The organism is Oryzisolibacter sp. LB2S, from assembly GCF_040732315.1.
Lineage (GTDB): Bacteria > Pseudomonadota > Gammaproteobacteria > Burkholderiales > Burkholderiaceae_C > Alicycliphilus > Alicycliphilus soli.
The window spans coordinates 3,508,763-3,557,500 of sequence record NZ_CP160388.1 but is presented as its reverse complement, the minus strand read 5'-3'; the positions used below and the strand labels follow the sequence as shown (position 1 = coordinate 3,557,500).

Below are 48,738 nucleotides of genomic sequence, written 5' to 3'. Positions count from 1 at the left end.
TTGTCGGGTAAGTTCCGACCTGCACGAATGGCGTAACGATGGCCACACTGTCTCCTCCTGAGACTCAGCGAAGTTGAAATGTTTGTGATGATGCAATCTCCCCGCGGAAAGACGGAAAGACCCCATGAACCTTTACTGTAGCTTTGTATTGGACTTTGAACGGATCTGTGTAGGATAGGTGGGAGGCTTTGAAGTGAGGTCGCTAGATCTCATGGAGCCGACGTTGAAATACCACCCTGGTGCGTTTGAGGTTCTAACCCAGGTCCCTTATCGGGATCGGGGACAGTGCATGGTAGGCAGTTTGACTGGGGCGGTCTCCTCCCAAAGCGTAACGGAGGAGTTCGAAGGTACGCTAGTTACGGTCGGACATCGTGACGATAGTGCAATGGCATAAGCGTGCTTAACTGCGAGACTGACAAGTCGAGCAGATGCGAAAGCAGGACATAGTGATCCGGTGGTTCTGTATGGAAGGGCCATCGCTCAACGGATAAAAGGTACTCTGGGGATAACAGGCTGATACCGCCCAAGAGTTCATATCGACGGCGGTGTTTGGCACCTCGATGTCGGCTCATCTCATCCTGGGGCTGTAGTCGGTCCCAAGGGTATGGCTGTTCGCCATTTAAAGAGGTACGTGAGCTGGGTTTAAAACGTCGTGAGACAGTTTTGTCCCTATCTTCCGTGGGCGCTGCAGATTTGAGGAAGCCTGCTCCTAGTACGAGAGGACCGGAGTGGACACACCTCTGGTGTACCTGTTGTCACGCCAGTGGCATCGCAGGGTAGCTAAGTGTGGAAGAGATAACCGCTGAAAGCATCTAAGCGGGAAACTCGTTTCAAGATGAGATCTGCCGGGGCCTCGAGCCCCCTGAAGGGTCGTTGTAGACCACGACGTTGATAGGCTGGGTGTGGAAGTGCAGCAATGCATTAAGCTAACCAGTACTAATTGCCCGTGCGGCTTGACCCTATAACTTTGATCGTTCCAACGAACAAGGACTGTTGTGCCAAGCACGCAATCAAATTACCCCTGATTCCTGACTCTATGAATTCGCCAGGCAGTCCCATCGACTGCCCAGCACCAAGTTATGCCTGATGACCATAGCAAGTCGGTCCCACTCCTTCCCATCCCGAACAGGACAGTGAAACGACTTCGCGCCGATGATAGTGCGGGTCCCCGTGTGAAAGTAGGTCATCGTCAGGCTCTTACAGCCCAAACCGCCCTCCCGCTCCTACGAGTGGGAGGGCGTTTTGCTTTGTGACCAAAGAATAGAGGCGATCGGAGATCGCCGCGAGATTCAGACCCAAAGATTCAGGTGGCGAGGCAGGTACCGTCGACAAACACGCGCATTTCGCCGGACTCAAACGGTGTCCATGTCTCGTTGCTGGTCAGGGGCGAGGTGACTACCACGGCCACCTTGTCGTTGGGCGTGGTCTCGATGGAGAAGTCCACCTGCATATCCTCATCCGACAACTGGGCCTGCGAAAAGGGGTGGCGTCGCTCGATGTAATACAGGTGGGTGGATGCATGGGCCCACAGCGCCTGGCCATTGGACAACAGGAAATTGAAGGTTCCATGCGGTGCAATGCGGGCCGCAAGTTCACGCAGCGTCAGGGTGAGTTCTTCGATGCTGGGCATGCCGGCGTGCGACTTGGACAACTCCTGCATGAGCCAGCAGAACACATGTTCGCTGTCGGTGCTGCCCACCGGGTGGAAGTGGGCGTGCAGCCGTGGCCTGAAGTCCTTCAGATCGCCATTGTGCGCAAACACCCAGTAATGCCCCCAGAGCTCGCGCACAAAGGGGTGGCAGTTTTCCAGGCTGACGACGCCCTGCGTTGCCTTGCGGATATGGGCGATGACGTTGCGGCTCTTGATGGGGTAGCGGCGGATGAGCTCGGCCACGGGCGAGTCGAGTGCACGCTCATGGTCGACGAAATGGCGCAGGCCGCGCCCTTCAAAAAAGGCGATTCCCCAGCCATCCGTGTGGTCGGCGGTGTTGCCCGCGCGCTGCGCAAACCCCGTGAAGCTGAAGGTCACGTCGGTCGGCGTGTTGGCATTCATGCCCAGCAGCTGGCACATCTCGAGCCCCGAAAGTAACTACTTGCGATCGAGCCAGAGCTTGCCGCCCGTGGCCCAGTTCTCGCGCTTGACGTCGGTGATGAGGATGTCCACCGATTCGGGCGAGCCGCCGAGGATCTCCACCGTGATGCGAGTGATCTCTTCGGCCAACTTGCGTTTCTGCTCGATGGTGCGGCCTTCCATCATTTCGATGTGGTACGTGGGCATGGGTCTATCTCCAGGAGTTCAGGTGGGGTTCATCATATCGACTGGTGCGCCTGCTCTGGCACCGGCAAGGGGCGGGCACACTGCGGGCAGATGCATGCTTGGCCACGCTGCGCCTGCGGCAGCCGCTGCAACGCAGCCTGGGATACCGGCGTGCTCATGCACCAGCATTGGGCGGGATTCTTGCCATCCGCCATCGCGCAGCGGTTGGGCTGCTGGCAGAGTGGGCAGATGCTTGTGTCTGTCGCGGGCATGGTGTCGCATAAAAAGCAAAGGCACCCGAGGGTGCCTTTGCAGGGTCAATTCGGGCTTCAAGTCTTATACATCAAGCGCGAACAGCTATCAATAATGAAGTAATCAGGCTTGCTGTGCCTTCACCTTCAGGCGCCAGGCGTGCAGCAGGGGCTCGGTGTAGCCGCTGGGCTGCTCGACGCCCTTGAAGACCAGGTCGCATGCGGCCTGGTAGGCCATGGATTCGGCAAAGCGGCCGTGCATGCGCTGGTACAGCGGATCGCCACCGTTTTGCTGATCGACCTTGGCGGCCATGCGCTCGAAGGTGGCGCGCACCTGGCCCTCGCTGACGATGCCGTGCAGCAGCCAGTTGGCCACGTGCTGGCTGGAGATGCGCAGCGTGGCGCGGTCTTCCATCAGGCCGATGTCGTTGATGTCCGGCACCTTGGAGCAGCCGACGCCCTGATCCACCCAGCGCACCACATAGCCCAGAATGCCCTGAATGTTGTTGTCCAGCTCCTGCTGCTTCTCGATGTCCGTCCAGTTCGGCTTGCCGCTGACGGGCACCGTCAGCAGGCCGGTGAGCAGGTTGTCACGTTCGGCGTCGGCGTCGATCTTTTCCAGCTCGGCCTGGATGTCGGCCACCTTGACCTGGTGGTAGTGCAGCGCGTGCAGCGTTGCGCCCGTGGGGCTGGGCACCCATGCGGTGTTGGCACCGGCCTTGGGGTGGGCGATCTTCTGCTCCAGCATGGCCTTCATGAGGTCGGGCATGGCCCACATGCCCTTGCCGATCTGGGCCTTGCCACGCAGGCCCATGGACAGGCCAACGAGGACGTTGTTCCTCTCGTATGCCTGGATCCAGGCGCTGGTCTTCATGTCGCCCTTGCGGATCATGGGGCCGGCCTGCATGGCGGTGTGCATTTCATCGCCCGTGCGATCGAGGAAGCCGGTGTTGATGAAGGCCACGCGCGCCGGTGCGGCGGCGATGCAGGCCTTGAGGTTGACGGAGGTGCGGCGCTCCTCGTCCATGATGCCGAGCTTGACCGTGTTCTCGGCCAGGCCCAGCAGCTTTTCGACGCGGCCGAACAGCTCATTGGCAAAGGCCACCTCGACCGGGCCGTGCATCTTGGGCTTGACGATGTAGACGCTGCCGGTGCGGCTGTTCTTGATGCCCTTGGTTCCCAGACCCTTGAGGTCATGCACGGCGATGGCCGTGGTGAGCACCGCGTCCAGAATGCCCTCTGGAATCTCGCGCCCCTCGGAACCCCACAGAATGGCCGGATTTGTCATCAGATGACCGACGTTGCGCACAAAGAGCAGCGAACGCCCGTGTAGCGTCACCGGCTCGCCGTTGGCGCCGGTATAGACGCGGTCGGCGTTGAGGCCGCGCGTCATCTGCTTGCCGCCCTTCTCGAAGGTCTCGGTCAGCGTGCCGCGCAGAATGCCCAGCCAGTTGCTGTAGCCGGCGACCTTGTCCTCGGCGTCCACCGCGGCCACGGAGTCTTCCAGATCCAGAATGGTGGACAGCGCCGCCTCCAGAACCACATCGGCCACGCCGGCGGCGTCGCTCTTGCCGATGGCGGTGTTGCGATCGATGCGGATGTCGATATGCAGGCCGTTGTTGACGAGCAGCACGGAAGAGGGGGCACTCGCGTCGCCCTGATGGCCCACGAAGGCCGCGGCGTTCTTCAGGCCGGTGGTGGCGCCGCCCTTGAGCGTGACCACCAGCTTGCCGCCCTCGACGCGGTAACCGGTGGCGTCCTGGTGCGAACCGGAGGCCAGGGGAACGGACTGATCGAGGAAGTTGCGCGCAAATGCGATCACTTTGGCGCCGCGCACGGGGTTGTAGCCCTTGCCCTTCTCGGCACCGTCCTCCTCGCCGATGACATCCGTGCCATACAGCGCGTCGTACAGGGAGCCCCAGCGGGCGTTGGCGGCGTTCAGTGCGTAGCGGGCGTTGAGGATGGGCACCACGAGCTGCGGGCCGGCCTGAATGGCCAGTTCCGCATCGACATTCGCCGTGGTCGCCTTCACCCCCTGGGGCGGCTCGACCAGATAGCCGATGCGCGTGAGAAAGGCGCGGTAGCCGGCCATGTCGGTGATCGGGCCGGGGTTGGCCCTGTGCCAGGCGTCCAGCTCCTTCTGCAGACGGTCGCGTTCCGCGAGCAGTGCTGCGTTCTTCGGTGCCAGATCGGCGACGATGGCGTCAAAACCCTGCCAGAAGGCGGCCTGATCGATGCCGGTACCGGGCAACACCTGCTCGTTGACGAAGGCGTGCAGTTCGTTGGCCACCTGCAGGCCGTGGACGGGGGTGCGTGCGCTCATGTGAAATCCTCGGACAAAGAGTGAAGAAACGGCTGACTCGTAGCGTCGAGCCTTGCATGCCACTGTATTGCAAATGAATCCGGCAATAAACTAGGCGGATATCCATTTACCAATGACTTTTTTGCAAAAATAAGCACTATCCCCGACACGCTGTATCGTGTGGTCCGCGGATTTATCAAAAACAATAGCTGTCAGCGCTTTCTACAAAGGGGCTGCAACCATATTTGGCGAGGATTCATGGACAAGCTCAAGGCATTCGAATCCTTTGTCTCGGTGGCAACGCGGGGCAGCCTGACGGCGGCCGCGCGTGCCGAGGGGGTTGCGCCGGCCATCATGGGGCGGCGTCTGGATGCGCTCGAGGAGCATCTGGGCGTCAAGCTCCTGGTGCGCACCACGCGGCGCATCACGCTCACGCACGAGGGCAGCGCCTTTCTCGAGGATTGCCAGCGCCTGCTGGCCGATGTGGCCAATGCCGAGGCCAGTGTGTCAGCGGGCGGCGTCAAGGCCACCGGGCATTTGCGCGTCACGGCGCCCGCGGGTTTTGGCCGGCGCCATGTGGCGCCCCTGGTGCCGCGCTTTCGCGATCTGCACCCGGACGTCACGGTATCGCTCAATCTCAGCGATCGTGTCGTCGATCTGGCCGGCGAGGGCTTCGACTGCGCGGTGCGCGTGGGCGACCTCCCCGATTCGTCCCTGGTCAGCGTGCGCATGGCCGACAACCGCCGACTGTGCGTGGCCACGCCGCAATACCTGCAGCGCCGTGGGACGCCCATGCAGCCGGCGGACCTGGCGCAGCATGATTGTCTGACGCTGTCGAGCGATGCCTCGCAGACCCGTGGCTGGGCCTTTCGCGTGCCCGTCGAGGGGGGCGGCGAGGGTGCCACCGAGATCATCCACTTCAAGCCCAGCGGCCCGCTGGACTGCTCCGACGGCCAGGTGCTGCATGATTGGTGCCTGGGCGGGTGGGGCATTGCCTGGCGCAGCACCTGGGAGGTGGAGGCCGAGATCGCCGCTGGCCGGCTCGTTGCCGTGCTGGAGGACTATGCCGCACCGCCCAATGGCATCTACGTGGTCTTTCCGCAGCGCAAACACCTGCCGCTGCGCGTGCGGCTGTGGATCGAGTACCTGAGGCAACACTACGCCCAGGCGGCGTTCTGGGCCCGGTCTGTCGCCGCATTGGATGCCAATTAACCGTCAATTGACTTCAGATGGCGACGGTTGCCATCGAAAGGAATCTGCATGACCACCGAAGCCCTGCTGGCCTTTGCCCACATCATGGCCTTTCTGATGCTGGCCACCTTCATGACCAGCGAGACGGCGCTGTGCCGCAAGGAGTGGATTCACCCGGCCATCATTCACCGGCTGGTGCGCCTGAATGTGCTGACGCTGGTGTCGGGCGCCGTGGTGCTGGCGACGGGCCTGGCGCGTACCTGGTGGGGCGTCAAGGGGGCGCAGTGGTACTGGAGCCAGCCGCTGCTGCACGCCAAGGTGACGCTGCTGGTGCTGATGCTTGTGCTGGCCTTCATGGCCGGGCAGCGCTATCGGCGCTGGCGCCGCGATCTCGTCGCCGGTGGCAGCCTACCGCAGGCGCCGGCGCTGCAGGCCACGCGCCGGCTGGAGATGTGGGCGTCGCACCTGATGATCGTCGTCGTGCTGCTCGCGGTGTTTCTGGCGCGCGGCGTCGGCGTGCGCTGAAACAACAAGCCCCGCAGGCCGGGTGGCGCTGCGGGGCGTTGTCGGTGCGCCTGTGGATCAGGCGGCGGGCTTGGCCGACAGGCATTCCTTCATGAAGGCCTTGCGCTCATCGCCCTGCAGGTTCTTGGCCTTGGCGTCGGCGTTGCAGGTCTTCATCTTGTCCTGCTGCTTGGCCTGCTTGTTGCCGCTCAGGCATTCCTTCATGAAGGCCTTGCGCTCGTCGCCCTTGAGGTCCTTGGCCTTGGCGTCGGCATTGCAAGTCTTCATGCGCGTCTGCTGGGCAGTGGGCGTCTTGGTCTTGGCGGGCGCGGCGTCGGCCGGTGTGTCGGCCGCCTGGACGGAGAACGAGAGGGCCAGGCCTGTGGCGGCCAGCAGTGAAACAAGTCTCTTCATCTGATGCTCCTGCAAATGTCGATTGTGTGAATGCCCCGCTGCGCTCTGCCCTGCGGGACATACAGCATAACGTCCGGTCCCTGCCTGTCGATGACGGGGTGACCCGTAGAATCCGCCCCCATGCTCTCCGTCAAACAGCAATTGCTCGCGGCCCTGGCCGGCGAGCTGGAAAAACTCTCTCCCGGCGCCGGTGCGCGCGCTGCCTTTGAAAACCCCAAGGTCGCAGCCCATGGCGACCTGGCGTGCACCGCCGCCATGCAACTGGCCAAGCCGCTCAAGAGCAACCCGCGCGCGCTGGGCCAGCAGCTGCAGGCCGCGCTCGGCGGGACGCCGGCCTTCCAGCAATGGGTGGATGCCATCGAGATCGCCGGCCCCGGCTTTCTGAACATTCGCCTCAAGCCAGCCGCCAAGCAGCAGGTGGTGCGCGAGGTGCTATCCCAGCGCGAGCGCTTTGGCTCTCAGCCCGATCGAGGCGAAAAAATCCTCGTGGAGTTCGTCTCTGCCAATCCCACGGGGCCGCTGCATGTGGGCCATGGGCGCCAGGCGGCGCTCGGCGATGCGATCTGCAACCTGTATGCCAGCCAGGGCTGGAGCGTTCATCGCGAGTTCTATTACAACGACGCGGGCGTGCAGATTGAGACGCTGACCAAGAGCACCCAGCTGCGCGCCAAGGGTGTCAAGCCCGGTGATGCGGCCTGGCCCGAGGCCGCCTACAACGGCGACTACATCCAGGACATTGCCGACGCGTTTCTCGCCCGCGCCACGGTCAGCGCCGACGACCGCAGCTTCACGGCCAGCGGCGACGTGCAGGACGCGGACAACATCCGGCAATTTGCCGTGGCCTATTTGCGCAACGAGCAGGACAAGGACCTGCAGGCCTTTGCGCTGCGGTTCGACGAGTACTACCTCGAATCGAGCCTCTACACCAACGGCCATGTCGAAGAGACGGTGCAGCGCCTGATCGCCAGCGGTCATACCTATGAGCAGGACGGTGCGCTGTGGCTGCGCACCACCGACTTCGGCGACGACAAGGACCGCGTCATGCGCAAGAAGGAGGGCGGTTACACCTACTTCGTGCCCGACGTGGCCTACCACATCCAGAAGTGGAAGCGCGGCTTTGCCAAGGTCGTCAACATCCAGGGCACGGACCACCACGGCACCATCGCACGCGTGCGTGCCGGCCTGCAGGCGGCCGATGTGGGCATCCCCAAGGGCTATCCCGACTACGTGCTCCACACCATGGTGCGCGTGGTGCGTGGCGGCGAGGAGGTCAAGATCAGCAAGCGTGCGGGCAGCTACGTGACGCTGCGCGACCTGATCGAGTGGACCAGCAAGGACGCGGTGCGCTTCTTCCTGCTCTCGCGCAAGCCCGACACCGAATACACCTTCGACGTCGATCTGGCCGTGGCGCAGAACAACGACAACCCCGTGTACTACGTGCAGTACGCGCACGCGCGCATCTGCTCGGTGCTGCGCGGCTGGCGCGAGGACTACGACGTGGCCGAGCTCGCCGGCGTGGACCTGTCTGCGCTGCAGGGTGAACAGGCCCAGGCGCTGATGCTGCTGCTGGCCAAGTATCCCGACATGCTCACGGCCGCGGCCCAGGGCAACGCGCCGCACGATGTGAGCTTCTACCTGCGCGAGCTGGCCGCGGCCTACCACAGCTACTACGACGCGGAGCGCATCCTCGTCGATGACGAGGCCGTCAGGCTCGCCCGCCTGGCGCTGGTCGCCGCCACGGCGCAGGTATTGCAAAATGGCCTGGCGGTGCTGGGCGTGTCCGCGCCGGCCAGAATGTAAGAGTGCATATGAAAAAACAGCAACGCGGCGGCACGGCCGTGGGCTTCATCCTCGGGGTGATCGTCGGGCTTGGGGCCGCCCTGGCCGTGGCCGTCTACGTGACCAAGGTGCCCGTCCCCTTCCTGAACAAGAATGGCGTGCGCGTGCCGGGGCAGGATGCCGCCGAAGCCAAGCGCAACCAGAACTGGGACCCGAACGCGCCGTTGTACGGCAAGAACCCGGCCAGGCCCGTCACGCCGGAGCCTCCGGCGCCGGAGGCTCCTGCCACGAGTCCCTCGGCCGCTTCGGCCACACCCGAGACGCCGACGGCAGCGGCTCCGGCCGCATCGGTGCCGAACGCCCGCAAGGAGACCGCAGCCCCGTCTGCCGACCCGCTCGGCGATCTGGCGCGCGCCAAGTCCCGGGAGGCGCCCGCCGTGACCGCCGATCCGTTCGAGTACTTCGTCCAGGCCGGCGCGTTCCGCACCCAGCAGGATGCCGATGCCCAGCGTGCCAAGCTCGCCATGCTGGGCTGGGAGGCGCGCGTGAGCGAGCGCGAGGCCAATGGCCGCACGGTGTTCAGGGTGCGCATAGGCCCGTTCGGCAAGCGCGACGATGCCGAATCGCTCAAGCAGAAGCTTGACGGCGCAGGCGTCGATTCGGCCTTGGTGCGCGTGCAGCGCTGAACTTTTGTCCCCGCCCTGGCTCACATGCAGCCATACCGTCCCAGGAGTGTTGACCATCCATGAAACGCCGTGAGTTTTCCCTCTCCGCCGCCGCGCTGGCCGCCGGTGGCCTGTCTCTGCCCGCCCTGGCCCAGCCCCGTGAGGGCAAGGACTTCCGCAGGCTGGCCAAGCCCGCCCCCAGCGAGGCGCCCACGGGCAAGATCGAGGTGGTGGAGTTCTTTGGCTATTTCTGCCCGCATTGCAACTCGTTCGAGCCCATGCTCAATGCCTGGGCCAAGAAGCTGCCCGCAGATGTGGTCTTTCACCATGTGCCGGTGAACTTCAACGCCAAGACCGTGCCCATGCAAAAGCTCTACTACACGCTGGAGGGCCTGGGCAAGCTCGACACCCTGCACAGCCAGGCATTCCGTTACATCCATGTGGAGCGCAAGCCGCTGCAGGAGGACGCGCAGATCTTCGCCTGGGCCAACGCCCAGGGGCTGGACATGACCAAGTTCAAGGAGATGTACAACTCGTTTGGAGTGGCCAACCAGGTGCGCAAGGCCACGCAGCTGCAGCAGGCCTATGACGTCGAGGGCGTGCCCGCCATGGGGGTGGCCGGGCGCTACTACGTCGACGGCACCATGGCCGGCAGCATGGACAACGTGCTGCGCATCGTCGATCAGCTGGTTGCGCAGGTGCGCAAGGGTTGAAGTCGCTGCCGCCAGGTACCGCGGAGCGCGCCCCTCGGGCGCGCTTTTTTTTGGTCCTGCCGTCGCGACGGCGCGGGAACGCGGGGTCGTCAGTACAATGATCGCAAGAATCGTGCCCTATGAAAATCCGACCGTCCTCCCTCCTTTTGTATGGCGCCCTGGCGCTGGCCTGTCTGCCTGCGGCGCATGCCGAGAAGGCTGACCGGGGAAAGCCCATGAACATCGAGGCCGATGCGCTGCGCCACGATGAGCTCAAGCAGACCAGCGTGTTCACCGGCCATGTGGTCATGACCAAGGGCACCATCGTGCTGCGCGGCGCGCAGCTGGAGGTGCGTCAGGATCCCGAGGGCTATCAGCATGGCGTGGTGACGGCCGAGCCGGGCAAGCGCGCCTTCTTCCGCCAGAAGCGCGACACGCCGCCGGGCGCGCCCGATGAATATGTCGAGGGCGAGGGCGAGGTCATCGAGTACGACGGCCGTACCGACATCGTCAAGCTCATCCGCCGTGCCGAGCTGCGCCGCTACCGCGAGGCCACGCTGGCCGACGAGCTGACGGGGGCGCTCATCGTCTACAACAACATCACCGACGTCTTCACCGTGGATGGCCAGAAGGCCACGCCGGGCGGCGACAGGAACGGCGCCTCCGGTGGCCGCGTGCGTGCGGTGCTGGCACCCAAGGAGCAGCCGCCGGCCGCGCCGGCGCCCGCCGAGCCACCCGCGCTGCGCGCCACCCCCAGCCTGGGTGACGGCAAGTGAGCGCGGCCATGGACGAGACGCGTGTTCGCGCCGCCGCCACTGCCAACGGCGGCAGCCGGCTGGAGGCACTGCACCTGCAGAAGTCCTACGGCAGCCGCAAGGTGGTCAAGGATGTGTCGCTGGTCGTGCAAAAGGGCGAGGTCGTGGGGCTGCTCGGCCCCAATGGCGCGGGCAAGACCACCTCGTTCTACATGATCGTGGGCCTAGTGCGCAGTGACGGCGGCGACATCCGCATCGACGGCCAGTCGGTGGCCAACATGCCCATACACCGGCGCTCGCGCCTGGGTCTGTCCTATCTGCCGCAGGAGGCCTCGATCTTTCGCAAGCTCAACGTCGAGGACAACGTGCGTGCCGTGCTCGAGCTGCAGACCGATGCCTCCGGCAAGCCCCTGGCGCGCGACGAGATCGAGCGCCAGCTCACCGGCCTGCTGCAGGAGCTGCGCGTGGAGCATCTGCGCCAGTCGCCGGCCCTGGCGCTCTCGGGTGGTGAGCGCCGGCGCGTGGAGATCGCGCGCGCCCTGGCCACACAGCCGCGCTTCATCCTGCTCGACGAGCCCTTTGCCGGCATCGACCCCATTGCCGTGATCGAGATCCAGCGCATCATCGGCTTTCTCAAGGAGCGCGGCATCGGCGTCCTGATCACCGACCACAACGTGCGCGAGACCCTGGGCATTTGCGATCACGCCTTCATCATCAGCGAGGGACGGGTGCTCGCGCAGGGCACGCCGTCGGACATCGTGGACAACGCGGAAGTGCGCCGGGTCTACCTCGGCGAGCATTTCCGCATGTGAGCGGGATGCAGGCATGTGACACGGGGCATGGAGTGAAAGAGAGGGCATGAAACCGAATCTGTCGCTGCGTGTCTCGCAGCATCTGGCGCTCACGCCGCAGCTGCAGCAGTCCATTCGCCTGCTGCAGCTGTCCACGCTGGAGCTGGCCCAGGAGGTCGAGCAGATGCTGGACGAGAACCCGTTTCTCGAGCTCTCGTCCGACGACGGGGCGCCCGAGCCCGACCCTCAGGCCCCTGCTGATGCTACATATTCAGAAGCTACCAACGCTGACCAGATAAGCGCTGGAGACGAAAATGACGTGGAAACTCCGGCCGTCGATACGCCCGACGACTGGGAGGGCGACGGCAGCATGGACGCGGCCGTCGAAGACGGCGAATGGGGCGGCGATGGCACGGTGCGCAGCGGCTCCGGCGCCGATGAGGACGAGGCCGACGCCGCCGACCTGGCGCGCAGCCACGAGTCGCTGACCGACTACCTGCACCGCCAGGCCCTGTCGCTGCGCCTGTCCGAGCTCGACCGCGCTGCGCTGCGCTTTCTCATCGAATCGCTGAACGACGACGGCTACCTGGAAGACACGCTGGAGTCGCTGGCCGTGGGCCTGGCCGGAGCCGACGATGCCGAGCAGCTCGACGAGCTGGTGCACCGCTTCACCGTCGCCCTGGGTCTGCTGCAAAGCCTGGAGCCCACCGGCGTGGGCGCGCGCGATCTCGCCGAATGCCTGACGCTGCAGCTGCACGCCATGAACCTCCACGAGGAGGGCGACCCGGCCGTGGTGGAGGCGGCGCTGCGCATCTGCCGCCAGCCGCTGGACCTGCTGGCCAAGCGCGACCTGCGCCGCCTCAGTCAGCTGTGCGCGACCGGCGAGGAGGACACGCGCCAGGCCATGGCGCTGATCGCGCGGCTGGAGCCGCGCCCGGGCCGGCGCTTTGCCGACGTGGAGCGCAATGCCATCGTGCCCGACGTGATCGTCCGAAAGACCGGACGCGGCGCGCAGCAGAGCTTCAGCGTGCAGCTCAATCCCGACGTCATGCCGCGGCTGCGCGTGCACGACATCTATGCCAGTGCCCTGCGCGGTGGTCGGGGCGGTGAGGGCCATCAGGCGCTGCAGGCGCGACTGCAGGAGGCGCGCTGGTTCATCAAGAACATTCAGCAGCGCTTTGACACCATATTGCGCGTCTCGCGCGCCATCGTGGAGCGGCAGAAGAACTTCTTCGTGCATGGCGAGCTGGCCATGCGCCCGATGGTGCTGCGCGAGATCGCAGACGAGCTCGGCCTGCACGAATCGACCATCTCGCGCGTGACCACGGCCAAGTACATGGCCACGCCCCAGGGCACGTTCGAGCTCAAGTATTTCTTCGGCTCGGGTCTGGGAACGGAGACCGGCGGCAACGCATCGAGCACGGCGGTGCGTGCACTCATCAAGCAGTTCGTCGCGGCGGAGGACGCGCGCAAGCCGCTGTCGGACAACCAGATCGCCGAGATGCTCAAGGAGCAGGGCATCGAGTGCGCACGCCGCACCGTGGCCAAGTACCGCGAGGCGCTCAAGATCGCGCCGGCCAATCTGCGCAAGGCGCTCTGACAACGAAAGGCCACATGGCACGCATCATTTTCGAACTTCCGGCTTCGTTCGGCTTCTGCACCGAACTGCAGGTCTACATCAGCCATGTCAACCAGGGCGGACATCTGGACAACGCACAGCTGCTCAGCCTCGTGTCGGAGGCGCGCGTGCGCTTCTTTCGCTCGCTGGGCTACACCGAGGGCAATGTGCAGGGCCTGGCCACCGTCGTCGGCGACATGCTGGCGCAGTACAAGTCCGAGGCCTTCCATGGAGAGACCCTGCGTGTGGAGATGACGCCCCAGGACTTCAACCGCTATGGCTTCGACCTGGTGTTCCGCATGACCGAGGTGTCCGCGGGCCGCGAGGTGGCGCGCGGCAAGACCGGCATCGTCTTCATCGACCGCGTGGGGCGCAAGCCCGCACCGATTCCCGACTCGGTGCGCGAACTGCTCCTGGCCGTGGCGGCCCGCTGACCCAGGGCAGGAGCGCCAGACGCATGGCGAGCTGCGGGGGATGGGCCCCGCTTCTGCATGGTGACGCTGCGGGGGCGCTCAGACTCTCCGCCTCTTGGCCGCACCGCTGCGCTTCGCAAGTACGAGGCCGAAAAGCGCTGTGCCGAGCAACGCCAGTGACGCCGGCTCGGGGACTGGTCGTGCCATGTCGACGACGATGTCATCGATAAGGAATTCAGGGATGTCACCGTCCCCTTGGGCCGTGAAAACCACGGACACGAGATCGGTGAACGACGCGGGAAGAACGAACAGACTCCAGTCGTACGGCGCCTCTGAATCCAGCACAACCGAGGTGAACACCGTCCCGCCACCGACGAGATGGCCGACTATGTCGATGCCGAACGCAACGCTGTAGTCGATCACCGGTAGCGACGGTTCATAGTTTTCCGTTCTGCCGCCGGCATAGAAGGAGGACAGCGAAAAGCTGCTGCCGTCGCTTTTCGTCATGGTCAGGATGGATCGCTCGTCGGTATTGATCAGAGCCGCCGATGTATTGCTCTGCAGTATCCCTGGGTTGCATACATAGAGAAAGGGAGTGGCAACGGGATCGGCCGGATTGCCGGTGAAGGTGAATCCACGGCTGTCTAGCGACAGACCGACATAGTTGCAATCGCCGCCACCCAAGGGCACGTCCTCAAAATCTATGACCGCCGCTTGAGCCATGCCTGCAACACTGAGCAGCAACCAAGTGACGGCGCTTGCAAGGATTGAGCAGCACTTCATGATAGGCCTCCATGTCCAGGTGAATGGATCACAAGCAGTTTGCATGCCGCACATGTAAGTCTTTGATTTGCTTGACTTCTGCTCCGCCCGGGTGTGACGGATGTAAAAAAAACCGACGGATGACGGCCGCGGACGTTCCATGGCAGCGCAAGCCGAGCGAAGAATGGCGCGTGCGCCTGGACGGAAGGCCATCCCTTATGCTTGGCGGGCTCTATGAACACCCTGCAACTATTCCTGCCCTGCGCCGCCGGCGTCGAGGGCTTTCTGGCCGACGAGGTGCATGCGCTCACGGGTCTGACCGGTCAGGATCTGCTCGTCGGCCGTGCCGGTGTGCTGCTGCGCAGCAGCTGGCGTGATGCGCTGCGGCTGAACCTCCACAGCCGCCTGGCCCAGCGCGTGCTGGTGCAACTGGCCGAGAGGCCATACCGCAGCGAGGACGACATCTACGCCCTCGCGGCCAGCGTGGCCTGGGAGATCTGGTTCACCCCGCGCCAGAGCTTCAAGGTGGAGGTCACGGCCCAGCACAGCCCGCTCAAGAGCCTGAACTTCGCCGCGCTGCGCGTGAAGGACGCAGTGGCCGACCGCTTTCGCGCCAAGGCGGGAAGCCGCCCCGACGTCGAGACGCGCTGGCCCGATGTGCGCGTCCATCTGCACCTCACGCGCGAACAGGCCACGGTCTACATCGACACCTCGGGCGAGCCGCTGTTCAAGCGTGGCTGGCGCGAGGACAAGGGCGACGCGCCGCTCAAGGAGACCCTGGCCGCGGCCATGATCGCCGCCACGGGCTGGAACCCGCATGGCGACACGCCCCTGCCGCTGTACGACCCCTGTTGCGGCAGCGGCACCGTGGTCATCGAGGCCGCGCAGATCGCCTGCCGCATGGCGCCGGGCCTGCGGCGCCGCTTTGCGTTCGAGAGGCTGCTGCCCTACCAGTCCCATGTCTGGTCTGCTATCAAAGAAGAAGCTGCCAACGCCGTCGTTGCGCCGCCTGTGCCCATTTTTGGCAGTGACGTATCGCACCGCATGGTGGACTTTGCTCAGCGCAACGCCGAGCGCGCCGGCGTGGCCGCGGCCGTGCAGCTGCGCGGCGGCGACGCGCTGCAGCGCATGCCGCCCTGCGAGCTCCCCGGCGTGATGCTGCTCAACCCGCCCTATGGCGAGCGCATTGCCGCGGCCGGCAGCCATGGGCGCAAGGCCGGCGAGCGCATGGCCCAGGTGCAGCGCGCCGGGCGCGAGAGCGCGCAGACCGAGGACGGTGTGGACTTCTTCGCCCAACTGGCCGCGCACTGGAAGAAGAACTACGCCGGCTGGCAGGCCTGGCTGCTCACCCCCGACCTCAAGCTGCCCTCCAAGATGCGCCTGAAGGAATCGCGCCGCGTACCGCTGTGGAACGGCCCCATCGAATGCCGCATGTTCCGCTTCGACCTGGTGGCGGGCTCGGTGCGGACGCGTCCTGCCGCAGACACCGCCGGGCCGAGCCATGCGGCCTGAGCTGCGCCTGCCGCCGCAGGCGGCCGAGGGCGAGGCGGCGCGCCCCGTGGTGCTCGACACCAACATCGTGCTCGACCTGCTGCTGTTTGCCGACCCGGCCGTCGCGGCCGTGCGCGAGCTGCTGGAGAAGCGGCGGCTGGGCTGGGTGGCCACTCAGCCCATGCGCGACGAACTGGAACATGTGCTTCGCTACCCCCACCTGCAGCCGCGCATGCAGTACTACGGCGTGACGGCGCCGCAGATCCTGGCCGCGTTTGATGCCGCAAGCCGCCTGGTGGATGTGGCCACGCGCGCGCCCTATGCCTGCAAGGATGGGGATGACCAGAAATTCATCGACCTGGCTGCGGCGCACCGCGCCATCCTGGTGTCCAAGGACAAGGCCGTGCTTTGCATGCGAAAACGGCTTTTGAGGCTGGATGTACAAGCGGTGAGCACTATTGTTTTTGATGAGTCCGCCGCGTGCGCGGGGTGAGAGCCATATGTCAAGACCGTACTTGCCTGTTGCGATGCAGCATGATTTTTGATTGTGGTTTATACTTAGAACTAAGGGTTAACACCTAGTGGTTAACCCCTGTGTAGGAGGGCGCTTGAGATGCGCGCCGCCATGCGCCGGATGAGCATCTCACACAGGAAGCACCATGCGCAAAGCCATTCACTTCGTCCTCGAGTTCATCAGGGAAGCCCGCGAGGCCCATCTGGCCATCGCCAGCCAGTAATGCGGGCGGCCCTCTGCGGCCCGCATTGCAAAAGCTCACGCCCCATTGCCGTCGGCATGGGGCGTTGCCTTTTCTGGGTCGGCCAAAAACCGCGGCAAACCATTGAGGATAAAGGGCAGACAGCTACTTAAACCATAGTGATTTGGGGGCTGGCGCTACACTGGCGCTTCATCACCTGTTCGTCGCAACGCGAAAGCCGCACCACCATGACCACCGCCGACTCCACCACCCACGACGCGAACCGCCCGGCCCTGGGCCCCGATGAACTCGACGAGCTTGACGCGTTGCTCGACGAGCTGCGCACGCGCGAGGAGGACGTGCCGCAGTGGGAGTTCTGCGACGGCTTCCTCACCGCCCTGGTCTGCACGCGCCGCAACGTGACGGCGGCCGAATGGCTACCCATGCTGCTGGGCGACGGCCTGGCGCTCGAGGTGGCCGCGGGCGCGCCGCTGCCGCTCGTGCCCACGTTCAGGGATCTGGCGCAGCAGGAGCGCTTTCTGGCGCTGTGGGAGCTGCGCCGCGCCGAGGTGGCGGCCCAGCTCGACGCAAAGGTCGAATCGCTGGACGAGGATGAGGCCTTTCAGCCCGAGGTCATCGACATGCGTGGTGCCATCGCCAGCCTGACCGAGGAAGAGCGCGCCGAGATGGCGGGGCAGGAGATCCCCTCGTTCGGCCAGGTCTGGGCGTTGGGCTTCATGTTCGCTGTGGAGAACTGGCCCGAGGACTGGGCCGCGCCGCGCGACAAGGAGGCCGCACGGTGGCTGGACGACGCGCTCGAGTCCATCGTCGCGCTGACCGAGGACGACACCGGCAAGCCCACGGTCTGCATGTACGCCGAGGACGGCCCGCCCAGCACCAGCCAGGAGCGCCTGGAGGTCTTTGGCGAGGCCATCTGGGCCGTCTACGACCTGCGCCAGCTCTGGCGCAGCCTGGGCCCGCGCGTGGAAACCGTCGTCCGCGGCGACCAGCCCGGCCGCAACGACCCCTGCCCCTGCGGCAGCGGCAAGAAGTACAAGAAATGCTGCGGCGCGTGAGCGGCGCCGCCCCACGCCCCGACTCCTGTGGGGCGAGGCCGGCGCGGCTGGCTTGGGTCAGGCCTTGCGCCGACGGCTGACGGCCAGCCCGCCGAGCGCCAGACCGACGAGGGCCAGCGACGCGGGCTCGGGAATCGGCGTGCCGGAGGTGTTCTCGTAGTAGCCGACCGTGTGGTTGTCCGACTCGTAGCCGCCGACGGCCGGACTCTCCAGGAAACGCACGCGGTCAAAGCCCAGGCCGCTTTGGTCGTAGAAATTCAGGAATACATAGGGCTGCGATGCATTCGCACCCGTCGCCGGGTTGCCGCAGTATGGGCTGCTCGGGCAGTTGCCCGTCAGTGCCAGGACCTGTGCAGGATCGAAGCTGAACAGCAGCGAGCTGCCGCGGTAGAACTCGACCTGATTGCCGTTGTCGAGTGCCGACAGCCAGTAGCCGAAGTAGGTCACAGGAACCGGATTGCTCGAGGAGTCCTGGGCTGCCAGTGTCAGCTCATAGGGTGAGGCACCAAAGGCCACCGCGTAGTTGCCCGTGTTGCCGGCGCCGCCCCATTGATCAGCCGGCAGGATTTGCACGGATTGGTAGGTGCCGGTGATCGTCGTCGTGCCGCCAGAGGTGCCGAAGTCTGTCGTGAAGGTCTGGTTGGTGCCTACGGTGCGCGTGTCGAAGGTCTCCACACCGTGGTAGGTGAAGCCACTGGTGGAGTTGGCGACGCCCGGTGCCTCATAGGTCACCAGAAAGCTGGCATGTGCCGAAGCAGCGGCCAGGCCCAGGGCGGCTGCGGAAAAAAGAGTCTTGTGCAGTGTGATCATTGTTTCCCTCGTAGTGGTTTCATGGGCAACACGGTGCCTGAAACCGGAGAAGCAATATGCGTGCCGCCAATGATCTTCAGAGGGAGCCGCGCGCCTCGTACTCGATACTGCGGGCCGGACTGTCAAGATTCCCGACAGTGGCGGAGGCTCACCTTGCTGTCACCTGCGCGGCAGAGGGGCGTCGTGTTGCCTCCGTCGCGGACAAGCGCGGCGAGGCTCCATTCAGGCGAGCCACTGTGCCAGCCGCCCCAGCGCATGGCGCACGGTCTGCGCGCGCACGGCGGCGCGGTCGCCGGCAAACTGGCGCAGCTCGCTGTGCGTGACACCATCGATGCACCAGCCGAACCACACCGTGCCCACGGGCTTGTCGGGCGAGCCGCCCGTGGGGCCGGCCACGCCCGTGACGGCCACGGCCACCCGGGCCGCGCTGTGCGCCACCGCGCCCTCGGCCATGGCGCGGGCCACGGGCTCGCTCACGGCGCCATGCTGGGCGATGAGCGCCGCGGGCACGCCCAGCAGTTCGGTCTTGGCGGCGTTGGAGTAGCTCACAAAACCGCGCTCGAACCACTGGCTCGAGCCCGCCAGGTCGGTGCAGGCCGCGGCGATCAGCCCGCCCGTGCAGCTCTCGGCCGTGGCCAGCATCCGGTCATGGGCCAGCAGCCAGCCGGAAATATGGGTCAAATTGGCCTCCAGCCCTTTGCTGGCAAGCGCTGGTAGCTCTTGTTTTTGCATTATCTTCAGCCCCAGAAATGGCGCCACAGCGCGATCACCAGCAGCGTGCAGAAGGCCGCCACCAGGTCGTCGAACAGGATGCCGAAGCCGCCGCGCGCGCCAAAGCCCTTGAACAGCCGGTCGGCCCAGGCCACGGGGCCGGGCTTGGCGGCGTCAAAGAAGCGAAACAGCGCAAACGCCGCGAGCTGGCCCCAGAAGCCCATGGGCATGGCCAGCCAGAGCACGATCCAGATGGCGACGACCTCGTCCCAGACGATGGCGCCCGGGTCGGCCACGCCCATGTGGCGCGCCGTGACCGTGCAGGCCCACCACCCCACGGGCAGCGACAGGGCGATCAGGAGCCCCATGCCCAGCGGCGTGAGCCACAGCTGCAGCACCAGAAACGCGAGCCACGCCCAGGCCGTGCCCACCGTGCCCGGCGCCTTGGGAGCGAGCCCGCTGCCAAAGCCCAGGGCCAGGAAATGTGCCGGGTGGGCCAGCAGAAAGCGCACGCTGGGGCGGCGCGGGGGGGCGATGTCGGGGCTGTGGGGCATCGCGGGATTTTAGGAGGCGGGCCGGCATGGGGACCCGTTGGTCGGGGCATCCGTCGATCCCCGCATGCGCGGGGATGACGGGGGCGGCAGTGAGGGAGCTACTGCAGGCCGAGCACGCGCGTGGCGTGCCAGGCGGCCACCCATTCCTCGTTGGTGCGCTCCACGGCCACGGGGATGCGGCTGGTCGGGCCGGAGATGAGGTCGGCGCTGTCCGCATTGGCCTGCGCATCGACGGCCACGCCCAGCCAGGCAAGATCCGCGCAGACGCGCTCGCGGATGACGGCGTTGTGCTCGCCTATGCCGGCCGTGAAGACCAGCATGTCCAGGCCGCCGAGCACGGCCACCAGGGCGCCGATCTCGCGCACGATGCGGCGCACGTACAGTTGCAGCGCCGCCTGAACGCGCGCGTTGCCGGCCTCCGCGGTCAGCAGCGCACGCGGGTCGGAGGAGACGCCCGACAGGCCCAGCAGGCCGCTGCCGTGGTAGAGCAGCTGGCCCACGTCGTGCAGCGAGAGCTTTTCGATCTCCATCAGGTAGAGCACGGCGCCGGGGTCGAGCGCGCCGCAGCGCGTGCCCATCATCAGGCCGTCGAGCGCCGAAAAGCCCATGCTCGTGGCCACGCTCTGCAGGCCCTGCATGGCGCACAGGCTGGCGCCGCTGCCCAGGTGGGCGACGATGGTGCGCCCGCGCGCGGCATCGCCATGGCGCTCGGGCAGGGCCAGCGACATGTACTCGTACGACAGGCCATGAAAGCCGTAGCGGCGCAGGCCGCGCTCCCAGGCGTCCCAGGACAGGGGCAGCATCTTCTCGACCTGGGGCAGCGTGTGGTGAAAGGCCGTGTCGAAGCACGCCACCTGCGGCAGATCGGGCAAGCCCTGCAGCAGCGCGGCGATGGCCTCGAGCGCGAACGGCTGGTGCAGCGGCGCCAGCGGTATGTAGCTGCGCAGGTCGGCCAACACTTCGGCGTCCACGCGCACCGGGTCGAAGTACTTGGCGCCGCCATGCACCACGCGGTGGGCCACGGCCGCGATGCGGTGGCCGCCGCGTGCCATGCGCTCGAGCACCCGCGAGCGGATGTGCTGCAGCGCGGCGTTGTAGGGCTGGGCCGCGTCCAGCGCCACGGGGCCGGGCGTCACGCCGGTCTCGCCAAAGGTGGGCGCGGGGCCGGTGATGCCGTCCACCTTGCCGTTCCACAGGGGCTTGCGCGGCAGGGGCCGGGCGCTCGCGTCGAACAGCGCGAACTTGATGCTCGACGAGCCGCAGTTCAGGACCAGGATCAGATCGCTCATATCGGTGCCTCCTTGTAGTGGTGCGCCAGCAGCACGGCGATGGCGCAGGACGCCAGGCGCGTCTCGCGCGAATCGGCACGGCTCGTGAGCACGATGGGCACGCGCGCGCCGAGCACGATGCCCGCCGTGGCGGCGTCGCCCAGGTATTCGAGCTGCTTGGCCAGCATGTTGCCGCTCTCGAGGTCCGGCACGACCAGGATGTCGGCGCGGCCGGCCACGTCGGAGACGATGCCCTTGGTGCGTGCGGCGGCCATGGACACCGCGTTGTCGAACGCCAGCGGCCCATCGAGCAGGCCACCCGTGATCTGCCCGCGATCGGCCATCTTGCACAGCGCGGCCGCGTCCAGCGTGGCGGGCATGCCGGCGTTGACGGTCTCCACCGCGGCCAGGATGGCCACGCGCGGCTCGGCCACGCCGATGGCATGGGCCAGGTCGATGGCGTTGCGCACGATGTCGGCCTTGTGCTCCAGCGTGGGCGCGATGTTGATGGCCGCGTCGGTGATGATGAAGGGGCGCGGATAGGCCGGGGTCTGCATCACGAAGCAGTGGCTCACGCGCCGCTTGGTGCGCAGGCCGCCCTGCGACGCCACCACGGCGGCCATGAGCTCGTCGGTGTGCAGGCTGCCCTTCATGAGCGCCTGCACCCGGCCCTCGAGCACCATGGCCACGGCGCGCGCGGCGGCCGCGTGGCTGTGCGGCACGTCCTCGATGGTGACGCCCGACAGATCCAGGCCCGCCTGCTCGGCCACGGCCATGAGGCGCGCGCGCGGCGCCACCAGCACCGGGTCGATGAGGCCGGCGGCATGCGCGTCCAGCGCGCCGCCCAGGCTCAGCGCGTCGCAGGGGTGGACCACGGCCGTGCGCAGTATGCCCATGGGGCGCACATGGTCGAGCAGGCGCCGCACGCCGTCCTGGCCCACCTGCAGGCGCACCTCGGGCAGCGTGGTGCGCGCGCGCTCCACGTGCTCGGTCGGCGCCACCACCTTGGCGTCGCCGCTGATGACGGTCGTGCCGTCCTGGTTGACGCAGCTGCAGGCCAGCGTCAGGCGCTTCCTGGCCTCATCGCGCTCGCTCACGGTGACGGTGATGCGCAGCCGGTCACCCACGCGCACGGGCGCGAGGAACTTGAGCGTCTGCCCCAGGTAGATCGTGCCCGGGCCGGGCAGGCGCGTGCCCAGCACGGCCGAGATCAGCGCGCCGCCCAGCATGCCGTGGGCGATGACACCCTGAAAGCGCGTGGAGGCCGCGTATTCCGCGTCCAGGTGCTGCGGGTTCACGTCGCCCGAGAGCACGGCAAACAGCTGGATGTCCTCGCGGGTGAGCGTGCGCTCGATGCTGGCGCTGTCGCCGACGGCGATCTCGTCGAAGGTGCGGTTGCGCACGATGGAGAGAGTGTCCTGCGATGGGGGCGGGGTATGGGTGGTATCGGACATGGAACTCCTTGCAGATATCAGGCCATCTGGCCAATGGTCTTGCGAAAGCGCGAGAGCGACAGCGCGAACAGGATGCAGCCGATCAGCGCCAGGATCAGATAGGGCTTCCACACCACCGCCATGCCAGCGCCCCGGGACAGAATGGCCTGCGCCAGTTCGACGAAATGCGTGGTCGGCGCCACCTGCATGACGCGCTGCACGAACAGCGGCATGGATTCGAACGGCGTGCTGCCGCCCGAGAGCATCTGCATGGGCAGGATGGTCAGGATCACCAGCAGGCCGAACTGCGGCATGGTGCGTGCCACGGTGGCGAGAAAAATGCCCATCGAGGTGGTGGCAAACAGATGCAGCGCCACGCCGGTGAGGAACAGCGGCACCGATCCTTCGATGGGCACGCCCAGCACGCCGCGCAGCATGAAGAGCAGCGACAGTGCGGCGGCGACGAGCACCACCAGGCCCATGGACCAGACCTTGCCGAGCATGATCTCGGTGGGCGTGACGGGCATGACCAGCAGGTGCTCGACCGTGCCATGCTCGCGCTCGCGGATCAGCGCCGCGCCGGTCAGCAGGATGGACACCAGCGTGATGTAGTTGATGTACTGCATCACCCCGGCGAACCAGGCCTGGGTCAGCGTGGGGTTGAAGCGCATGCGGGTGGCGATGTCCACGGGCAGCGTGGTGTTGGCGCGGTAGCGGCGCGCAAACTCCTGTACCTCCGCGAGCACGATCTGCTGGATGTAGCCGCTGCCGCTGAAGGCCTGGCTCATGCGTGTGGCGTCCACGTTCAGCTGCACGGTGGGCGTGCGCCCGGCCAGCATGTCGCGCTGAAAATCTGGCGGAATGTTGAGCACGAAGGTGTAGTCGCCGGTGTCCATGCCGGCATCCATCTCGTCGCGCGTGATCACGGCCGGCGGCGTGAACAGCGGCGGGTAGAAGGCGCCGACGATGCGCTGCGACAGCGGCGAACGGTCTTCGTCCACGACGGCGATGGCGGCCAGGTGCAGCGTCTCGGGGATGGCGCGCGCAGACGAGTACACGGCCACGGTGAACAGGTAGAGGATGAGCACCAGCATCATCGGGTCGCGCCACAGGCTCCACAGCTCCTTGACGCCCAGGCGCGCGATATTGCTCAGGTGACGGGTGATGGCGTTCATGCGCTCACGACTCCTGTTTCTTCAACAGCGCCACGGCAGCGCCCATGACCACGGGCACGGCGATCAGGAGCGGCCACAGCGAGGTGCCGAGCTCTCCCAGGCCCATGGCCTTGCTGAACACGCCACGGCTGATGATGAGCATGTAGGTGGCAGGGAAGACATCGCCAATCAGGCGGCCCGCCCCCTCCAGCGAGGTCACGGGGTGCAGCAGGCCGCTGAACTGCACCGCGGGCACCATGGTCACCACCAGGGCGATGAACATGGCGGCGCTCTGGCTGTTGGTGATGGACGAGGCCACCAGGCCGATGCCCGTGGCGACGATGGCGTAGACGAAGGCCGCCAGCGCCAGCGCCCAGAAGCTGCCGGTGATGGGCACGCCGAACACGGTGACGGCGGCGGCGCACATCAGCAGGAAGTTCACCATCGCCAGCGCCACATAGGGCAGCTGCTTGCCCACGAGGAACTCCAGCCGCGTGACTGGCGTGACGTAGAGGTTGATGATGGAGCCCAGCTCCTTCTCGCGCACCACGGCCAGCGCCGTCAGCATGGCCGGCAGCATGAGCAGCAGCAGCGCGATCACGGCCGGCACCATGGCGGGCAGGCTTTTCACGTCGGGGTTGTAGCGGTAGCGCGTCTCCACGCTGGCGGCCTGCGGCAGGGCGATGCCATGCGCGTGCAGCTGCTGCATCAGCCATTGCTGGTGCATCCCGGAGACATAGCCGCGTATGGTCTCGGCACGCTGCGGCATGGCTCCGTCGATCCACGCGCCGATCTGCACCGGGCTGCCGCGCAGCAGGTCGCGGCCGAAGCCCGGCGGGATCTCGATGGCCAGCGACAGCTCGCCGCTGCGCATGCGCCGGTCGAGGTCGGCCTCGTCGACGATGGGCGGTCGCTCGACGAAGTAGCGCGAGCCGGCGAGGTTGAGCGCGTAGTTCTCGCTGGCCTGCGTGCGGTCGCGGTCGAGCACGGCGTACGACAGGTTCTCCACGTCCAGCGTGATGCCGTAGCCGATCACAAACATCAGCACCAGCGAGCCCACCAGCGCCATGGCGGCGCGCACCGGGTCGCGCTGCAGCTCCAGCGCCTCGCGCCAGAGGTAGCTGAACATGCGCTGCAGGCTGAAGAGCGGGCCGCCTGCGGCGGCGCCATGCGTTGGCGCGGGCGCGCCCTGGGATTGGCCTTGAGGTGTGGCCTGCGCCGCGGCAGGGGTGTCGTCCTTGGCCGGCGCATCACCACCGGCCTCGACCAGATAGCCGATGAAGGCCTCCTCCAGCGTGGCCGCGCCGCGCTTGGCGATAAGCGCTTCCGGCCGGTCGCTGTCGAGCACGCGCCCGGCGTGCATCATGGACATGCGGTCGCAGCGCGCGGCCTCGTTCATGAAGTGGGTGGAGATGAAGATGGTCACCCGGTCACGGCGTGAGAGGTCTGCCAGCAGCTGCCAGAAACGGTCGCGTGCAATGGGGTCCACGCCCGAGGTCGGCTCGTCCAGGATCAAGAGCTCGGGCTGGTGCACCATGGCCACCGCCAGCGACAGGCGCTGGCGCACGCCCAGCGGCAGGCTCTCGGGCAGCGCGTCCAGCACCTCCTGCAGCTCGAAGCGTTCGACCATGGCCTGCACGCGTGCGGCCTGCTGATCGGCCGGCACATGGAACAGCTGCGCGTGCAGCACCAGGTTCTGGCGCACCGTCAGCTCGCCATACAGCGAGAACGCCTGCGACATATAGCCCACGCGCCGGCGCGTGTCGATGTCGTGCGGATCGATGGGCTTGCCGAACAGCTGGGCGCGCCCTTCGCTGGCGGGCAGCAGGCCGGTGAGCATCTTCATGGTCGTGGACTTGCCGCAGCCGTTGGAGCCCAGAAAGCCGAAGATCTCGCCGCGTCGGATGCGGAAGTTCACGTGATCGACGGCCGTGAAGTCGCCAAAGCGCATCGTCAGGCCCTGGGCCTCGATGGCCACATCCGCGTCGTCCACCTGCAGCGGCGCAATCACCACGCTCTGGTGGCCGCGCTTCTTCTCCTCGGGCATGAGGGCGATGAAGGCCTCCTCGAGCGAGTCGCAGCCGGTGCGCGCGAGCAACTCCTGCGGCGCGCCCGTGGCCAGCACCCGGCCCTCGTCCATGGCCACCAGCCAGTGAAAGCGCTGCGCCTCGTCCATGTAGGCCGTGGCCACCATCACGCTCATGCCGGGGCGCTGGCGGCGGATGCGCTCGATCAGGTCCCAGAACTGGGCGCGCGCCAGCGGATCGACGCCGGTGGTCGGCTCGTCGAGGATGAGCAGATCCGGGTCATGGATGAGCGCACAGCACAGGCCGAGCTTTTGCTTCATGCCGCCCGAGAGCTTGCCCGCGGGGCGCTGCAGAAAGGCATGCAGTCCCGTGGAGCGGGTCAGCTCGTCGATGCGCCGGCGCCGCTCGGCGGCCGAATGGCCGAACAGGCGCGCGAAGAACTGCAGGTTTTCCTCGACCGACAGCGTGGGATAGAGGTTCTTGCCCAGGCCCTGCGGCATGTAGGCGATGCGCGGGCAGACCGCGTCGCGGTGCGCCTTGTCGGTCATGTCGCCGCCGAGCACCTGCACGCGGCCCGCCTGCACGGCACGCGCACCGGCGATCAGCGACAGCAGGCTGGACTTGCCCACGCCGTCGGGGCCAATCAGGCCGACCATGCAGCCGGCCGGCACGTCCAGCGTGATGCCGGCCAGCGCCTGCGCCGCGCCGTAGTGCTGGCGCACATCCTGAAGGCGGACGACGGGCTCGCTCTGCGTCATGGCTGCACGACGTTGGCGAGGTTGGCGGGCCAGGGCTGCTCGGCGTCAAGCCGCACCCAGGCGACGCCGGGCAGGCCGGTCTTGACCTGCTCGAGGTGCTTGGCAAGCAGCGCGCGGTCTATGCGCGCCTTGACGCGGAACATGAGCTTTTGCCGCTCGCTGGCGGTCTCCACCGTCTTGGGCGTGAACTGCGCCGTGCTGGCCACAAAGCTGACCTGCGCGGGGATGACGAACTGCGGCGCGGCGTCGAGCACCAGACGCACCTCGGAGCCCAGCGCCACGCGGCCGGCCACGGTCTCGGGCAGGAAGAAGGTCATGTAGACGTCCGACAGGTCGACGAGGTTGAGCACCTTGCCGCCCGCGCCCAGCACCTCGCCCGGTTGGGCGACGAGGAATTGCACGCGCCCGTCGCGTGGGGCCACAAGCTGCGCGTCCTTGAGCTCGGTGTCTATGCGCGCCACCGTGGCCACGGCCGCATCCACCGATGAGGCCGCGCCCGTGGCCTGCGCCCTGGCCGCAGCCACAGCCGCCTGGGCAGCCGCCACCTGGGCCTTGGCGGCATCGAGTGCGGCGCGCTGGCCGCGCACGCGGGCGCGGTCGTCGTCGAGCTCCTGGCTCGAGGACGCGCCTTCCTTCTCGAGCGTGGTCGAGCGCGCCAGCCGGCGCTCGGCCGCGTCCAGCTCGGCCGCGCGCGCGGCCACCTGGGCCTCGGCGGCGCGCACATCGCTCTCGCGCAGCGCTATCTGGGCGCGCGCCGTGTCCACGCCGTTCCTGGCCTGGGCCTGGCGCGCGGCGGCCTCGTCGCGCTGCGCCTGCAGGCTGCTGATGTCCATGCGGGCCAGGGGCTGCCCGGCTTTGACGAAGGCGCCCTCATCGACCAGGATGGCCTGCACGCGGCCCGGCTGCTTGGTGGCCACGTCGACCTCGGTGGCCTCGATGCGGCCGTTGCCGCTGATGAAGCCTTCGCCCGGACCGCTGTCGTGGTGGCCCATCCAGTAGAAGTAGCCGGCACCGGCCAGCGCCAGTGCGATGGCGGCGGGGATCCATTTCTTGACGGTTGGGTTCATGGTCTGGTGCTCGTGTTCTGGGTGTTGGAAGGGTTGTCCATGGACGGCGCGCCGGCGCTGCCGCCCAGCGCGGCGTACAGCGCCACGCGGCTTGCGAGCAGGGCGCGGCGCATCTGCGTGAGCTGCTGCTCGGTGGCCAGCAGGTCGCGCTCGGCGTCAAGCACCTCGAAGAAGCGCGTGGCACCGTTGTCGTAGCGCAGGCGTGACAGGCGTGCGCGGTCGGCCTGGGTGGTGCGCATGTCGGCGAGCACCTGCACCTGCTGTGCCAGGCCTCGCTGCGCGGCCAGCGCGTCGGACACGTCGCGGAACGCGCCCTGGATGGCCTTCTCGTATTGGGCGACGGCGGCGTCGCGCCGTACCTCGGCCAGATCCAGGTTGTTCCTGAGCTTGCCCGCGGTGAAAAGCGGCAGGCTGATGCTGGGCTGGAACAGCCAGGCACCGGTGCCGCTGCCAAACAGGTCACCCAGCTCGCTGCTGCCGGTGCCTGCCATGGCCGTGAGCGCAATGCGTGGCAGAAAGGCCGCGCGCGCCGCGCCAATCTGCGCATGGGCCGCGCGCAGCTGCTGCTCCGCGGCCTGGATGTCGGGGCGGCGCGTGAGCAGGTCGGACGGCAGGCCCGCGGGCAGGACGCGCAGCGCGTCGGCGCCGGGAAGGCCACCCTCGGCGATGGGCGTGGGCATACCCACGATCAGGTCGAGCGCGTGCTGCTGCGTGGCGCGCTGCTGTGCCAGTTGCGCCACCAGGGCCTCGGCCTGCTGGTGCAGCATGCGCACCTGGGTCAGGTCGAGCCGGGAGGTGGCCCCGACCTCGACGCGCCGGCCGAAGATGCGCAGCGCCTCGGCACGGTTGTCCAGCGCGCGCTGCGCCAGGGCGAGGCGTTCGTCGGTCTCCTTGAGCGCCAGCCAGGCGTTGGCCGTCTGCGCGATCAGGCTGACCTCGGCGCCCTGGCGCGCCCATGCGGCCGCAAAGTACTGGTGCTGCGCCGCTTCGCTCAGGTTGCGCACGCGGCCCCACAGGTCCAGTTCCCAGCTGCTGATGCCGATGGAGGCGTTGTAGCTCGTCAGGGTGCTGGGCACCATCGCGGCCACGGCAGGGGGCAGGCCCGCGCCCAGGTTGTCCGGGATGCCGATGCGCGTCAGGCCGGCGCTGCCACCCACGCTGGGCAGTTGGTCTGCGCGCTGGATACCGTAGGCGGCGCGGGCCTCGGCCACACGCAAGGTGGCCAGGCGCAGATCGCGGTTGTTGGCCAGTGCCTGGGCGATCACCGCCTGCAGGGCAGGGGCGGTGAAGTAGTCGCGCCAGTCGGCGCTGGCCGCCTGTGCGCGGTCCGCTGCGGTATTCGCGGCGGTGGGCTCTGCGTACTGCTGGGGCACGGGCATGGCCGGTGCCTCGTAGCCGGGCGCAAGCGACGTGCAGCCCGCCAGCAGCAGGGCCGCGGCGCCCGCGCAGGCCGCCTGGCGCAGGGGGAGATAGATGCGTTGTGCTTGCATGTCGTGGCTCAACCCATGATGTGCACGCCGGCGTCCACATACAGCGTGCTGCCCGTCATGGAGCGCGCGGCGTCGCTGGCCAGGAAGGCGCACAGCGCGCCCACGTCGGCGATGTCCACGAGGCGGCCCAGCGGCGCGCGCTCGACGGCGTCGGCCATGAGCCGGTCGAACTGCGCGATGCCGCTGGCCGCGCGCGTGGCCAGCGGCCCGGGCGACACGGCGTTCACGCGTATGCCCTTGGGGCCCAGCTCGGTGGCCATGTAGCGCACGCAGGACTCCAGCGCCGCCTTGACCGGGCCCATGAGCCCGTAGTTGTCTATGACCTCGTCGGCGCCCAGGTAGCTCATGGTCAGCAGGCTGCCGCCCTGCTGCATCAGCGGCTCGGCCAGGCGCGCCATGCGCAGGAAGGAGTGGCAGGAGATGTCCATGGCGCGCGCAAAGCCTTCGCGCGAGCAGTCGATCACGCGGCCATGCAGGTCGGCGGCCGGCGCGAAGGCGATGGAGTGCAGCACGAAGTCCAGCCGGCCCCATTGGCTCGTGATGGCGTCAAACACCGCCTCGAGCTGGCCCGGCTGCTCCACGTCGAGCGGCAGCTGTATGCCGGCCTCGAGCCGCTCGGCGAGCGGCTGCACATAAGGCCTTGCCTTGTCGTTGAGCCAGGTGACGGCGAGATCGGCCCCGGCGGCGTGGAAGGCGCGCGCGCAGCCCCAGGCGATGCTGTGCTCGTTGGCAATGCCGACCACCAGGCCCTTCTTGCCTTGCAGATTGCGGGTCATGTTCATCATTTCTCCAGCACGTATTGGCCCGGCGCGTCGGCGAGCGGCTTGTAGCCGCGCGCGCCCATGTGCGGCGGCGCCACGGGTTTGCCCGAGCGCGCCAGCAGCCAGTCGCGCCAGGCGGGCCACCAGGAGCCCTCGACGCGCGGCGCCGTGGCCAGCCAGTCGTCGGGCGCCATGTAGGTGCCGCCCGCGGGCCGCGTGCGGATCTGGTAGTGGCGCCGCGGGTTGCCCGGCGGGTTGACGATGCCGGCGTTGTGCCCGCCGCTGGTCAGGGCAAAGGTGATCTCGGCCGTGCTCAGGTGGTGCAGCTTGTGCACCGAGCGCCAGGGCGCCACATGGTCGGTGAGCGTGCCCACCATGAAGATGGGCAGCGTGAGGTTGCTCAGCGACACGGGCTTGCCGCCCACGGGGTAGCGGCCGCCGCTCAGGTCGTTGTCCAGGAACAGGCGGCGCAGGTACTGCGAATGCATCCTGGCCGGCATGCGCGTGGCGTCGGCGTTCCAGGCCATGAGGTCGTTCATGGGCGAGCGCTCGCCGAGCAGGTACTCGTTGACCATGCGCGACCACAGCAGATCGTAGGAGCGCAGCATCTGGAACGCGCCGGCCATCTGCCCGGCCTTGAGATAGCCGGTCTGGTCCATCTGCGCCTCGAGCAGGCTGAGCTGGCTCTCGTCGATGAACAGCGCCAGCTCGCCGGGCTCGGAGAAGTCGGTCTGGGCCGCGAACAGCGTCATGGAGGCCAGGCGCTCGTCGCCATCGCGCGCCATGGCGGCCGCGGCGATGGAGAGCAAGGTACCGCCCAGGCAGTAGCCGGTCGCATGCACCTTGCGTTTGGGCACGATGGCGCCCACGGCATCGAGCGCGGCGTGAAATCCATGCTGCAGATAGTCGTCCATGCCCAGGTCGCGGTCCTCCACGCCCGGGTTCTTCCACGAGATGCAGAACACCGTATGGCCCTGGTCCACGAGGTAGCGGATCAGCGAGTTGTGCGGCGACAGATCCAGGATGTAGTACTTCATGATCCAGGCCGGCACGATCAGGATGGGCTCGGGGTGCACGGTCTCGGTCGTGGGCTGGTACTGGATCAGCTCCATCAGATGGTTTTGCAGCACCACCTTGCCCGGCGTGACGCCCACGTCGCGGCCGACCACGAAGTCCTCGGCGCCCGCAGGGGGGCGGCCCGCGACCTGGCGCTGCATGTCGTCGACGGCATTGAGCGCGCCGCGCAGCAGGTTGGCGCCGCCCTGCTGCAGCGTGCGCTGCAGCACCACGGGGTTGGTGGCGAGCTGGTTGCCCGGAGAGAAGATGTCCAGCCACTGCCGGGCGGCGAAGGCCACCATGTTCTCATGGTGTTTGTCCACGCCCTTGACGTCGTGCGTGGCCGCGTCCCACCAGTTCTGGGTCAGTAGAAACGACTGGTGCAGGTAGTTGAACGGCCACTGCTGCCACTCGGGGGCGGCAAAGCGCCTGTCCTGCGCCGGCGGCTGTACGCCGTTGCGCTTGGCGCTGTCGGGCCCGGCGCCCATGCGCTGGCGGGCATAGCTCGCCATGTCCTCGCCCTGGCGCATGGCCAGCTGGACCAGATCCATGCATTTGCCGGGCGACGCCGCGAGGTGCAATGCCCAGTCGCTGGCGGCCAGAAAGGCAGCGGCTGGGGAGAGCGAGGCAGAGCGTCGCGCCAGCGCTGCGCGGAACAGCGTGTCTATCCGCTCGGCCAGCTGCGTCGCAGCAAAAGGGGCGTCTTGCATGAGGAGGCTCCTGGGGACTAGGGAAAGTACCGAGCGACTTTAAGCGCTCGACGCGCATTTTGTTTGACAAACATCAAACCGCGCAATATTAACGACCGACTGGTCGGTAGTTAGTGGGATCACAATACCGATCAGACCAAAGCGAGACTCCCATGTCGCCACTCCCTGCTCCTGCCCCCGATGCCGCCGCCGCGGCGGGGCGTCGCCGTCTGGCGCCACAGGTGCGCATGGCGCAGATCCTGGATGCGGCCCTGGAGGAGTTCTCCGAGCGCGGCTTTGCCGCCACCACGATGGACGACATCGCGCGCCGCTGCGGGCTGTCCAAGGGCGGGCTGTACGCGCATTTCGCGAGCAAGGACGTGATCTTCGCGGCCCTGCTCCATCGCTCGCTCGCGCCACCCGATTGGCAGGAGTTCCCGGAGCCGCCGATTGCCGCCGACACGCGCACGTTTGCCCAATGGATCGTGGACCGGCTGTATGCGGGGCTGCAGGAGCGGCCGGCCATGGTGGTCACGCTGCGCCTGCTGGCCGCCGAGCGCAACCGCGTGGGCGAACTGGTGCAGCTGTGGGAGCGCAATGTGATGCAGCCCAATATGGCCATGTTCGCGGACATGCTGCGCGCCCATGTGGCCCACCATGGCCTGCCGCAGAGCGTTGTGGTGCGTGAGCCCTGGCTGGCGATCGCGCCGGTGATGTACGGACTGCTGACGCAGATGATTCTGGGCCGCGATCCCGCCGTGGGGCTGGAGGGGCTGCGCAGCAGCCATGTCGAGCTGCTGTGCGAGCTGCTGGCTCCGGGCGCGCGCCAGGCTCAGGCGAAGTGATCGAAGGACGCGTAGCGCCGCTGCACCGCCCGACCCTGCGCGTCCACGAGCCTCAGGCCCGGCTGGTCCTGCACCACGCCAATGCGCGTCACGGGTGTGCCGCTGGCGCGCGCGGCGGCTTCCACGGCGGCGCGGCGCGCGGGTGCGGCGGTGAAGGCCAGCTCATAGTCGTCGCCGCCGGCGAGGATGCATTGCTGCAGATAATTCGCGTCAAATTGGCATGCAGCGCTTTCTGGGTAAGTGCTGGCAGCTATCAAATCAATAGTTTTTGAGAGATCGATGCAGGCCCCCACGCCGGAGGCGCGCAGCACATGGCCCAGGTCGCCGAGCAGTCCATCGCTCACGTCCAGCGCGCTGCTGGCCACGCCGCGCAAGGCCATGCCCAGGGCCACGCGCGGCGTCGGGCGCTCCAGGCGCTGGCGCGCGCGCGCCAGCGCCGGGGCCGCAAGCGGGTGCAGGCCCTGCAAGGCATCGAGCGCCAGGCGTGCATCGCCCAGCGTGCCGCTCACGTAGATGTCGTCGCCCGCGCGCGCGCCGCTGCGCAGCAGGGCCTGGCCCGCGGGCACCTCGCCGAACACCGTGATGCAGATGTTGAGCGGCCCGGCCGTGGTGTCCCCGCCTATGAGCTCGCAGTCATGCGCATCGGCCAGGCGCAGCAGGCCGCCGGCAAAGGCCTGCAGCCAGGGCTCGTCCACGCGCGGCAGCGCCAGCGCCAGCGTGAACGCCAGCGGGCGCGCGCCGCAGGCCGCCAGGTCCGACAGATTCACGGCCAGCGCCTTGTGGCCCAGGGCCTCGGGGTCTACGTCGGCAAAGAAATGCCGGCCCTCGACCAGCATGTCGCAGGACACGGCCAGCTGCATGCCCGGCGCGGGCGCTAGCAGCGCGCAGTCGTCGCCCACGCCCAGGGCCACCGCGCCGCCGGGGCGCACGGGGCGCGTGAAGTAGCGTGCGATCAGATCAAACTCACCCATGGCCTATTCCGGTGTACGTACTTGGAAGCGGCCTGTGCCACTGGCGTGCCCGAGGCTCGGGCCACCGCGCAAGGGCCGCCCCGCCGCGCTGGTGGCGTCCCCCTGCCCGCGTAGCGCAGCGCAGCGAGAGCGGGGGGAAGGCGCGCAGCGCCTCAGGGGGGTGTTCATAAGCTCCCGCGAAAACGCAGCGCCGCCTGGCGGCTGACCTCGGCGAGCAGCTGCTCCTCGCGCATGCGCTCGCGCAGCCAGCGCGCGTCGTTCTGGCCCGATGCGGTCTCGCCGCGCAGCACATGCAGCGCGCCCGAGGCGCCATGCGCGCCCGCGTGGCGCGCGATATGGTCCAGCGTCTGCAGGATGTGCTCGCGCAGCGGCATGTGCTGGCCCGTGGCCGGGTCGACATAGACCGCATCGAGCCCGAAGCGGCAGGCCTGGAAGCGGTTGTAGGTGTAGACGAGGTAGTCGTCCTCGCTGGGCTCGAAGGGCTGCTCCACGAGAAACCAGGCCGCGAGCGACTGTACAAAGCCGGCCAGCGCCGCGGCGCGCTCTATGGTGAGCGGCGTGTCGAAGACGCGTATCTCTATCGTGCCGTACTCGGGCTTGGGGCGTATGTCCCAGTAGAAGTCCTTCATGCTCTTGACCACGCCGGTGCGCGTCATCTTCTCGAAGAACTGGCCGAACTCGTCCCAGGTCAGCACAAAGGGCGCGCGACCCGAGAGCGGGAAGGCGAACACCGAATTGAGCCGCGCCGAGTCGAAGGCGGTGTCATGTCCCTGCACGTAGGGGCTGGAGGCCGACAGCGCGATGAAGTGCGGGATGTAGCGGCTCATGCGGTGCAGCATCAGGAGCGCGGCGTCGGCATCCGGGCAGCCGATGTGCACATGCTGGCCGAAGATGGTGAACTGCTTGGACAGGTAGCCGTAGAGCTGCGACAGCTCCTGAAAGCGCGGCTTGTCGTAGATGCGCCGCTCGTGCCACATCTGGAACGGGTGCGTGCCGCCGCCGGCCACGGCGATGTTGAGCTTGTCGGCGCTCTTGACGAGCGCGTCGCGGATCGGCGTGAGCTGGCCCAGAACCTCGCTTGTGCTGTGGCACACGCCGGTGGAGATCTCGATCATGCTGTTCGTCATCTCCGGCACCACGGAGCCCGGCAGGGGCGTCTTGTGCATCAGGCGCAGCATGTCCTCGGCGTAGGGCGCGAGGTCGTAGTTGTGGGTGTTGACGAGCTGCAGCTCGAGCTCCACGCCCAGGGTCAGCGGCTCGGAATGGGAAAAGGCTTCAAGACTCATTGCCGGACTCTCCAGGGTTGCTGCCGCGGTTCAGGTCAAGCCAGGGCTTGGAGCTCTCGCCCGCGCGGTAGATCGCGAATGCGGCAATCACGGCGCCGAGCAGCTCCATGACCAGAATCGCGGGCAGGGCGATGCGTGCAATCGGCTCGCCCGCATCGCCCGCGGCCAGCACCAGCTGCGAGGCCACGAGCAGGGCGATGGCCGACATCGGCGTCATCGCGCAGCTCACCCACAGCGCCTGGCGCCAGCTGGCGCCGCTGCCCACGTTGCCCAGGCCCACGCCCACGGCCTTGGCCGCCAGCCGCACGGCGATCAGCGCCGCCACGCTGCCGGCCACGGCCACGCTCCACTGGCCCTGGGCGGCCACGGTGGAGACCAGCACGAACATCATCATCGTCAGCACCGAGCTGGCCGTGCCCATCTGGCGCGGCCAGGCCCAGGGGCGCGGGTGCAGCTGCTTGAGCAGCATGCCGCCAAGCAGTGCCGCGAGCGGCGCCGAGCCGCCCAGGTGGGCGGTGATGGCGGTGCTGGCCGCTATCAGCGCCAGCAGCAGGATGGTGGTGTTCTCGCTCGTCGGGCTCATCACGCGCAGCGCCAGGCGCATCAGCAGCGACAGCAGCGCGCCCACGGCCACCGACACGCCCAGCACCACCAGCACCGGGTAGAGCTGGCCCAGCAGGCCCGCGGCGGGGCGCTCGATCAGCCCGGCCTGGGCGCTGCCCAGCGTCAGCGCATACAGCGAGGACAGCGTGGACAGCACGATGGCGCGCTCGGTCACGGGGCCCGCGGCATGGGTGTCGCTCACCACGCGCGTGAGCACGGCGGGCGATGCCGCCAGCGCCACCATGGCCAGCGCGGCGGCGACGGGCGCCGGCACCTTCAGCCACAGCATCGCCCAGTACACGGCGGCACAGGTCAGCGCCGACTCGGCAATGCTCTGCACCAGCACCATGGGGTTGTGGCGGAACCAGCGCAGCGGGATGCGCCCGCCGGCCTCGAACAGCACCACGGCCACGGCCAGCTCCACGAGGAACAGGCCTATGCCCTGCAGCGGCCAGACGGCGCCGCCAAAGCCCGCCAGGCCCGCCAGCGTGCCCACGAGCGAATAGCCCAGCACCTTGGGCAGGCCGCTGTGGCGCTGCACCAGGTAGCCGGCCACGGCGGCCACGGCCAGCAGCAATGCCCACTGCACGGTGGGCAGCCCTGCCGATGGGCGCAGCCACTGGGCCCAGAAGCTCAATAGTTCATTCATTGTTGTATGTCCTTCCGTCGAGTGCGGGCGTGGCCCGCCTGGTCTCGGCGCAGGCAGAGCGCGGCAGCGACCACGAAGGCCTGGTGCAACCCTCGCACGGGCCGCAGCGGATGTGCGGCCTCTGTGGGGTGCGGCGCAGCGCCTGCTGCCTGCACCTTATCAGACGCTGCCGCGCGTGGGCAGAAAAAAGCCCAGCGGGGCGCGACGCAGGCGCCTGCGCAGCGCGCGGTAGATGCGGTTGCGGTCGACGCGCCCCACGTTGTGCGCGCGCAGCGCCACACGAAACGCGAGGTAAAAGCTCACGATGACGTTGAGCGCGCCGTTGAACGGCACCAGGGCCACGGCCCACCAGAAGGCCGGCAGATGCAGCACATCGTGCCCCAGCGTGGCCGCGGCGACGCCGATCTGGCCCGTGGTCAGCGTGACGTGGCGCACCTCGAGTCCCAGGCCGAAGAAGGCGGCAAAGGCCGGTGCGAGGCCGAGCATGAAGCCCAGCGAGACGTTGGCCGCCAGGCCCGAGATGTTGCCGCGCAGAAAATGTGCCCAGCGTGCCGCACGTCGCACCCCCAGGGCCGCAGTGATGCGCGGGTTGTACTCGATGGCCGAGTCCAGGCGATGCAGCACGAACCAGTTCTCCACCCAGCCCGCGAGGATGCTGGAGGCAAACAGCAGCACGCCCGTGAAGGCCGCAAACAGCAGCGAGGGCCCGAGCAGGTGCAGCGTGTCGAGCGTGTGCAGCGCGTGCTCGGCATCGATGGCCGGCCTGCCCCAGAGCTGGGCGATGAACAGCGCCAGCAGCAGCGCGCCAGGGAACACCAGCAGCACATTGCCCAGCACGGCCGCCACCTGCGAGCGCACCAGGTGCGCGACCTCGTCCACGAAGGACTCGACGGCCGCGTCGTCCTCCAGGTCCTTGAGCTTGGCGGCCATGGCCGGCGCCGTCATGGCTGGCTGCTTGGTGGCCACCGTGAAGTGCAGCAGCTGGATCAGCACAAAGCTCACCGCATAGTTCACGCCGGCCATGAAGCCGCCCCAGAAGGCCGACAGCGCGAGCGCGTACAGGCCGAACTTGATCAGCGTGGTGACGGCCATGACCAGGCCGCCGCCCGCGGCCTGGCGCACCATGGACAGGTACTCGCCGCCCGTGCGCGTGATGTAGTGCTCGCCGGTCTCGGCGCTGCGCTCGGCCACCTTGGCCGCCACCAGCGACGAGTTGGTGGCAAGCAGCGTACGCACGCTGCGGCGCTGGCGCCCGACGAGGACCAGGTGCGAGAGCAGCTGCATGGCCGAGGCCGCCGGGCGCGGCGAGAGCAGGCATTCGAGCAGCTCGCGCACGCGCAGGATGCGCGCGCGCAGCTGGCGCAGGCGAAACACCAGGCCCACGGAGATGCCGTTGTCCTCGAAATGCGCGTAGACGTTGTTCACGGCCGCGCGGCAGGCATCGAGCCGCTCGCGCAGGCCCTGCACGGCCTGCTGCAGGCGGTCGTCGGTGCGCAGCGGGTGCAGCACCTCCACGCGCAGGCTCTCGGCGTCACGCAGCAGGGCGTGAAAGGGCTGGGCGGCGCGCACCTCCTCGCTCATGCGCAGGCGCAGCTCGGGCGCAAAGCCCGTGGCCAGGATTTGTCCGGCGCAGTAGGCGATGGCGTCGAGCAGGGCGCGCTGCCATTCATTGGCGCTGGCGCTGGCCGCGTCGTCGCCCGCATCCTGTGCGGGCAGCAGCACGGCCAGCAGGCGCGCGAGCAGCTCCTCGTCGAGCGCGGCCAGCCAGCGCGCGTCCAGCTCGTGCGGCAGGGCCAGCATGAAGAGCTCGGAGGCGTCCTGGGTCTCGGGGCTCACGGGCAGCAGCTTGTAGCGCAGGCGCTCGGCGAGCTCGCTGGCCATGGAGGTGCGCTGCGCAAAGCCGAAGTCGGCCAGCAGGGTGGTGATGTCCAGATGCCGCGTGAGCTCGGCCCACCAGGCCGACAGCCGCTGGCGCGTGGCGGGCGACTGCTCGGCCGCCTGCACCAGCAGGGCCACGCGGCCCGTGGCGGCCTCCACCGTGTGCTCGTGGCCACGCACCCAGTCCAGCAGCGCCAGCAGCTGCAGATGGCGCTCGGCCAGCGGCGCGGCCGGGTCGAGGCGCGCGAGCAGCTGCGCGAGGTCCGGCGTCGCGCGGCTCAATGCAGCACCCGCGGGGTCATGGGATGGGGTTCGTCGCCCGCGGTCGTGGCCTCGAGCACGAACAGGGCGATGGGGCAGCTGAACTGCGTGCCGTCCTCGGCCACGCAGAAGTAGCTGCCATGCATGCTGCCGCTGGCCGTGCGCAGGCGGCAGCCGCTCGTGTATTCAAAGGATTCGCCGGGCTTGAGCAGCGGCTGGTGCCCGACCACGCCCAGGCCCTTGACCTCCTCCATGTGACCGCCGGCGTCGCAGATCACCCAGTGGCGCGAGATCAGCTGCGCGGTCACCTCGCCGGTGTTGGTGATGGTGATGGTGTAGGCGAAGCCGTAGACACCCTCGTCGGGCGCGGACTGGTCGGGCAGGTACTGCGGTTGCACCTCGACCTGGAATTCGTACTTGGGCATGGTGGCAATGGTAGCTTCCCGTAGCTGCGACAATCCGCGCCCATGAGCCGCACCTACCGCATCGCCCCGTCCATCCTGTCCGCCGACTTTGCCCGCCTGGGCGAGGAAGTGAAGAACGTCATCGCCGCCGGCGCCGACTGGATCCACTTCGACGTGATGGACAACCACTACGTGCCCAACCTGACCTTCGGCCCCATGGTCTGCCAGGCGTTGAAGCCCCATGCCGTCACCCCGGACGGACGGCCCGTGCCCATCGACGTGCACCTCATGGTGCAGCCCGTGGACGCGCTGGCCGAGGCCTTCGCCCAGGCCGGCGCCGACCTGATCAGCTTCCACCCCGACGCGAGCAGCCATGTGCACCGCAGCATCCAGGCCATCAAGGCGCGCGGCTGCAAGGCCGGCCTGACCTTCAACCCGGCCATGCCGATCGATGTGCTCGACTGGGTGATCGAGGACATCGACCTGATCCTGCTCATGAGCGTCAATCCCGGCTTCGGTGGCCAGAGCTTCATCGACAGCACGCTGCGAAAGATCGAGGCAGCGCGTCGGCGCATCGAGGCCTCGGGCAAGGACATACGCCTGGAGGTCGACGGCGGCATCAAGGCGGACAACATCCGCCGCGTGGCCGACGCCGGCGCCGACACCTTCGTGGCCGGCAGTGCCATCTTCGGCAAGCCCGACTACAAGGCCGTCATCGACGCCATGCGCCGGGCCCTGGCATGACGGCGCCAAGGATGCTGATGCAGGGGCTGGACGCGGCCATCATCGACCTCGACGGCACCATGGTCGACACCCTGGGCGACTTCGCCCAGGCGCTCGGCGGCATGCTTGCCGACCTTGAGCTGCACGCGATAGACCCGAGCCTCATCGAGCACATGGTGGGCAAGGGCAGCGAGCATTTGCTGCGTTCGGTGCTCAATCACGTGTTGGGGCAGACAGGACAAGCGCCGGATGCTTCAAAAATCGAAGCGATGCTGCCCCGGGCCTGGGAGCGCTACCAGCACCATTACCTGGCCATCAACGGGCGCTACTCCAGCGTCTACCCCGGCGTGGCGCAGGGCCTGACGGCGCTGCGCGGCGCGGGGCTGCGCCTGGCCTGCCTGACCAACAAGCCCGCGAGCTTTGCGCTGCCGCTGCTGCGCGCCAAGGGCCTGGACGGCTTCTTCGACCATGTGTTCGGCGGCGACGCCTTCGAGCGCAAGAAGCCCGATCCGCTGCCCTTGCTCAAGACCTGCGAGGCCCTGGGCACGCTGCCCGCGCGCACGCTGATGGTGGGCGATTCGAGCAACGACGCGCGCGCCGCGCGCGCCGCCGGCTGCCCCGTGGCCCTGGTCACCTACGGCTACAACCATGGCCGGCCGGTGCGCGAGGTGGATGCCGACGGCTATGTGGATGCCCTGTCCGAGCTCGTCCCCATGTGGGTGAGCGCCGTCAGAGGCTGAGGGCTTCCGAGGGGGCGGACGGCCGAGGCGACGGCTGTTGCGGTTCGGCGACGGCCGCGCGCTCCTCGCGCAGGCGGGCGCCGAAGTCCTCCGCGCTCACGGGGTGGCAGTACCAGTAGCCCTGGCCGAAGTCGCAGCCGGCCGCGCGCAGGATGTCGTGCTGCTCCCGAGTTTCCACGCCTTCGGCCACGACGCGTATACCCAGCTGGTGCGCCATCACGATGATGGCCTGGCACAGCACGTTGTCCTCGCTGCCCTGCGTGAGCTGGCTCACGAAGCTGCGGTCGATCTTGAGGTAGTCGATGTCCAGGCGCTTGAGGTAGGCGAGCGACGAATACCCGGTGCCGAAGTCGTCCAGCGCCAGCTGCATCCCTGCCGATTGCAGCGCCTGCAGCCGGGCGCTGGTGTCCTGGTCGGCCTCCATGAGCACGTTCTCGGTGAGTTCTATGGCCAGGGCCTCGGGCGGCAGCCGCAACGTCTGCAGATGCCGCAGCCAGGGCTGGGCCAAGGGGCCGCTCGATTGCAGCTGCACGGGTGAGACGTTGACATTGATCTCGAGCTCGGGGGCGATCTCGGCACGCCAGCGCGCGAGCTGGCGCGCCGCCTCCTGGAACACCCAGTCACCCAGTGGCACGATCAGGCCCGATTCCTCGGCCAGGGGCACGAACTGCGCGGGGCTCACCGGGCCTCGCACCCCGTGGTGCCAGCGCAGCAACGCCTCGGCCTTGACGGTGCGGCCCGTGTGCATGTCCACGATGGGCTGGTAGTGCAGGGTCAGCTCGCCCCCGTCCAGGGCCTGCTGCAGATCGCGCAGCAGCAGGCGGCGCTCCTGTGCCTCCTGCTCCATGGCCGGGACGAATTCGCAGAACTGATTGCGTCCCTTGTTCTTGGCCGCATACATGGCCAGATCGGCCTGTTTGAGCAGCGCCACGCCATCCTGGCCGTCACGTGGAAAGTACGTGACGCCCGCGCTGGCGGAGATCTGCACCACGCCGCCCATGAGCTCGTAGGGCTGGGCCAGGGCGTGCAGCACCTTGCGGCAGACCGCATGTGCGTCCTGGGGTTGCTGCAGATGGTGCAGGATCAGCGTGAATTCGTCGCCGCCCAGGCGTGCCAGCTTGTCGCTGGCGCGCACGCAGCCGCGCAGGCGATGCGCGACCTCGCACAGCAGTTCATCGCCCATGTCGTGGCCGAAGGTGTCATTGACCTCCTTGAACATATCCAGGTCCAGAAACAGCAGCGCGAAGCTCTGGCCACTGGCGCGGGTCTGCGCCATGCTGCGCTCGAGCTCCTGCTGGAACATCTGACGGTTGGGCAGCTGGGTCAGGTGGTCGTGATGTGCCTGGTGCCAGATGGAGGCCTCCTGTCGGCGCTGGGCCGTCACATCGGCGAACAGGCCGATGTAGCAGCCGACGCTGCCGTCCTCGTTGTAGGAGGCGCTGATGGTCAGGCGCTCGACGAAATCGTCGCCGTTCTTGCGTCGGTTCCAGATGTCGCCGCTCCACTTGCCGCTTTCCAGCAGGCTGGCCCACATGGCCTGGTAGAAGGCGCGGCTCTGGCGTCCCGAGCTCAGCATGTTCATGCGCCGGCCGACGATTTCATGGGCCGCGTAGCCGGTCACCTGGGTGAAGGCGGGGTTGGTGTCCAGCACCACGCCCTGGGCGTCGGTGACCACCATGGCCTCGGTGGTGTTCTGGTAGACCAGCGCCGCGCGGCGCGCCGAGGCCTCGGCGCGCTTGCGCTGGGAGATGTCCAGCATCATGCCTATCACGGCCGGCCTGCCGTTCAGGCGCATGGCGGTCCCGAAGATCTCGATCTCCAGGCTGCTGCCGTCGGCGCGCAGGGCGGTGCGCTCGTAGCGCGCGCTGTGCAGCCGTCCCTGCAGCCGGTCCTGCACGCGGACGCGGACATCGTCAAAGACCGCGGGCGAGAACAGCCGTGCCAGCGGAAAGCGGTCGGCCAGCAGCTGGCGCTCATAGCCCAGCATGCGCGCCAGCTGTTCGTTGGCGTAGACGAGGTGCATGGACTCGTCGAGCAGGTACACGCCGGCCACGCTGTTGTCCGTGAGGCCGTCGAACATGGCCTGCATCTGTGCCAGGGCGTCGCGCTCCCGGGCTACGTCGTGCAGCAGGGTGGCGATCTGCGCGGACGAGCGGTGGAGCGCCTGCGCGAGCTCGCCAAGCTCGTCGCCCATGGGCAGGGGCGTGTGTGTGCCGTAGCGGCCCATGGCCATGTCCCGGCATTGGGTGGTCAGTGTGCGCACGGGGCGCAGCACGCGGCGCACCAGCAATGTGTAGGCCAGCGCGAGCAGCAGCATGTCCAGGACGAACAGCGCCAGGCTGCTGACGCGTGCGCGCTGGTGCACGCCGTCGGCGTATTGCACCAGCTGCTCCATGAGGCGCTCGGTGCGCACCAGCAGCAGATCCCCCGCGGCCATCACCTCGCGAATCTGCTCGGGGGTTTGCAGCGGAGGGCTGGGCAGTCGCTCGAGGGCCTGGCGGTATTGGCGCCAGCCTTCGGTCAGGCTCTGCAGCGAGGGCTGCAGACCGGGGGCGAGCGCCTGCACCGGCTGGCCGTGGGTGTGGCCGCCATGCAGCAGCGCGGCGTGGGCGGACTCGAAGTCGGCGTATTGCTCCTGCAACTGCGCGGACATGCCCAGTGCATCCTGGCGGGGTGCCAGGGCGCGCAGCGTCATCTGCTGGCTGAGCATGCGCATGCGGCCCGCCAGGCTCAAGGTTGCCGCAATGTTGTCGGACTGGCGCAGCAGCAGCTGCATGACCAGCACATTGCCCAGCGCCAGCAGCGCGATCAGCAGGGTGGCCCAGAATGCCTTGCGTGCCAGCGTGCGTGGCCTGCGCAAGACCCTGGTGGTGGCGACCAGAAGACGGTACAGCCCGCGGACGGGGCTGCGCGTGGTGCCGAAGCTGGCGGTGGAAACCCCGGGAGGCACGTCAGAAGCTTTCCCAGTCGTCGTCTCCCGCGGTCGTCAGCGCCGCGGGTGCGGCGGCTGCCCTGGCGGGTGTGCTGCTCACCCCGGGCGTGGCTTGCCTGGCCGGTGTGCGCGGTGCCGGCCTGGCGGCGGGCGCCGATTGCGCGGCGGGCCTGGGCATGGCGCGTGGGGCCGTGGCGGGCGCAGCCATAGGCGCGTGGGCCTGCGGAGTGAGTGCAGCGGCCGCCGGGCCATGGCCCGTGAGCTTGAACACGGCCACGGCGCGCACGAGCTCGCCGGCCTGCTGGTTCAGGCTGCCGGCGGCGGCGGCGCTTTCCTCCACCAGGGCCGCGTTCTGCTGCGTGGCCTGGTCCATCTGCGTGACGGCCTCGCCCACCTGGGCCACGCCGCTGCTCTGCTCGCGGCTGGCGGCGCTGATCTCACCCATGATGTCGGTCACGCGGCGGATCGCGCCCACCACCTCGGTCATGGTGCTGCCGGCCCGATCCACGAGCTGCGTGCCCTGTTCCACGCGCTGCACGCTGTCGGTGATGAGCTGCTTGATCTCCTTGGCGGCCTCGGCGCTGCGCTGGGCCAGCGAGCGCACCTCGCCGGCGACCACGGCAAAGCCGCGGCCCTGCTCACCGGCGCGGGCGGCCTCGACGGCGGCATTGAGCGCGAGGATGTTGGTCTGAAAGGCAATGCCGTCGATGACGCCGATGATGTCGGCGATCTTGCGGCTGGCGTCGTTGATGCCGCGCATGGTGTCCACCACCTCGGCCACCACCTCGCCGCCCTGCACGGCCACGGTGCTGGCGGTCATGGCCAGCTGGTTGGCCTGGGCGGCGTTGTCGGCGTTCTGGCGCACGGTGGCGCCCAGCTGTTCCATGGAGGCCGCCGTTTCTTCAAGGGCGCTGGCCTGGGATTCGGTGCGCGCCGACAGGTCCTGGTTGCCCTGGGCAATCTGGCTGCTGGCCGTTGCCACGCCTTCGGCATTGGCGCGCACATCGGCCACCACGCGCGTCAGGCTGGCCTGCATGTCGCGCAGCGCGCCCAGCAGGGCAGCCGCCTCGTCGCGGCCCTGGGCATCGATGGGCTGGGTCAGGTCGCCCTCGGCGATCTGGCCGGCGCGGCGCACGGCGAGATGCAGCGGGGCGGTGATGGAGCGGCTCAGCAGCAGCGCGGCGACCGCACCCAGGAGCAGCGCCACCACGGTGGCGGCGACGAGGATCATGCGCCCGGTCGAGGCCGCGGCCACGGCCTGGTCGCGCGTCTGTTCATACAGCATCAGCTGACGTGCCTCCAGCGCCGTCAGCGTCTGGATATAGGCATCGGACAGGGGCTTGAGCTGGCTGTCCACCAGCGGGGCCACGTCCTCGCCCGCGGCCTTGCGCTTGAACAGTTCGGCGCGCGGCCCGCGGTAGGCCTCGCGCGCCCTGTCGATGTCGCCGAGCATGCGGCGCCCCTCGTCGGATTGCAGCAGTCGTTCCACCACCTTGCGCGACACGTCCACGCCCTTGGAGGTTTCGGCCATCTCCGCGTTCCAGGCCGCCAGGCGGTCGTTGCCCGGATCGAGCAGCGCGGCACGCGTGCGTATCCAGTTCTGGTCTATGCCCTGGCGCCACTGCACCGCCGCCCTCAGGCGTTCGTTGTCGGTGCTTGTCAGCCGCTGTGTCTCGTTGGCCAGGGTCTGCAGGCGCCAGACGCCGATGCCGGCGATGGTGGCGGTGATGAGCAGCACCAGGCCAAAGGAGAGCGCCAGGCGCGTCCCTACCTTGATGTCATTGAGTCGCATGGGCGTTCTCCGGTGTTTGCGTGATTGCAAGCAAGTGTATCGACAAATGTATGGTGATATTGAAGTGTTATCCATATGTAATTTCCGCACGAGGGAGGCCGACCTCCTCCTCTGCCTTGGCCGTCCGTTCGGGGGCGCTTTGCTACACTGCGCCCATGTTCATTCACCGCCGCGTCATTGCAGGTCGTAGCGACCGGGGAGCCTGGCCCTGGCGCAAGCCAGCGCATTGCCACTTCTGATCGCACCTGGGCGCGGCCCGGCGTGCACCCCTGGCCCGCTTCCCGGAGGGGCCGCTTCCCGAATGAACCCGCGGCACGGCCTGCAGCCTGCCGCATGAGCTGGGATCTCCTGACGTGATCACTGAACTGGAATTCAAAAGCCTGGCCCTGGAGGGCTACAACCGCATCCCCATGATTGCGGAAGCCTTCGCGGACCTGGAAACCCCGCTGTCCCTGTATCTGAAGCTCGCCCATGGCAAGGGCGATGGCCGCAACAGCTTTCTGCTCGAATCCGTCGTCGGTGGCGAGCGTTTCGGGCGCTACAGCTTCATCGGCCTGCCCGCGCGCACGCTCTTGCGTGCCAGCGGCTTCGGCGATGCCGCGCGCACCGAGGTCGTGAGCGACGGCCAGGTGGTCGAGACCCACGCCGGCAACCCGCTGGACTTCATTGCCGAGTACCAAAAGCGCTTCAAGGTGGCGCTGCGCCCGGGGCTGCCGCGCTTCTGCGGCGGGCTGGCGGGCTATTTCGGCTACGACGCGGTGCGCTACATCGAGAAAAAGCTCGAGAACTCCTGCCCGCCCGACAGCCTGGGCTGCCCCGACATCCTGCTGCTGCAGTGCGAGGAGCTGGCAGTCATCGACAACCTTTCGGGCAAGCTCTATCTCATCGTCTATGCCGACCCGGCCCAGAGTGAGGCCTATGCGAAGGCCAAGAAGCGCCTGCGCGAGCTCAAGGACCAGCTCAAGTATTCGGTGAGCGCGCCGCAGGTGCGCGCCAGCGAGAGCCACCCCGCGCAGCGCAGCTTTGCCAAGGAGGATTACCTGGCGGCCGTGCAGCGCGCCAAGGAGCTGATCGCCGCGGGCGACTTCATGCAGGTGCAGGTGGGCCAGCGCATCCACAAGCGCTACACGCAGAGTCCGCTGAGCCTGTACCGCGCGCTGCGCTCGCTCAACCCCTCGCCCTACATGTATTACTACCACTTTGGCGACTTCCAGGTGGTGGGAGCGAGCCCCGAGATCCTGGTGCGCCAGGAGCGCACCGAGGAGGGCACCAAGGTCACGATTCGTCCGCTGGCCGGCACGCGTCCGCGCGGCGCCACGCCCGAGAAGGACAGGGCGGCCGAGCAGGAGCTCGTCAATGACCCGAAGGAGCGCGCCGAGCATGTGATGCTCATCGACCTCGCGCGCAACGACATCGGCCGCATTGCCAGGACCGGCAGCGTGAAGGTGACCGAGGCCTTCGTCGTCGAGCGCTACAGCCATGTCATGCACATCGTGAGCAACGTCGAGGGCATCCTCAACGAGGGCATGACCAGCATGGACGTGCTCAAGGCGACCTTCCCCGCGGGCACGCTCACGGGCGCGCCCAAGGTGCATGCCATGGAGCTGATCGACGAGCTCGAGCCCACCAAGCGCGGCCTGTACGGCGGAGCCTGCGGCTATCTGAGCTACGCGGGCGACATGGACGTGGCCATTGCCATCCGCACGGGCATCGTCAAGGACGGCATGCTCTACGTGCAGGCGGCCGCGGGCGTGGTGGCGGACTCGGTGCCCGAGCTCGAATGGAAAGAAACGGAACACAAGGCCCGCGCATTGCTGCGCGCGGCGGAATTGGTAGAGGAAGGTCTGGAATGACGCGCGCGATCGAAAACGTACGGCACTGCACCACGATGGAGGAGGTGCGTCGGCAGATCGACGCGCTCGACGACATCCTCGTGCCCCTGCTGGTGACACGCGGCGGCTACATGACCCAGGCCGCGCGGATCAAGAAGGAAGCGGGCCAGGTGCGCGACGAGGAGCGCATCGAGGCCATCATCGACCGCGTGCGCCCGCGCGCCGCGGCCGAGGGCGGCCAGCCCGACGTGATCGAGGCCATCTACCGCAGCATGATGGAGGCCTACATCGCCTACGAGCACGAGGAATTTGCGCGCCTGCGCGCGCCGGGGGATGCGCCATGAAGCTTCTGATGGTCGACAACTACGACAGCTTCACCTACAACATCGTGCAGTACTTCGGCGAGCTTGGCGCCGAGGTCGAGGTGTATCGCAACGACGAGATCACGCTCGAGGGCATTGCCGCGCGCGCGCCCGACCGGCTCGTGATCTCGCCCGGCCCCTGCTCGCCCGCCGAGGCCGGCGTGTCGGTGGCGGCGATCCGGCACTTTGCCGGCAGGCTGCCCATCCTGGGCGTGTGCCTGGGCCACCAGAGCATTGGCGCGGCCTTTGGCGGGCGCATAGTGCGCGCGCAGCAGCTCATGCATGGCAAGACCAGCGTCATCACCACGGACGAGCAAGGCGTGTTCGCCGGACTGCCGCGCCAGTTCACCGTGAACCGCTACCACTCGCTCGCGATCGAGCGCGCCACGCTGCCCGACTGCCTGGTGGTGACCGCCACGAGCGAGGACGGCGAGATCCAGGGTGTGCGCCACCGCGAGCTGGCCGTCGAGGGCGTGCAGTTCCACCCCGAGAGCATCCTGACCGAGCATGGCCACGCCATGCTGAAGAACTTCCTGCAGCAGGCATAAGAGAAGAAATCGGCTGTGACGAGCGCCAGACAAGCGCGAGCAGCTATCAAAAACGAGATAAAAGTAGCCATGCCTGTTGATTGCACGCGATGCTTGCACAATCCACCGTCATCCCCGCGAAGGCGGGGATCCACAGCAGTGATGAATCAACTGCTTGTGTGGCGCCTGGATCCCCGCCTTCGCGGGGATGACGGGGTCAATGGGTATCCAATGGGTATCGCTACCTGAGCCAAAAATGAGGCAACCATGAGCACCATCACCCCGCAGGAGGCGCTGCAGCGCACCATAGAGCACCGCGAGATCTTCCATGACGAGATGCTGCACCTGATGCGCATGATCATGGGCGGCGAGCTCTCGCCCGTGATGACGGCGGCCATCATCACCGGCCTGCGCGTGAAGAAGGAAACGATTGGCGAGATCACGGCCGCGGCCCAGGTGATGCGCGAGTTCTCCACCAAGGTGCAGGTGGCCGACACCACGCATCTCGTGGACATCGTGGGCACGGGTGGCGACGGCGCGGGCACCTTCAACATCTCCACCTGCGCCACCTTCGTGATCGCCGCCGCGGGCGGCAAGGTCAGCAAGCATGGCGGGCGCAGCGTGAGCAGCACCTCGGGCAGCGCGGACGCCATGGAGGCCCTGGGCGTGAACATCCACCTCACGCCGGCGCAGATCGCGCAATGCATCGCCGACGTGGGCATAGGCTTCATGTTCGCGCCCAACCACCACCCGGCCATGAAGAACGTGGCGCCGGTGCGCAAGGAGCTCGGCGTGCGCACCATCTTCAACATCCTGGGGCCACTGACCAACCCCGCGGGCGCGCCCAACATCCTCATGGGCGTGTTCCACGAGGACCTGGTGGGCATACAGGTGCGCGCGCTGCAGCGTCTGGGCGCCGAGCACGCGCTCGTGGTCTATGGCCGGGACGGGCTCGACGAGATCAGCCTGGGCGCGGGCACGCTGGTGGGCGAGCTCAAGGACGGCGTGGTGCGCGAGTACGAGATTCACCCCGAGGACTTCGGCCTGCGCATGGCCGGCACGCGCGCGCTGCGCGTGGACAACCCCGAGCAGTCCAAGGCCATGCTGCTTGATGTGCTGCAGGGGGGCGAGGGTCCGGCGCACGACATCGTCTGCCTGAACGCCGGCGCCGCGCTCTATGCGGCCAACGTCGTGCCCTCCATCGCCGAGGGCCTGCAGCGTGCCCAGCAGGCGCTGGCCAGCGGCGCGGCCCTGGCCAAGCTGCGGGAGTTCGCGGCCTGGACGCAAGAGCGCGCGGCCTGAGCAAGCGGCGCCATGAGCCTGCTCGACGCCCCCATCTGGCGAGACCCCGGCACCTGGATCGTGCTCGGCGTGTCGCTGCTGTTCATCGTCGTCGGCGTGTTGATGCACCGCGTCATCCGCAAGGTGCTGCGCGCGCCGCGGCCCGATGATTCCAAGAATTGAGGAAGTGCTGTGTCCGACATCCTGAACAAAATCGT

General features: G+C 67.7%; 45 protein-coding genes and 2 rRNA genes (2 of these 47 only partly in view). 23 read left to right on the top strand and 24 right to left on the bottom strand.

What is annotated here, in order from left to right; all coding sequences use genetic code 11:
• Together ABUE11_RS16815 and rrf are read left to right on the top strand one after the other, a co-directional pair.
• Positions 1–961 (top strand): 23S ribosomal RNA (locus tag ABUE11_RS16815) (it extends 1,916 nt beyond the left edge of the window).
• A 121-nt stretch (positions 962–1,082) separates the two neighbouring features.
• A 5S ribosomal RNA gene (rrf, locus tag ABUE11_RS16810) occupies positions 1,083–1,195 on the top strand.
• Positions 1,196–1,303: 108 nt separating this feature from the next.
• On the opposite strand, the gene ABUE11_RS16805 is transcribed toward rrf, so the two are convergent.
• From ABUE11_RS16805 to ABUE11_RS16790, 4 genes are all read right to left on the bottom strand, one after another.
• Positions 1,304–2,071, bottom strand: a complete 768-nt coding sequence (locus ABUE11_RS16805) for a class II glutamine amidotransferase (protein ID WP_367066544.1) — start codon at positions 2,069–2,071, stop codon at positions 1,304–1,306.
• 18 nt (positions 2,072–2,089) lie between these two features.
• Positions 2,090–2,278: a 4-oxalocrotonate tautomerase gene (locus tag ABUE11_RS16800; RefSeq protein WP_367066543.1), complete on the bottom strand. Its 189-nt coding sequence runs from the start codon at positions 2,276–2,278 to the stop codon at positions 2,090–2,092.
• 32 nt (positions 2,279–2,310) lie between these two features.
• On the bottom strand, positions 2,311–2,472 hold the full coding sequence (locus tag ABUE11_RS16795; protein WP_367068853.1) for a cysteine-rich CWC family protein: 162 nt from the start codon (positions 2,470–2,472) through the stop codon (positions 2,311–2,313).
• Positions 2,473–2,632: 160 nt separating this feature from the next.
• Entirely contained in the window at positions 2,633–4,831 is a 2,199-nt protein-coding gene (locus ABUE11_RS16790; protein WP_367066542.1) for a malate synthase G, read from the bottom strand.
• 237 nt (positions 4,832–5,068) lie between these two features.
• Between ABUE11_RS16790 and ABUE11_RS16785 the strand changes: the two genes are divergently transcribed.
• Together ABUE11_RS16785 and ABUE11_RS16780 are read left to right on the top strand one after the other, a co-directional pair.
• Positions 5,069–6,022, top strand: coding sequence for a LysR family transcriptional regulator (locus ABUE11_RS16785; protein WP_367066541.1), 954 nt, complete (start codon positions 5,069–5,071; stop codon positions 6,020–6,022).
• Between the two features lie 48 nt (positions 6,023–6,070).
• Complete coding sequence (locus ABUE11_RS16780) at positions 6,071–6,526, top strand: DUF2214 family protein (protein ID WP_367066540.1); 456 nt, start codon at positions 6,071–6,073, stop codon at positions 6,524–6,526.
• A 57-nt stretch (positions 6,527–6,583) separates the two neighbouring features.
• Here ABUE11_RS16780 and ABUE11_RS16775 read toward each other — a convergent pair whose 3' ends face one another.
• Complete coding sequence (locus tag ABUE11_RS16775; protein WP_367066538.1) at positions 6,584–6,919, bottom strand: PsiF family protein; 336 nt, start codon at positions 6,917–6,919, stop codon at positions 6,584–6,586.
• Between the two features lie 120 nt (positions 6,920–7,039).
• Here ABUE11_RS16775 and argS point away from each other — a divergent pair, with 120 nt between their 5' ends.
• The 7 genes from argS (at position 7,040) to ABUE11_RS16740 (ending at position 13,653) form a co-directional block, all read left to right on the top strand.
• Positions 7,040–8,719, top strand: coding sequence for an arginine--tRNA ligase (gene argS, locus ABUE11_RS16770; RefSeq protein ID WP_367066537.1), 1,680 nt, complete (start codon positions 7,040–7,042; stop codon positions 8,717–8,719).
• Between the two features lie 8 nt (positions 8,720–8,727).
• The gene (locus tag ABUE11_RS16765) at positions 8,728–9,384 is read left to right on the top strand and encodes an SPOR domain-containing protein (protein WP_367066536.1); all 657 of its coding nucleotides are present in this window, start codon (positions 8,728–8,730) and stop codon (positions 9,382–9,384) included.
• Between the two features lie 59 nt (positions 9,385–9,443).
• Complete coding sequence (locus ABUE11_RS16760; protein WP_367066535.1) at positions 9,444–10,076, top strand: thiol:disulfide interchange protein DsbA/DsbL; 633 nt, start codon at positions 9,444–9,446, stop codon at positions 10,074–10,076.
• A 119-nt stretch (positions 10,077–10,195) separates the two neighbouring features.
• Positions 10,196–10,831 carry a lipopolysaccharide transport periplasmic protein LptA gene (gene lptA, locus ABUE11_RS16755; protein ID WP_367066534.1) on the top strand — a complete coding sequence of 212 codons (636 nt, stop codon included), beginning with the start codon at positions 10,196–10,198 and terminating at the stop codon, positions 10,829–10,831.
• Between the two features lie 8 nt (positions 10,832–10,839).
• Entirely contained in the window at positions 10,840–11,622 is a 783-nt protein-coding gene (lptB, locus tag ABUE11_RS16750; RefSeq protein WP_367066533.1) for an LPS export ABC transporter ATP-binding protein, read from the top strand.
• A 46-nt stretch (positions 11,623–11,668) separates the two neighbouring features.
• Entirely contained in the window at positions 11,669–13,201 is a 1,533-nt protein-coding gene (locus tag ABUE11_RS16745) for an RNA polymerase factor sigma-54 (protein ID WP_367066532.1), read from the top strand.
• 14 nt (positions 13,202–13,215) lie between these two features.
• Entirely contained in the window at positions 13,216–13,653 is a 438-nt protein-coding gene (locus ABUE11_RS16740; protein WP_367066530.1) for a thioesterase family protein, read from the top strand.
• A gap of 78 nt (positions 13,654–13,731) precedes the next feature.
• Here ABUE11_RS16740 and ABUE11_RS16735 read toward each other — a convergent pair whose 3' ends face one another.
• On the bottom strand, positions 13,732–14,415 hold the full coding sequence (locus ABUE11_RS16735) for a PEP-CTERM sorting domain-containing protein (protein WP_367066529.1): 684 nt from the start codon (positions 14,413–14,415) through the stop codon (positions 13,732–13,734).
• Between the two features lie 213 nt (positions 14,416–14,628).
• On the opposite strand from ABUE11_RS16735, the gene ABUE11_RS16730 reads away from it, so the two are divergent.
• The 3 genes from ABUE11_RS16730 (at position 14,629) to ABUE11_RS16720 (ending at position 17,656) form a co-directional block, all read left to right on the top strand.
• Positions 14,629–15,906, top strand: coding sequence for a THUMP domain-containing protein (locus ABUE11_RS16730; protein WP_367066528.1), 1,278 nt, complete (start codon positions 14,629–14,631; stop codon positions 15,904–15,906).
• Positions 15,896–16,378 carry a putative toxin-antitoxin system toxin component, PIN family gene (locus ABUE11_RS16725; protein ID WP_367066527.1) on the top strand — a complete coding sequence of 161 codons (483 nt, stop codon included), beginning with the start codon at positions 15,896–15,898 and terminating at the stop codon, positions 16,376–16,378. Before ABUE11_RS16730 ends, ABUE11_RS16725 begins: the two co-directional genes overlap by 11 nt.
• A 450-nt stretch (positions 16,379–16,828) precedes the next feature.
• Positions 16,829–17,656: a UPF0149 family protein gene (locus ABUE11_RS16720; protein ID WP_367066526.1), complete on the top strand. Its 828-nt coding sequence runs from the start codon at positions 16,829–16,831 to the stop codon at positions 17,654–17,656.
• Positions 17,657–17,713: 57 nt separating this feature from the next.
• Here the strand turns inward: ABUE11_RS16720 and ABUE11_RS16715 are convergent, their stop codons facing one another.
• The 11 genes from ABUE11_RS16715 to ABUE11_RS16665 all read right to left on the bottom strand — a co-directional run bounded on the left by ABUE11_RS16715 (position 17,714) and on the right by ABUE11_RS16665 (position 31,455).
• A complete protein-coding gene (locus ABUE11_RS16715) occupies positions 17,714–18,466 on the bottom strand; it encodes a PEP-CTERM sorting domain-containing protein (protein WP_367066524.1) in 753 nt (250 codons plus the stop codon).
• 222 nt (positions 18,467–18,688) lie between these two features.
• Positions 18,689–19,108, bottom strand: a complete 420-nt coding sequence (locus ABUE11_RS16710; RefSeq protein WP_367068852.1) for a CinA family protein — start codon at positions 19,106–19,108, stop codon at positions 18,689–18,691.
• Between the two features lie 95 nt (positions 19,109–19,203).
• Complete coding sequence (locus ABUE11_RS16705) at positions 19,204–19,731, bottom strand: phosphatidylglycerophosphatase A (protein ID WP_367066523.1); 528 nt, start codon at positions 19,729–19,731, stop codon at positions 19,204–19,206.
• Between the two features lie 98 nt (positions 19,732–19,829).
• The gene (locus ABUE11_RS16700) at positions 19,830–21,020 is read right to left on the bottom strand and encodes an acetate/propionate family kinase (protein WP_367066522.1); all 1,191 of its coding nucleotides are present in this window, start codon (positions 21,018–21,020) and stop codon (positions 19,830–19,832) included.
• Positions 21,017–22,453 (bottom strand): bifunctional enoyl-CoA hydratase/phosphate acetyltransferase, encoded by a 1,437-nt coding sequence (locus tag ABUE11_RS16695; protein ID WP_367066521.1) that lies wholly within the window; start codon positions 22,451–22,453, stop codon positions 21,017–21,019. Before ABUE11_RS16695 ends, ABUE11_RS16700 begins: the two co-directional genes overlap by 4 nt.
• A gap of 17 nt (positions 22,454–22,470) precedes the next feature.
• Positions 22,471–23,607, bottom strand: coding sequence for an ABC transporter permease (locus ABUE11_RS16690; RefSeq protein WP_367066520.1), 1,137 nt, complete (start codon positions 23,605–23,607; stop codon positions 22,471–22,473).
• A gap of 4 nt (positions 23,608–23,611) precedes the next feature.
• Positions 23,612–26,371, bottom strand: a complete 2,760-nt coding sequence (gene rbbA / locus ABUE11_RS16685; protein WP_367066519.1) for a ribosome-associated ATPase/putative transporter RbbA — start codon at positions 26,369–26,371, stop codon at positions 23,612–23,614.
• Positions 26,368–27,438 (bottom strand): efflux RND transporter periplasmic adaptor subunit, encoded by a 1,071-nt coding sequence (locus ABUE11_RS16680; protein ID WP_367066517.1) that lies wholly within the window; start codon positions 27,436–27,438, stop codon positions 26,368–26,370. Before ABUE11_RS16680 ends, rbbA begins: the two co-directional genes overlap by 4 nt.
• Positions 27,435–28,928 carry an efflux transporter outer membrane subunit gene (locus tag ABUE11_RS16675; RefSeq protein WP_367066516.1) on the bottom strand — a complete coding sequence of 498 codons (1,494 nt, stop codon included), beginning with the start codon at positions 28,926–28,928 and terminating at the stop codon, positions 27,435–27,437. Before ABUE11_RS16675 ends, ABUE11_RS16680 begins: the two co-directional genes overlap by 4 nt.
• An 8-nt stretch (positions 28,929–28,936) precedes the next feature.
• A complete protein-coding gene (gene fabI / locus ABUE11_RS16670) occupies positions 28,937–29,704 on the bottom strand; it encodes an enoyl-ACP reductase FabI (RefSeq protein WP_367066514.1) in 768 nt (255 codons plus the stop codon).
• A gap of 5 nt (positions 29,705–29,709) precedes the next feature.
• Entirely contained in the window at positions 29,710–31,455 is a 1,746-nt protein-coding gene (locus ABUE11_RS16665) for an alpha/beta fold hydrolase (protein WP_367066512.1), read from the bottom strand.
• A gap of 152 nt (positions 31,456–31,607) precedes the next feature.
• On the opposite strand from ABUE11_RS16665, the gene ABUE11_RS16660 reads away from it, so the two are divergent.
• Positions 31,608–32,279: a helix-turn-helix domain-containing protein gene (locus tag ABUE11_RS16660; RefSeq protein ID WP_367066511.1), complete on the top strand. Its 672-nt coding sequence runs from the start codon at positions 31,608–31,610 to the stop codon at positions 32,277–32,279.
• On the opposite strand, the gene thiL is transcribed toward ABUE11_RS16660, so the two are convergent.
• From thiL to apaG, 5 genes are all read right to left on the bottom strand, one after another.
• Positions 32,267–33,250 carry a thiamine-phosphate kinase gene (thiL, locus tag ABUE11_RS16655; protein ID WP_367066509.1) on the bottom strand — a complete coding sequence of 328 codons (984 nt, stop codon included), beginning with the start codon at positions 33,248–33,250 and terminating at the stop codon, positions 32,267–32,269. The two genes, ABUE11_RS16660 and thiL, sit on opposite strands and share 13 nt — an antisense overlap.
• 164 nt (positions 33,251–33,414) lie before the next feature.
• Positions 33,415–34,536, bottom strand: a complete 1,122-nt coding sequence (locus tag ABUE11_RS16650; protein ID WP_367066507.1) for a YbdK family carboxylate-amine ligase — start codon at positions 34,534–34,536, stop codon at positions 33,415–33,417.
• Complete coding sequence (locus ABUE11_RS16645) at positions 34,526–35,788, bottom strand: cation:proton antiporter (protein ID WP_367066505.1); 1,263 nt, start codon at positions 35,786–35,788, stop codon at positions 34,526–34,528. The genes ABUE11_RS16650 and ABUE11_RS16645 overlap by 11 nt, the downstream gene beginning before the upstream one ends.
• A 159-nt stretch (positions 35,789–35,947) precedes the next feature.
• Positions 35,948–37,948 carry a site-specific recombinase gene (locus ABUE11_RS16640; protein WP_367066504.1) on the bottom strand — a complete coding sequence of 667 codons (2,001 nt, stop codon included), beginning with the start codon at positions 37,946–37,948 and terminating at the stop codon, positions 35,948–35,950.
• Positions 37,945–38,352, bottom strand: a complete 408-nt coding sequence (apaG, locus tag ABUE11_RS16635) for a Co2+/Mg2+ efflux protein ApaG (protein WP_367066503.1) — start codon at positions 38,350–38,352, stop codon at positions 37,945–37,947. Before apaG ends, ABUE11_RS16640 begins: the two co-directional genes overlap by 4 nt.
• A gap of 42 nt (positions 38,353–38,394) precedes the next feature.
• Here apaG and rpe point away from each other — a divergent pair, with 42 nt between their 5' ends.
• Positions 38,395–39,075, top strand: a complete 681-nt coding sequence (gene rpe, locus ABUE11_RS16630; RefSeq protein WP_367066501.1) for a ribulose-phosphate 3-epimerase — start codon at positions 38,395–38,397, stop codon at positions 39,073–39,075.
• 17 nt (positions 39,076–39,092) lie between these two features.
• Positions 39,093–39,794, top strand: coding sequence for a phosphoglycolate phosphatase (gene gph / locus ABUE11_RS16625; RefSeq protein WP_367066500.1), 702 nt, complete (start codon positions 39,093–39,095; stop codon positions 39,792–39,794).
• Here gph and ABUE11_RS16620 read toward each other — a convergent pair.
• Together ABUE11_RS16620 and ABUE11_RS16615 are read right to left on the bottom strand one after the other, a co-directional pair.
• Positions 39,784–42,744, bottom strand: coding sequence for an EAL domain-containing protein (locus ABUE11_RS16620; RefSeq protein WP_367066499.1), 2,961 nt, complete (start codon positions 42,742–42,744; stop codon positions 39,784–39,786). The two genes, gph and ABUE11_RS16620, sit on opposite strands and share 11 nt — an antisense overlap.
• A gap of 1 nt (position 42,745) precedes the next feature.
• Entirely contained in the window at positions 42,746–44,518 is a 1,773-nt protein-coding gene (locus tag ABUE11_RS16615; RefSeq protein ID WP_367066498.1) for a methyl-accepting chemotaxis protein, read from the bottom strand.
• A 353-nt stretch (positions 44,519–44,871) separates the two neighbouring features.
• On the opposite strand from ABUE11_RS16615, the gene trpE reads away from it, so the two are divergent.
• The 6 genes from trpE to trpC form a co-directional block, all read left to right on the top strand.
• Positions 44,872–46,371 (top strand): anthranilate synthase component I, encoded by a 1,500-nt coding sequence (gene trpE, locus ABUE11_RS16610; RefSeq protein WP_367066497.1) that lies wholly within the window; start codon positions 44,872–44,874, stop codon positions 46,369–46,371.
• On the top strand, positions 46,368–46,694 hold the full coding sequence (locus tag ABUE11_RS16605) for a chorismate mutase (protein WP_367066495.1): 327 nt from the start codon (positions 46,368–46,370) through the stop codon (positions 46,692–46,694). The genes trpE and ABUE11_RS16605 overlap by 4 nt, the downstream gene beginning before the upstream one ends.
• Complete coding sequence (locus ABUE11_RS16600; protein ID WP_367066494.1) at positions 46,691–47,260, top strand: aminodeoxychorismate/anthranilate synthase component II; 570 nt, start codon at positions 46,691–46,693, stop codon at positions 47,258–47,260. Before ABUE11_RS16605 ends, ABUE11_RS16600 begins: the two co-directional genes overlap by 4 nt.
• A 246-nt stretch (positions 47,261–47,506) precedes the next feature.
• Positions 47,507–48,541, top strand: a complete 1,035-nt coding sequence (gene trpD / locus ABUE11_RS16595) for an anthranilate phosphoribosyltransferase (RefSeq protein WP_367066493.1) — start codon at positions 47,507–47,509, stop codon at positions 48,539–48,541.
• A gap of 12 nt (positions 48,542–48,553) precedes the next feature.
• Positions 48,554–48,703, top strand: a complete 150-nt coding sequence (locus ABUE11_RS16590) for a hypothetical protein (RefSeq protein WP_367066492.1) — start codon at positions 48,554–48,556, stop codon at positions 48,701–48,703.
• A gap of 9 nt (positions 48,704–48,712) precedes the next feature.
• Positions 48,713–48,738, top strand: partial view of an indole-3-glycerol phosphate synthase TrpC gene (gene trpC, locus ABUE11_RS16585; RefSeq protein ID WP_367066491.1) — the beginning only. Its footprint extends 775 nt past the window's final position; the window shows 26 of its 801 coding nt (coding positions 1–26); its start codon is at positions 48,713–48,715; its stop codon lies beyond the right edge, outside the window.

Excerpts from the sequence above, each read along its gene's own strand:
- ABUE11_RS16805 (WP_367066544.1), bottom strand. The coding sequence starts at position 2,071 with ATGTGCCAGCTGCTGGGCATGAATGCCAACACGCCGACCGACGTGACC.
- ABUE11_RS16800 (WP_367066543.1), bottom strand. The coding sequence starts at position 2,278 with ATGCCCACGTACCACATCGAAATGATGGAAGGCCGCACCATCGAGCAG.
- ABUE11_RS16795 (WP_367068853.1), bottom strand. The coding sequence starts at position 2,472 with ATGGCGGATGGCAAGAATCCCGCCCAATGCTGGTGCATGAGCACGCCG.
- ABUE11_RS16790 (WP_367066542.1), bottom strand. The coding sequence starts at position 4,831 with ATGAGCGCACGCACCCCCGTCCACGGCCTGCAGGTGGCCAACGAACTG.
- ABUE11_RS16785 (WP_367066541.1), top strand. The coding sequence starts at position 5,069 with ATGGACAAGCTCAAGGCATTCGAATCCTTTGTCTCGGTGGCAACGCGG.
- ABUE11_RS16780 (WP_367066540.1), top strand. The coding sequence starts at position 6,071 with ATGACCACCGAAGCCCTGCTGGCCTTTGCCCACATCATGGCCTTTCTG.
- ABUE11_RS16775 (WP_367066538.1), bottom strand. The coding sequence starts at position 6,919 with ATGAAGAGACTTGTTTCACTGCTGGCCGCCACAGGCCTGGCCCTCTCG.
- argS (WP_367066537.1), top strand. The coding sequence starts at position 7,040 with ATGCTCTCCGTCAAACAGCAATTGCTCGCGGCCCTGGCCGGCGAGCTG.
- ABUE11_RS16765 (WP_367066536.1), top strand. The coding sequence starts at position 8,728 with ATGAAAAAACAGCAACGCGGCGGCACGGCCGTGGGCTTCATCCTCGGG.
- ABUE11_RS16760 (WP_367066535.1), top strand. The coding sequence starts at position 9,444 with ATGAAACGCCGTGAGTTTTCCCTCTCCGCCGCCGCGCTGGCCGCCGGT.
- lptA (WP_367066534.1), top strand. The coding sequence starts at position 10,196 with ATGAAAATCCGACCGTCCTCCCTCCTTTTGTATGGCGCCCTGGCGCTG.
- lptB (WP_367066533.1), top strand. The coding sequence starts at position 10,840 with ATGGACGAGACGCGTGTTCGCGCCGCCGCCACTGCCAACGGCGGCAGC.
- ABUE11_RS16745 (WP_367066532.1), top strand. The coding sequence starts at position 11,669 with ATGAAACCGAATCTGTCGCTGCGTGTCTCGCAGCATCTGGCGCTCACG.
- ABUE11_RS16740 (WP_367066530.1), top strand. The coding sequence starts at position 13,216 with ATGGCACGCATCATTTTCGAACTTCCGGCTTCGTTCGGCTTCTGCACC.
- ABUE11_RS16735 (WP_367066529.1), bottom strand. The coding sequence starts at position 14,415 with ATGAAGTGCTGCTCAATCCTTGCAAGCGCCGTCACTTGGTTGCTGCTC.
- ABUE11_RS16730 (WP_367066528.1), top strand. The coding sequence starts at position 14,629 with ATGAACACCCTGCAACTATTCCTGCCCTGCGCCGCCGGCGTCGAGGGC.
- ABUE11_RS16725 (WP_367066527.1), top strand. The coding sequence starts at position 15,896 with ATGCGGCCTGAGCTGCGCCTGCCGCCGCAGGCGGCCGAGGGCGAGGCG.
- ABUE11_RS16720 (WP_367066526.1), top strand. The coding sequence starts at position 16,829 with ATGACCACCGCCGACTCCACCACCCACGACGCGAACCGCCCGGCCCTG.
- ABUE11_RS16715 (WP_367066524.1), bottom strand. The coding sequence starts at position 18,466 with ATGATCACACTGCACAAGACTCTTTTTTCCGCAGCCGCCCTGGGCCTG.
- ABUE11_RS16710 (WP_367068852.1), bottom strand. The coding sequence starts at position 19,108 with ATGCTGGCCACGGCCGAGAGCTGCACGGGCGGGCTGATCGCCGCGGCC.
- ABUE11_RS16705 (WP_367066523.1), bottom strand. The coding sequence starts at position 19,731 with ATGCCCCACAGCCCCGACATCGCCCCCCCGCGCCGCCCCAGCGTGCGC.
- ABUE11_RS16700 (WP_367066522.1), bottom strand. The coding sequence starts at position 21,020 with ATGAGCGATCTGATCCTGGTCCTGAACTGCGGCTCGTCGAGCATCAAG.
- ABUE11_RS16695 (WP_367066521.1), bottom strand. The coding sequence starts at position 22,453 with ATGTCCGATACCACCCATACCCCGCCCCCATCGCAGGACACTCTCTCC.
- ABUE11_RS16690 (WP_367066520.1), bottom strand. The coding sequence starts at position 23,607 with ATGAACGCCATCACCCGTCACCTGAGCAATATCGCGCGCCTGGGCGTC.
- rbbA (WP_367066519.1), bottom strand. The coding sequence starts at position 26,371 with ATGACGCAGAGCGAGCCCGTCGTCCGCCTTCAGGATGTGCGCCAGCAC.
- ABUE11_RS16680 (WP_367066517.1), bottom strand. The coding sequence starts at position 27,438 with ATGAACCCAACCGTCAAGAAATGGATCCCCGCCGCCATCGCACTGGCG.
- ABUE11_RS16675 (WP_367066516.1), bottom strand. The coding sequence starts at position 28,928 with ATGCAAGCACAACGCATCTATCTCCCCCTGCGCCAGGCGGCCTGCGCG.
- fabI (WP_367066514.1), bottom strand. The coding sequence starts at position 29,704 with ATGACCCGCAATCTGCAAGGCAAGAAGGGCCTGGTGGTCGGCATTGCC.
- ABUE11_RS16665 (WP_367066512.1), bottom strand. The coding sequence starts at position 31,455 with ATGCAAGACGCCCCTTTTGCTGCGACGCAGCTGGCCGAGCGGATAGAC.
- ABUE11_RS16660 (WP_367066511.1), top strand. The coding sequence starts at position 31,608 with ATGTCGCCACTCCCTGCTCCTGCCCCCGATGCCGCCGCCGCGGCGGGG.
- thiL (WP_367066509.1), bottom strand. The coding sequence starts at position 33,250 with ATGGGTGAGTTTGATCTGATCGCACGCTACTTCACGCGCCCCGTGCGC.
- ABUE11_RS16650 (WP_367066507.1), bottom strand. The coding sequence starts at position 34,536 with ATGAGTCTTGAAGCCTTTTCCCATTCCGAGCCGCTGACCCTGGGCGTG.
- ABUE11_RS16645 (WP_367066505.1), bottom strand. The coding sequence starts at position 35,788 with ATGAATGAACTATTGAGCTTCTGGGCCCAGTGGCTGCGCCCATCGGCA.
- apaG (WP_367066503.1), bottom strand. The coding sequence starts at position 38,352 with ATGCCCAAGTACGAATTCCAGGTCGAGGTGCAACCGCAGTACCTGCCC.
- rpe (WP_367066501.1), top strand. The coding sequence starts at position 38,395 with ATGAGCCGCACCTACCGCATCGCCCCGTCCATCCTGTCCGCCGACTTT.
- gph (WP_367066500.1), top strand. The coding sequence starts at position 39,093 with ATGCAGGGGCTGGACGCGGCCATCATCGACCTCGACGGCACCATGGTC.
- ABUE11_RS16615 (WP_367066498.1), bottom strand. The coding sequence starts at position 44,518 with ATGCGACTCAATGACATCAAGGTAGGGACGCGCCTGGCGCTCTCCTTT.
- ABUE11_RS16605 (WP_367066495.1), top strand. The coding sequence starts at position 46,368 with ATGACGCGCGCGATCGAAAACGTACGGCACTGCACCACGATGGAGGAG.
- ABUE11_RS16600 (WP_367066494.1), top strand. The coding sequence starts at position 46,691 with ATGAAGCTTCTGATGGTCGACAACTACGACAGCTTCACCTACAACATC.
- trpD (WP_367066493.1), top strand. The coding sequence starts at position 47,507 with ATGAGCACCATCACCCCGCAGGAGGCGCTGCAGCGCACCATAGAGCAC.
- ABUE11_RS16590 (WP_367066492.1), top strand. The coding sequence starts at position 48,554 with ATGAGCCTGCTCGACGCCCCCATCTGGCGAGACCCCGGCACCTGGATC.